The sequence below is a fragment of the Boseongicola aestuarii genome (assembly GCF_900184815.1).
In the GTDB taxonomy this organism is placed as follows: domain Bacteria; phylum Pseudomonadota; class Alphaproteobacteria; order Rhodobacterales; family Rhodobacteraceae; genus Boseongicola; species Boseongicola aestuarii.
Window position 1 is genome coordinate 1 of record NZ_FXXQ01000014.1, and the last position, 56479, is coordinate 56479.

At 55.7% G+C, this 56479-nt stretch carries 54 protein-coding genes, 3 tRNA genes and 2 pseudogenes (1 of these 59 cut by a window edge); 46 read left to right on the forward strand and 13 right to left on the reverse strand.

Annotation, left to right across the window (positions count from 1 at the left end):
• Positions 1-139 precede the first annotated feature (139 nt).
• Both BOA8489_RS16650 and BOA8489_RS20850 read left to right on the forward strand, forming a co-directional pair.
• Positions 140-703 (forward strand): annotated as a pseudogene (locus BOA8489_RS16650) (2-dehydro-3-deoxy-6-phosphogalactonate aldolase); the annotation flags it as partial.
• Positions 704-1083: 380 nt separating this feature from the next.
• Positions 1084-1242, forward strand: a pseudogene (locus BOA8489_RS20850) (IS6 family transposase); the annotation flags it as partial.
• A 65-nt stretch (positions 1243-1307) separates the two neighbouring features.
• On the opposite strand, the gene BOA8489_RS16660 reads toward BOA8489_RS20850, so the two are convergent.
• From BOA8489_RS16660 to BOA8489_RS16675, 4 genes are all read right to left on the reverse strand, one after another.
• Positions 1308-2210 (reverse strand): ABC transporter permease, encoded by a 903-nt coding sequence (locus tag BOA8489_RS16660; protein WP_093975448.1) that lies wholly within the window; start codon positions 2208-2210, stop codon positions 1308-1310.
• A 2-nt stretch (positions 2211-2212) separates the two neighbouring features.
• Positions 2213-3145 (reverse strand): ABC transporter permease, encoded by a 933-nt coding sequence (locus BOA8489_RS16665; protein WP_093975449.1) that lies wholly within the window; start codon positions 3143-3145, stop codon positions 2213-2215.
• The gene (locus tag BOA8489_RS16670) at positions 3142-4998 is read right to left on the reverse strand and encodes a dipeptide ABC transporter ATP-binding protein (RefSeq protein ID WP_093975450.1); all 1857 of its coding nucleotides are present in this window, start codon (positions 4996-4998) and stop codon (positions 3142-3144) included. The genes BOA8489_RS16665 and BOA8489_RS16670 overlap by 4 nt, the downstream gene beginning before the upstream one ends.
• Positions 4999-5112: 114 nt before the next feature.
• Positions 5113-6204 carry a substrate-binding domain-containing protein gene (locus BOA8489_RS16675; RefSeq protein ID WP_093975451.1) on the reverse strand — a complete coding sequence of 364 codons (1092 nt, stop codon included), beginning with the start codon at positions 6202-6204 and terminating at the stop codon, positions 5113-5115.
• 93 nt (positions 6205-6297) lie between these two features.
• Between BOA8489_RS16675 and BOA8489_RS16680 the strand changes: the two genes are divergently transcribed.
• Positions 6298-7266, forward strand: coding sequence for a M14 family metallopeptidase (locus BOA8489_RS16680; RefSeq protein ID WP_176440346.1), 969 nt, complete (start codon positions 6298-6300; stop codon positions 7264-7266).
• Positions 7267-7407: 141 nt separating this feature from the next.
• On the opposite strand, the gene BOA8489_RS16685 is transcribed toward BOA8489_RS16680, so the two are convergent.
• The gene (locus BOA8489_RS16685; protein WP_093975453.1) at positions 7408-8943 is read right to left on the reverse strand and encodes an ABC transporter substrate-binding protein; all 1536 of its coding nucleotides are present in this window, start codon (positions 8941-8943) and stop codon (positions 7408-7410) included.
• A gap of 729 nt (positions 8944-9672) precedes the next feature.
• Between BOA8489_RS16685 and BOA8489_RS16690 the strand changes: the two genes are divergently transcribed.
• From BOA8489_RS16690 to BOA8489_RS16705, 4 genes are all read left to right on the forward strand, one after another.
• Positions 9673-9746: transfer RNA gene (locus tag BOA8489_RS16690), tRNA-Gly, on the forward strand.
• Between the two features lie 229 nt (positions 9747-9975).
• Positions 9976-11769, forward strand: a complete 1794-nt coding sequence (locus tag BOA8489_RS16695; RefSeq protein WP_093975454.1) for an ABC transporter transmembrane domain-containing protein — start codon at positions 9976-9978, stop codon at positions 11767-11769.
• Positions 11770-11877: 108 nt separating this feature from the next.
• Positions 11878-13773, forward strand: coding sequence for an acyl-CoA synthetase (locus BOA8489_RS16700; RefSeq protein WP_093975455.1), 1896 nt, complete (start codon positions 11878-11880; stop codon positions 13771-13773).
• Between the two features lie 120 nt (positions 13774-13893).
• Positions 13894-14151 (forward strand): hypothetical protein, encoded by a 258-nt coding sequence (locus BOA8489_RS16705; protein WP_093975456.1) that lies wholly within the window; start codon positions 13894-13896, stop codon positions 14149-14151.
• On the opposite strand, the gene BOA8489_RS16710 is transcribed toward BOA8489_RS16705, so the two are convergent.
• Positions 14099-14968: a Vgb family protein gene (locus tag BOA8489_RS16710; RefSeq protein WP_093975457.1), complete on the reverse strand. Its 870-nt coding sequence runs from the start codon at positions 14966-14968 to the stop codon at positions 14099-14101. The genes BOA8489_RS16705 and BOA8489_RS16710 overlap by 53 nt on opposite strands.
• A gap of 255 nt (positions 14969-15223) precedes the next feature.
• On the opposite strand from BOA8489_RS16710, the gene BOA8489_RS16715 reads away from it, so the two are divergent.
• Positions 15224-15829 carry an HD domain-containing protein gene (locus BOA8489_RS16715; RefSeq protein ID WP_245813928.1) on the forward strand — a complete coding sequence of 202 codons (606 nt, stop codon included), beginning with the start codon at positions 15224-15226 and terminating at the stop codon, positions 15827-15829.
• Between the two features lie 249 nt (positions 15830-16078).
• Entirely contained in the window at positions 16079-16816 is a 738-nt protein-coding gene (locus BOA8489_RS16720; RefSeq protein WP_093975458.1) for an SDR family NAD(P)-dependent oxidoreductase, read from the forward strand.
• A gap of 295 nt (positions 16817-17111) precedes the next feature.
• On the opposite strand, the gene BOA8489_RS16725 is transcribed toward BOA8489_RS16720, so the two are convergent.
• Positions 17112-17186, reverse strand: a tRNA-Thr gene (locus tag BOA8489_RS16725).
• A 273-nt stretch (positions 17187-17459) separates the two neighbouring features.
• Here BOA8489_RS16725 and murA point away from each other — a divergent pair.
• The 24 genes from murA (at position 17460) to BOA8489_RS16850 (ending at position 39173) form a co-directional block, all read left to right on the forward strand.
• Positions 17460-18725 carry a UDP-N-acetylglucosamine 1-carboxyvinyltransferase gene (gene murA, locus BOA8489_RS16735; RefSeq protein ID WP_093975460.1) on the forward strand — a complete coding sequence of 422 codons (1266 nt, stop codon included), beginning with the start codon at positions 17460-17462 and terminating at the stop codon, positions 18723-18725.
• Positions 18725-19186: a DUF2948 family protein gene (locus tag BOA8489_RS16740; RefSeq protein ID WP_093975461.1), complete on the forward strand. Its 462-nt coding sequence runs from the start codon at positions 18725-18727 to the stop codon at positions 19184-19186. The genes murA and BOA8489_RS16740 overlap by 1 nt, the downstream gene beginning before the upstream one ends.
• Positions 19187-19355: 169 nt before the next feature.
• Positions 19356-20666, forward strand: a complete 1311-nt coding sequence (gene hisD / locus BOA8489_RS16745; RefSeq protein ID WP_093975502.1) for a histidinol dehydrogenase — start codon at positions 19356-19358, stop codon at positions 20664-20666.
• The gene (locus BOA8489_RS16750; RefSeq protein WP_093975462.1) at positions 20666-21145 is read left to right on the forward strand and encodes a UPF0262 family protein; all 480 of its coding nucleotides are present in this window, start codon (positions 20666-20668) and stop codon (positions 21143-21145) included. The genes hisD and BOA8489_RS16750 overlap by 1 nt, the downstream gene beginning before the upstream one ends.
• Before the next feature lie 3 nt (positions 21146-21148).
• Positions 21149-21610: an arsenate-mycothiol transferase ArsC gene (locus BOA8489_RS16755; RefSeq protein WP_093975463.1), complete on the forward strand. Its 462-nt coding sequence runs from the start codon at positions 21149-21151 to the stop codon at positions 21608-21610.
• A gap of 245 nt (positions 21611-21855) precedes the next feature.
• Positions 21856-22074, forward strand: a complete 219-nt coding sequence (gene infA, locus BOA8489_RS16760) for a translation initiation factor IF-1 (RefSeq protein WP_007205486.1) — start codon at positions 21856-21858, stop codon at positions 22072-22074.
• Positions 22071-22694: a Maf family protein gene (locus BOA8489_RS16765; protein WP_245813932.1), complete on the forward strand. Its 624-nt coding sequence runs from the start codon at positions 22071-22073 to the stop codon at positions 22692-22694. The genes infA and BOA8489_RS16765 overlap by 4 nt, the downstream gene beginning before the upstream one ends.
• On the forward strand, positions 22691-23722 hold the full coding sequence (locus BOA8489_RS16770) for a ribonuclease E/G (RefSeq protein ID WP_245813934.1): 1032 nt from the start codon (positions 22691-22693) through the stop codon (positions 23720-23722). The genes BOA8489_RS16765 and BOA8489_RS16770 overlap by 4 nt, the downstream gene beginning before the upstream one ends.
• Complete coding sequence (locus BOA8489_RS16775) at positions 23719-23901, forward strand: DNA gyrase inhibitor YacG (protein ID WP_093975464.1); 183 nt, start codon at positions 23719-23721, stop codon at positions 23899-23901. The genes BOA8489_RS16770 and BOA8489_RS16775 overlap by 4 nt, the downstream gene beginning before the upstream one ends.
• A gap of 88 nt (positions 23902-23989) precedes the next feature.
• A tRNA-Phe gene (locus BOA8489_RS16780) sits at positions 23990-24064 on the forward strand.
• A gap of 715 nt (positions 24065-24779) precedes the next feature.
• Positions 24780-26174: a MocR-like ectoine utilization transcription factor EhuR gene (gene ehuR / locus BOA8489_RS16785; protein WP_093975465.1), complete on the forward strand. Its 1395-nt coding sequence runs from the start codon at positions 24780-24782 to the stop codon at positions 26172-26174.
• A 96-nt stretch (positions 26175-26270) separates the two neighbouring features.
• Positions 26271-27290, forward strand: a complete 1020-nt coding sequence (gene dctP / locus BOA8489_RS16790; protein WP_093975466.1) for a TRAP transporter substrate-binding protein DctP — start codon at positions 26271-26273, stop codon at positions 27288-27290.
• Between the two features lie 144 nt (positions 27291-27434).
• Positions 27435-28007, forward strand: a complete 573-nt coding sequence (locus BOA8489_RS16795; RefSeq protein ID WP_093975467.1) for a TRAP transporter small permease — start codon at positions 27435-27437, stop codon at positions 28005-28007.
• Between the two features lie 2 nt (positions 28008-28009).
• A complete protein-coding gene (locus BOA8489_RS16800) occupies positions 28010-29296 on the forward strand; it encodes a TRAP transporter large permease (protein ID WP_093975468.1) in 1287 nt (428 codons plus the stop codon).
• Between the two features lie 12 nt (positions 29297-29308).
• Positions 29309-29746, forward strand: a complete 438-nt coding sequence (locus BOA8489_RS16805; protein ID WP_093975469.1) for a universal stress protein — start codon at positions 29309-29311, stop codon at positions 29744-29746.
• Positions 29725-30552 (forward strand): ectoine utilization protein EutA, encoded by an 828-nt coding sequence (gene eutA / locus BOA8489_RS16810; protein ID WP_245813937.1) that lies wholly within the window; start codon positions 29725-29727, stop codon positions 30550-30552. The genes BOA8489_RS16805 and eutA overlap by 22 nt, the downstream gene beginning before the upstream one ends.
• Positions 30542-31531, forward strand: a complete 990-nt coding sequence (gene eutB / locus BOA8489_RS16815) for a hydroxyectoine utilization dehydratase EutB (protein ID WP_093975471.1) — start codon at positions 30542-30544, stop codon at positions 31529-31531. Before eutA ends, eutB begins: the two co-directional genes overlap by 11 nt.
• Positions 31532-32539 carry an ectoine utilization protein EutC gene (gene eutC, locus BOA8489_RS16820; protein ID WP_093975472.1) on the forward strand — a complete coding sequence of 336 codons (1008 nt, stop codon included), beginning with the start codon at positions 31532-31534 and terminating at the stop codon, positions 32537-32539. It abuts the gene before it with no gap.
• Entirely contained in the window at positions 32539-33726 is a 1188-nt protein-coding gene (gene doeA, locus BOA8489_RS16825) for an ectoine hydrolase DoeA (RefSeq protein ID WP_093975473.1), read from the forward strand. Before eutC ends, doeA begins: the two co-directional genes overlap by 1 nt.
• A 3-nt stretch (positions 33727-33729) precedes the next feature.
• On the forward strand, positions 33730-34722 hold the full coding sequence (gene doeB / locus BOA8489_RS16830) for a N(2)-acetyl-L-2,4-diaminobutanoate deacetylase DoeB (RefSeq protein WP_093975474.1): 993 nt from the start codon (positions 33730-33732) through the stop codon (positions 34720-34722).
• Between the two features lie 23 nt (positions 34723-34745).
• The gene (locus BOA8489_RS16835; RefSeq protein WP_093975475.1) at positions 34746-35228 is read left to right on the forward strand and encodes an Lrp/AsnC family transcriptional regulator; all 483 of its coding nucleotides are present in this window, start codon (positions 34746-34748) and stop codon (positions 35226-35228) included.
• A 109-nt stretch (positions 35229-35337) separates the two neighbouring features.
• Positions 35338-36813 (forward strand): NAD-dependent succinate-semialdehyde dehydrogenase, encoded by a 1476-nt coding sequence (locus BOA8489_RS16840; protein ID WP_093975476.1) that lies wholly within the window; start codon positions 35338-35340, stop codon positions 36811-36813.
• A 10-nt stretch (positions 36814-36823) separates the two neighbouring features.
• Positions 36824-38194, forward strand: a complete 1371-nt coding sequence (locus tag BOA8489_RS16845) for an aspartate aminotransferase family protein (RefSeq protein WP_093975477.1) — start codon at positions 36824-36826, stop codon at positions 38192-38194.
• A gap of 358 nt (positions 38195-38552) precedes the next feature.
• Positions 38553-39173 carry a class I SAM-dependent methyltransferase gene (locus BOA8489_RS16850; protein WP_093975478.1) on the forward strand — a complete coding sequence of 207 codons (621 nt, stop codon included), beginning with the start codon at positions 38553-38555 and terminating at the stop codon, positions 39171-39173.
• Positions 39174-39268: 95 nt separating this feature from the next.
• On the opposite strand, the gene BOA8489_RS16855 is transcribed toward BOA8489_RS16850, so the two are convergent.
• Positions 39269-40111, reverse strand: coding sequence for a cation efflux transmembrane domain-containing protein (locus BOA8489_RS16855; RefSeq protein ID WP_093975479.1), 843 nt, complete (start codon positions 40109-40111; stop codon positions 39269-39271).
• 292 nt (positions 40112-40403) lie between these two features.
• On the opposite strand from BOA8489_RS16855, the gene BOA8489_RS16860 reads away from it, so the two are divergent.
• The 3 genes from BOA8489_RS16860 to BOA8489_RS16875 all read left to right on the forward strand — a co-directional run bounded on the left by BOA8489_RS16860 (position 40404) and on the right by BOA8489_RS16875 (position 43373).
• Positions 40404-40799, forward strand: a complete 396-nt coding sequence (locus BOA8489_RS16860) for a helix-turn-helix domain-containing protein (protein WP_141138323.1) — start codon at positions 40404-40406, stop codon at positions 40797-40799.
• Positions 40800-41011: 212 nt separating this feature from the next.
• The gene (locus BOA8489_RS16865; RefSeq protein ID WP_141138324.1) at positions 41012-41512 is read left to right on the forward strand and encodes a rolling circle replication-associated protein; all 501 of its coding nucleotides are present in this window, start codon (positions 41012-41014) and stop codon (positions 41510-41512) included.
• A 451-nt stretch (positions 41513-41963) separates the two neighbouring features.
• The gene (locus BOA8489_RS16875; RefSeq protein WP_093975483.1) at positions 41964-43373 is read left to right on the forward strand and encodes an exonuclease domain-containing protein; all 1410 of its coding nucleotides are present in this window, start codon (positions 41964-41966) and stop codon (positions 43371-43373) included.
• A gap of 195 nt (positions 43374-43568) precedes the next feature.
• On the opposite strand, the gene BOA8489_RS16880 is transcribed toward BOA8489_RS16875, so the two are convergent.
• A complete protein-coding gene (locus tag BOA8489_RS16880) occupies positions 43569-44267 on the reverse strand; it encodes a hypothetical protein (RefSeq protein ID WP_093975484.1) in 699 nt (232 codons plus the stop codon).
• Positions 44268-44492: 225 nt separating this feature from the next.
• Between BOA8489_RS16880 and BOA8489_RS16885 the strand changes: the two genes are divergently transcribed.
• From BOA8489_RS16885 to idi, 4 genes are all read left to right on the forward strand, one after another.
• Positions 44493-45440, forward strand: coding sequence for a tyrosine-type recombinase/integrase (locus BOA8489_RS16885; protein ID WP_093975485.1), 948 nt, complete (start codon positions 44493-44495; stop codon positions 45438-45440).
• A 551-nt stretch (positions 45441-45991) separates the two neighbouring features.
• A complete protein-coding gene (locus tag BOA8489_RS16890; protein WP_093975486.1) occupies positions 45992-46483 on the forward strand; it encodes a helix-turn-helix domain-containing protein in 492 nt (163 codons plus the stop codon).
• 109 nt (positions 46484-46592) lie between these two features.
• Positions 46593-47072: a pseudoazurin gene (locus BOA8489_RS16895; protein ID WP_093975487.1), complete on the forward strand. Its 480-nt coding sequence runs from the start codon at positions 46593-46595 to the stop codon at positions 47070-47072.
• Positions 47073-47112: 40 nt separating this feature from the next.
• A complete protein-coding gene (gene idi / locus BOA8489_RS16900; RefSeq protein WP_093975488.1) occupies positions 47113-47649 on the forward strand; it encodes an isopentenyl-diphosphate Delta-isomerase in 537 nt (178 codons plus the stop codon).
• Positions 47650-47880: 231 nt separating this feature from the next.
• Here the strand turns inward: idi and BOA8489_RS16905 are convergent, their stop codons facing one another.
• On the reverse strand, positions 47881-48582 hold the full coding sequence (locus BOA8489_RS16905) for a helix-hairpin-helix domain-containing protein (protein ID WP_093975489.1): 702 nt from the start codon (positions 48580-48582) through the stop codon (positions 47881-47883).
• Positions 48583-48942: 360 nt separating this feature from the next.
• Here BOA8489_RS16905 and BOA8489_RS16910 point away from each other — a divergent pair, with 360 nt between their 5' ends.
• On the forward strand, positions 48943-49698 hold the full coding sequence (locus tag BOA8489_RS16910; RefSeq protein ID WP_217897962.1) for a class I SAM-dependent methyltransferase: 756 nt from the start codon (positions 48943-48945) through the stop codon (positions 49696-49698).
• 307 nt (positions 49699-50005) lie between these two features.
• Entirely contained in the window at positions 50006-50407 is a 402-nt protein-coding gene (locus BOA8489_RS16915) for a hypothetical protein (RefSeq protein WP_141138325.1), read from the forward strand.
• Between the two features lie 28 nt (positions 50408-50435).
• Here the strand turns inward: BOA8489_RS16915 and BOA8489_RS16920 are convergent, their stop codons facing one another.
• Positions 50436-50723, reverse strand: a complete 288-nt coding sequence (locus BOA8489_RS16920) for a transposase (protein ID WP_093975491.1) — start codon at positions 50721-50723, stop codon at positions 50436-50438.
• A 265-nt stretch (positions 50724-50988) separates the two neighbouring features.
• Here BOA8489_RS16920 and BOA8489_RS20535 point away from each other — a divergent pair, with 265 nt between their 5' ends.
• Positions 50989-51150, forward strand: a complete 162-nt coding sequence (locus tag BOA8489_RS20535) for a hypothetical protein (protein ID WP_176440347.1) — start codon at positions 50989-50991, stop codon at positions 51148-51150.
• A 39-nt stretch (positions 51151-51189) separates the two neighbouring features.
• On the opposite strand, the gene BOA8489_RS16925 is transcribed toward BOA8489_RS20535, so the two are convergent.
• The gene (locus tag BOA8489_RS16925; RefSeq protein ID WP_176440348.1) at positions 51190-51621 is read right to left on the reverse strand and encodes a recombinase family protein; all 432 of its coding nucleotides are present in this window, start codon (positions 51619-51621) and stop codon (positions 51190-51192) included.
• 507 nt (positions 51622-52128) lie between these two features.
• Between BOA8489_RS16925 and BOA8489_RS16930 the strand changes: the two genes are divergently transcribed.
• The 3 genes from BOA8489_RS16930 (at position 52129) to BOA8489_RS16940 (ending at position 56292) form a co-directional block, all read left to right on the forward strand.
• On the forward strand, positions 52129-53076 hold the full coding sequence (locus BOA8489_RS16930) for a tyrosine-type recombinase/integrase (RefSeq protein ID WP_093975493.1): 948 nt from the start codon (positions 52129-52131) through the stop codon (positions 53074-53076).
• A 423-nt stretch (positions 53077-53499) separates the two neighbouring features.
• A complete protein-coding gene (locus BOA8489_RS16935) occupies positions 53500-54870 on the forward strand; it encodes an FAD-binding oxidoreductase (protein WP_093975494.1) in 1371 nt (456 codons plus the stop codon).
• A 462-nt stretch (positions 54871-55332) separates the two neighbouring features.
• A complete protein-coding gene (locus BOA8489_RS16940) occupies positions 55333-56292 on the forward strand; it encodes a homocysteine S-methyltransferase family protein (RefSeq protein ID WP_093975495.1) in 960 nt (319 codons plus the stop codon).
• Positions 56293-56338: 46 nt separating this feature from the next.
• On the opposite strand, the gene BOA8489_RS16945 is transcribed toward BOA8489_RS16940, so the two are convergent.
• Positions 56339-56479, reverse strand: the 3' portion of a protein-coding gene (locus BOA8489_RS16945) for a VOC family protein (RefSeq protein ID WP_093975496.1). It continues 255 nt past the right edge of the window; the window shows 141 of its 396 coding nt (coding positions 256-396); its start codon lies beyond the right edge, outside the window; the stop codon is at positions 56339-56341.

The following is a 56479-nucleotide window of genomic DNA, read 5'->3' on the forward strand; positions in this document are numbered from 1 at the left end:
TACAACACGAAACGGCCTCACAGCGCCTTGGGATATCGGTCTCCGGCTCCGGAAACCATCATGCCAATAGACCGACGACCAGTCATGCACTAACAATCAAGTTGGACCAGTCAGATCAGGCTAGGCAGTCCAGCCAGACGAAGTTGAGAGTATTGGAGAAGTTCTAATAGAATGTGGCATCTCAACTATTGAAGTACCACTGAATTCTCCCGACCCTTTTAACAGCATTTCCAAACTGGCCAGACGGTTCGGAACGGTTGCGCAAGTCGGGGCGGGAACGGTTTTGGATGAGGCCGACGTGCGTCGGGTCGCCAATGTTGGTGGCAAAATCATCGTATCGCCCGATACTTCACCGAACGTTATCCAAGCGACGAAGGACGCCAACCTCGCCTCATATCCCGGTGTGTCGACACCAACAGATTGTTTTACTGCACTTCGCAATGGCGCGGATGGCCTGAAGTTCTTTCCATCGTCCATTTTGGGCATCAGCGGCTTCAGGGCAATATCCGTTGTCTTACCTGCTGACGTTAGAACCTATGCTGTCGGAGGCGCAGGGCCAGAAAACTTCAAAGATTGGTTGTTGGCAGGAATAACCGGATTCGGCCTTGGCTCCGCCCTCTACCAGGCGGGGTTCAATCCCGCAGAAGTTGCGAACCGCGCAAAAGATATCGTTGAGGCCTACGATTCCGCCGCTTCTCGATAAGTAGTTATCCTTTTTCAAGATGCTCTCGGGTGGAAATCGCGAAATAATTTTCCGTTAAGTAGACTGCGGCGCAACGCAATCGTAGTGACACCAACAATTGATGGCAGCAGTGTCCGAATAGCAGGCTTTCACGCAAAGCGCAGCGAATGACGGCTCCGAGCCCAAAGCGTCCATTTCCACCTCGCGCTCGACCTACAGGAAATGCCGTTGAATTATTCCTCCGAGATACCGGCCTGTCTTAGCCCATCAAAATACACGGAGGAATCGCCGCCTAGCGAGAACGTTGGGGGCAGCGAGTCCAAGATGTGCTTAAGAGTGATTCCGGGATGAGCTTCCCTGAATGCTTTCGATACCCGCGCCACCGCATCATCACTGACGGGAGAGAGATGTTGCGTTTCAGGCGCATGCGAAGTCTGCAGAAATTCGCTACGGTCCACGGTTCCGTCTACAATCACGTTAATCAGGAACGCAGCCTCTCAAATCGACCCAATTTCAAGTTGAACCGCGCCGCTGCTCTTGCCGAATGGCGCGGTCTCTGAGCGACATAAGGGGCAGCTTGACTGCCCGTTTGGAGACTGGTTCGAATTCGTCTGGCAGCACCCGATCACCGTCTGCTGGTTGTCGGATCAAGCACATCGCGCAACCAATCGCCGACGATGCTCATCGACAGAGTTGTGAGAAAAATCGTCATCCCGGGAATACCGGCGATCCACCAGGCATTCAGCAGGTAGTCGCGGCCATAGCTTAGCAGGTTTCCAAGTGAGGTATTTGGTGGCTGAATGCCGACCCCAAGGAAGCTCATCGAGGTTTCAAGGATCACCGTTTCGGGGAAGTTGATCGAAACTTGGACGATCAATGCCGCCATGATGTTGGGCAGGATATGAAGAAGATAAACACGCATCGTACCGCCGCCCAGCAGACGCACAGAGGCCGCGTAGCCATGGTTTACGGCCGACAGGGTCAGGCCACGGCTGATCCTTGCGTAGCGTTCCCATCCCTGGAAGCCGACGAGCAAGACGAATAGCAAAAGGTTGCCGGTACCAGTGACAGCTATGACTGACAACGCGATGATTACGAAGGGCATCGAGGCCTGGAAATCGACTAGCACCATGATGATGTCATCAACCCAACCCCGGAACCGCGCCGCAACAAACCCGATCGAACTGCCGACGACTGCGCCAAAGAGTGTGCCAAAAACTGCAACTGACATCGTCAGCTGAATTGATGTGAACAGGCGGCTTAAGACATCGCGGCCCAGATGATCAGTGCCAAGCAGGTGGAAGTTTCCATCCAAACCCGTTGCACCCGGCGGCAACAGTCGTGTCAAAAGCGATGTAGCTTGATAGTCGTACGGCATGATCCAGCGCGCGGTGATGGCGATGAAAACGATCAGTAGAAGCCACAACAGTGCCACCTTGACCAACCCTGGCGATGCCGTAATCGCGGCAAGCATGGCTCTCAGTTTCGAATGCGGCTCAAAGTGTTCTGCGATGTCAGCTCGCGGCATGGTTACTCCCCCGACCCGGAGCCAAACCGTTGGCGGGGGTCAATAATCAGATACAGAATATCGACTGTCAGGTTAGCCAGAACCATCGATGCGGCCGTCATCATGACAATGGTCTGCACGACGGCGAGTTCGCGCGATGACACGGCGTCGATTAACAATCGCCCAATGCCGGGCCAGGCAAAAACCGTCTCGGTTACGATCGATCCGCTGATCAAAGCACCCACCATGAAACCGATTACTGTGATCGCCGGAATTGCGGCGTTGGGGAGCGCGACGCTCCAGATAATCTCGCGCTCTGTCATGCCGCGGGCGCGGGCAGCGCGGATATAGGGAGCATTCAGAACTTCGAGCATGGAGGAGCGAACATAGCGTGCAATCACGGCGCCGCCGGCGGTGCCCAGTGTAATGACGGGCATTATCAGGTTGTACCAATGCTCGCTGCCATATGCGGGCAACAGCCTTAGATTCACCGACAATAGCAGAATCAGAAGGATTCCAAGAAAGAAATTGGGCAGACTAAAGCCGGTCACGGACAGTGTCATGATCGCCCGGTCGATACCGGAGCCGCGATTGACCGCAGCGAGTATGCCCAGAGGAAACCCTGTCAGCAGAATGAACGTAAACCCGGTCAGCGCAAGTTTCAGCGTCGCCGGGACGCGTTCCATGACGATCTCTAGTGCCGGGCGGCCATCGCGATAGGCATTGCCGAAATCGCCTTTTGCGATGTTGCGCCAATATTCGACATATTGCACACTCAGAGGACGGTTCAAGCCCCACTGCTCACGCAGTTGTTCCATAATGGCCGGGTCGGTGTCGTCAGGCATCATGGCAGACACCGGATCGCCGGTAATGCGAAGCACGAAAAATACAAAGGTGACTACAAGAAATAGCGTTAGCGCTGCTCGCAGCACTTTGCGGATGACGATACGGGTCATTGGGAGGAAAGCCTGTGTCCTGAGGATTCCGAGACGACATCGGGAATCGAAGCCAGCAGCTCTCGCGTATAGGGATGGCGCGGTGCTGCAAAAAGCAATTCCGTCTCATTCAGTTCGACGAGTTCGCCTGAGCGCATGACAGCGACGCGGTTGCACAGAGACCGCACCAGGCGCAGGTCGTGCGTGATGAAGACCATCGAAAGCTTGAATTGGCGCTGCAAGTTGCGCAAAAGCTCAATTATTCTCGCCTGCACAGATACATCCAGTGACGCGGTGGCTTCATCGCAGATCAACAGCTTTGGTCCCAGACTGATGGCTCTGGCAATCACGGCCCGCTGGCACTGCCCGCCGCTGATTTCGTGGGGATAACGGTCGGCATGAGCGCGTGCCAGGCCAACCGCCTCCAGAAGCTCGTTGCGCTTGGCTTGCCGCTCTCTGGCGGTGCCAATCCTGTGGATGACCAGCGGTTCTTCGATTTGTTTTCCGATTGGTGCGCGGGGATCAAGCGAAAGGTAGGGATTTTGCGGTACTAGTTGCACAGAGCGGGCAAATATTTTGTGGGCTTGCGTGCCCAGCAGCGGAACCTGTTGGCCACCAAAAAACGCTTTGCCTTCGCTGGTTGGTTCAATCCCAAGTATTAACTTTCCGATGGTTGATTTTCCGCTGCCGCTTTCGCCGATCACCGCAAGACTTTCGCCTTCGCGTAGGTCCAGAGACACTTTAGCGACCGCACGGAACACTCCATTGCGGGTTTTGTAGTCGCAGGCCGCTGATTTGAGTGACAACAGTGGTTCTCCCTCGGTGACCGGGAATTCCGCCACTGATGCACCCCCGTTTTCGACGTCGGAAATGCCCTCGGCTTCCGTCAATGAGTGAAAACAGCTGACCGAGTGGCCATGATTGTCAGTCGTCTCACCGGGCCGTTCTTGGCTGCATTGTGTGGATGCCTTGAAGCACCGCGGGGCGAAGGCACAGCCCACTGGCCGTTTGTCTGGAGACGGAACTTGACCTTTGATCCCGTTGGGGATGTGCCCGCCAAGTGTGGGCATGGAGTCGATCAGCCCCTTGGTATAAGGGTGGCACGGCGCACTCATGATCTGGGCAACCGTTCCTGCCTCGACGATGCGCCCCGAATACATTACGGCGACTCGGTCGCACACCTCGCTAACCACGCCCAGGTCATGGGTGACAAACACTACACCCATTCCGGTATCATCCCGCAGCTTGGAGATCAGGTCGAGGATCTGGGATTGAACAGTGACGTCAAGCGCCGTCGTCGGCTCGTCCGCGAGCAATAGTAATGGCTGCCCGGCCAGCGCCAGAGCAATCATCACCCGCTGATTCTGACCGCCTGACAATTGGAAAGGATAGGAATGGAACCGCTCTTCGGGTTCCGGCATCTCAACCCGGTGCAGAAGGTCAAGCGCGATGGTCCTGGCTTTGACCCGCGAAATACCTTGCAGGCGCGCCACAGTGTCCGTCAGTTGCTTGCCAATCTTTTGGATCGGGTTCAGCGAGGCGCTTGCGTCCTGAAAGATCATTGCTGCGTCACGCCCGCGCACTTTGGTCAGTGATCTCGGATCGCTTCTCTGGTCAAGATGGGCCGACCCAATTCGAATATCGCCCCTGAGCGACCAATCCGGCCCCAACAGACCAAGTGCAGCAAGACAAGTTACCGACTTACCGCTGCCACTTTCGCCGACAAGGCCCACGATCTCGCCGACTCCAACGGTAAGCGAAATATCGTCGATGATAGGGACGGCAGCGGCCTCACCCCCCAAAATGACCGAGAGCGCGCTGATTTGAAGCGGCAATCTCTCTGAACGCAATGGACGTGCTATGGGTTCGGTCATTTGCTCTCACATAAAAAGTATCAGCCGCCGCCTCGGCGCCGAATAACTGCAATTGGCTCCGACGCTCGATCCCGCGTCGTCAGGTTGCCCAAATTTTCAGTGCCGGTCTCGATGTCAATTTCCTGAGAAGGGGCATGTGCTATTGCCTTTCACCAAGGACGGATCGTCAAGCACCAGGCCTGCTGGTTCATTCGGGTTTGCAAGTCGCCAATTCACGATGTCAACAATTCCACTGGCTACATGGTCTGCGCGTCGCCCAACAGTAGTCAGGCTTGCCCCTTGTCCGGACAGCGCCTCATGCGCACGCAGATGCACTATGTTGACGTCGCCGGGAACGTCCAAACCAGCTATTGAAAAGCCCTTACGGATATCGTCGGCCTTAAACCGACCAGATACGATGTATGCGCTAGGTTTTGATGTGCGGCCCGCCAGTTCCTTTGTCATGGCGGCGCCAATCTCTTCTCCGCCACCAACTTCAACGGTTTCGCTGTTGACCCGCAAGATCAGCGGTTCCGGCTGATCCAGCGACGACGCAAAGTATTGCGAGTAAAGATTTTCGATTTCGGCATAGCCGGCGGCTGCGTCCAGACTTTCGGTCAGAAGGCCGATGCGCTCATGACCCAATTCGCGCAGATGGCGCAGCGCCAAAGCGATGCTTTTTGCCCGGTTCCGGACAATCACGTCGACATCAAGAAACTCCAGTTGCCGACCCTCGACAATCATGTGGCGCGCCTTGGACTTAAGCAACGCCAGCGCCTCAACCGGCAGGATGGAGCGCCGCGGTTGCAGCACGCAGACATCAAAACCGCCCTTGCCCAGCAGGTCGTGCAAGTCCGAGACATCAGCATAACTCACACAAATCGGCTTATGCCCGCCTTCAAGCAGTGCAGCTTGCAAGAGCAATGTGATTTCTGTACCGCGCGAACTTGGAGTGGAGTGGCTGATAATCAGAACGCGTGCACCCCTGCCGGCAATATCGGTCGAGTGCGACTGGTCTCCCCCGGCGATGAAAGACCCGCGCCCGACAAAGCTTTGGATGAGCCCCTCTTCCTTGAGAGATTCAAACGCGCGCTGCACCGAAAACTGGCTGATCGAATACCGGGCCGCCACATCGCGGATCGTAGGGACTCGCGTGCCAGCGGCGAGCCCCGCGAACTCCGCACGCAGCGTGTCAACAAAGTTCGTTCCGCTCGGTCGATCGGCCATCTTGATCCTCTCAATGGTTGATCTTTACTCAACAATGTGATTGTTTGTCAAACAAATTGTATTGCAAGGATGACTTGTATGGCGCCTTTTGTAATGAATGATCTGTCGCGTCGCTACACAAATGTCGAGTATGCCCCGGTGGACATCTCAGAATATGCCGATGGCAACATTGGTATTCCCTATGTGTGGAGCTACGACTCCAAACAGCCCGGCCCTCATGTGATGATATGCGGCATCATGCATGGCAACGAGATTGCCGGGGCGGAAATTCTGGTCAGGATGCTAAAAAACACGGTGCGCCCAGAAAATGGCAGGATCACCTTCTGCTTTGGTAACCCAGACGCCTACGCCCGCTTTGATTGCGCCGCACCGTACCTCAATCGCTTCATCGACGCGGATATCAACCGCGTTTGGGGGCCGGAGTTAGAAGATCCGTACAATCAGGGCAGCGAGGTTCGACGGGCGCGTGCACTTCGTCCAATCGTCGACACGGTCGACTACCTTCTGGATATTCATACAATGCAGGGGCGTGGCCGCCCCGTTGCCCTTATACAGGGCAAAACAGCCGCGCTAGATTTGATCGCAAACATCACTAGTATTCCTATCGTCCTGACCGGAACGATGCACCAAGCCGAGCGTCTGCGCCTGCGTGACTATGCGCAATTCGGCGATCCTGACGACAAGGCCGTTGCGATCCAGTTGGAAGCAGGCCAGCATTGGGAGGCGTCGGCGATTGCCCAGGGCGAACTTATTGCGATGGATTTTCTTGAGTGCGTCGGCGTCCTGCCGCGACAATCGAAACCAAGGGCGCAGAAACAACTGCACCTAGAGGTCGTTGAAATTGTCCTGCCAAAAGGCGGCATCTTCGAATATGCTAAGGATTTTGAGAATGGCACGTTCTTTCCGCATCGGGGAGCTCTGCTTGGATTTTCCGGCCCGGAGCGCGTAGAGGTGCTTACGCCGATCGATAACTGCTATTTTATCATGCCGGTACATTTCCGGTTGGATGGTGGCAGCTGCGGGCGGTTCGCCAGAAGTATTCCCGGGAAGGTCTCTGCTTAACCCTCAATTATGCAAAGACCAGCCTGCAGCACCGGCGCCATGCACCAGAGCGTCCACTTATTCCTTGAGAAATGCCACTTAGCTGGGCGGAAAGATAAGGGCCGGCAACTCGCCGGCCCCGTCAGAAAATGCATAGTCGGATCAGATGTTGGCTGGGCCAAAGTCAAGATATGGCAGCGTATAGGGTTGCCAATCCAGGTCTTTTTTCTTGCCGTAGAGCCAGACTTCCTGAAACAGAACGATGCCCATGGGGTCGTTAGTTTCCCATTCCTCCATCATGGTTTTGAAGGCCTGCCGCCGCGCAACTGGATCTGGATTCTCTTCTAGAATCTTGCCGCCAGAAATAAATGCCTCGTTCTCCCAGCCCCAGCCGCGTCCCTTAATGACAGACGGCTTGAATAGACGCCAAAGGACGGTGGCCGGGTCCTGCCAAACCATCGTGGCCGACATGTTGCGGATCGAGTGATGCGCTTTGGTGATTTGCTTCCAGTTCTCCCGGATCTGTAATTCGACATTGATTCCAACACCGCGCCACATCTCGGCCAGCACTTCGGCGACGGCAACCTCGGTATCAATCACGTTGGGAAGTAGCGGATAGTCGATGACCTCGCCGTTATACCCTGACAAGGTAAGCTCCTCTTTCGCGCGCGCAAGATCGTAGGCAGGCTTTGGGTAGCTCGCATCGTAGATATCGCCAAAACTCGGCAACTGCAGCCCGTTTGGCACTGAGGCGCGCCCGGCAAACAATGCATCCGCGATCAATTGTCGATCCACCGAAAGGCTTAGGGCGCGGCGGAAATGCACGTTCTTCATCATCGGATGCGCAAACTCTCCCTGATTGAAGATTAGGATACGCATCTTCGCTCCGGGACCACCTACGACCTCTATGTCTCCATAGCTCTCAATTGTGTCGATTTGGTCGGCGGGAACAACGGTGATCATGTCGAAATCACCGGAGGCCAAGCCCGCGATCCGTCCGGCAACTTCTGGAACTTCGACGAATTTCAGCGAGGCGATATTCGGCTGTCCGCGCCAGTGGTCATCAAAAGCTATCAGGTTGAAGGCGTCGGTGTTCAGGCTATCCACTTTGAAGGGCCCTGTGCCAACTGGATTAAGCGCCCAGGCCGCATAACTCTCCGCCGCCAGGTAGGCACGTTTGTTGACGACCTCGCCGCTCCACATCGCAAAGCGTTGTTCGAGGATCGGATCAACACCGTCCATCACAATGCGCACGGTCAGGGGATCGACAACATGAACCTCCGCGATGTTCGAGAAGAACTGTGAAAGTCGCACGGGGCCGTCACTTTCGCGGCGCTCTTTCGAATAAGTAAAAGCCACGTCCTCAGCGGTCATCGTATCGCCGTTGTGGAATTTGACGCCTTCGCGCAGACGGAATGTGATCTCCTTGTGGTCTTTTATCTCCCACGAGGTAGCAAGACCGGGCGCCGGTGCCATCTGATTCTGGAAGTCCAATTCAATCAACTTGTCGAACACATTGTATGAGATCGGCACGGTGAAATCCGAAGTGTCCCGGCCAGGACTGATGTTTTCGGGCAGCCTCTGCACGCCTACAACAACATTGCGGCGCGTTTGTGCTGACGCGATCAGCGGCACCATTGAGGCTCCGGCAGTGACGCCAAGCCCTTGCAGGAATCCCCGTCTGGCAAGTGTGAGCATTTCTTCCTCCCTGATTTCCCGACTCGGTGTGCGCACCGGAAGTCACCCTTGAGACCATTGCATATAATACAATACAAATCAATATGGTTGTTTGTATGTATGCAATGACCGATAGGCCGACTACATAGCGCCGGCCACCGAAGACGCCGCTATCAGATGGCCTCCGCGGTTTCGCCCTCGTTCGTAGCGAGCGACCCAAGTTATTAAGAGTCTCCTCAGGGCTTGCGAACGGCAGTTCGACGGCCCGGACAGAAGAGCTTGGCAATCGCTGCGAGCACTGGTTGGGGCCGGTTTTGGCAAATCGGCAACCACAGCAATTCTCGATGCAGAGACCACAAATCCGCGAGCTTACGCGCAGAGCGGATATTGAGGCGGAGCGCAGCGAATGACTGTTTTGAGCCCGAAAGGGTAATTGGATAGAGCAGCACAGAAAGGGTAATTGGATAGAACAGCACAGAAAGCTTGTTTCTGCGCAGCCGCGATGCTGGAATGCTTGGTGACAGGGACGGGGCTGTATTGCATTGGCTACGAAAGCGGGCTGGGAGTAGTGAGAAGAAAATATTCAGACGAGATAGCTTGGTAGTTTCGCCAGTGGCAAACCAATTTCACGGGGCTAAGACAGCAGAATGTTTGGATCATTTGAGGTAAGAACTAGAAGAGTCATGCCATCAGACGCCATCTAGAAGCTTGACCTCCAATCACCCATGAAATAGGACTTCGTTCGGTCAAGCGGGCGTTGTGTAGTGGTAAGACCTTAGCCTTCCAAGCTAATGACGCGGGTTCGATTCCCGCCGCCCGCTCCAAAAATCCATTTCCGACAAATTACCTATAAAAAAGATAATTCGGTTCAGTTACTGATTTGAAATTATAAGATAAATAGAATTTTGATCGCCTGTCTTCCAAGCTAATGACGCGGGTTCGATTCCCGCCGCCCGCTCCAGACCTTTTTCCTTTAAAATCCAGTTTTTCGTGGCCTCGTCACAATGTCGCCTTGCGGCTTGTTTCGCTCCCGGTTTAAATCTGGCCCGTACAATGACCGATGCTGCTGATGTAAATCCCGAAGACCGCGCAAAATCGCGCAATGTCCGTGCCTTGAGCGCGCTCTGGCCGTTTGTGCATCCCTACAAGTGGCTGCTGGTCGCTGCTGGCGCGGCATTGGTCCTGACGGCGATGATTTCGCTTGTCCTGCCGCTGGCAGTGCGTCGGGTGGTCGACGGGTTCGAAACCAAAGAAACCGAACTGCTGAACAGCTATTTCATTGCAGCAATGGGCATTGCGGCCTTGCTCGCGCTGGGGTCGGGGCTGAGGTATTATCTTGTCACGCGTCTGGGCGAACGGGTTGTCGCGGACATTCGCGTCGCAGTTTTCAACCGCATGGTCGCGATGAGCCCGGCGTTTTACGAGCGCCTGATGACGGGAGAAGTCCTGAGTCGGATCACCACGGACACGACTTTGATCCAAAGCGTCATCGGGTCGTCGATTTCAATCGCTTTGCGTAACCTCCTGACTTTAATGGGAGGTTTGGCGCTTTTGGTATTCACTGCTCCAAAGCTCGCGGGGATTGTGATGCTGTCGGTGCCGGCGATCATTGTGCCGATCGTCGTGCTTGGACGGCGGCTGCGGTCGCTCAGTCGTGAAAATCAGGATTGGATTGCGAATTCGTCCGGGGCGGCATCCGAGACGCTGTTGTCGGTGCAAACGGTGCAGGCTTTTACCCATGAAGACCCGAGCCGGGTTGCGTTTTCCGAGCTTACCGAGAAGTCGTTTGACGCAGCGCGCCGCCGGATCCTGACGCGGGCAATCATGACGGTGATCGTCATCACAATGGCGTTCTTCGGCGTGGTTGGCGTGCTGTGGAGCGGTGTTTACGATGTGCGGCAGGGCACTCTGACAATCGGTGAGTTGGTGCAGTTCGTGATCTATGCGGTGATGGTTGCCGGATCGGTTGGGGCCCTGTCGGAGATCTGGGGAGAGTTGCAGCGGGCGGCGGGTGCGACCGAGCGTCTTGTGGAGCTACTGGAAGCGGAAGATACGGTGCGCGACCCTGTTTCGCCCGTGGCTGTGCCGGATCGCATGTTGGGGGCTGTAACGTTCGACAACGTGACGTTCCGCTATCCGGCGCGACCCGAGGTGGCCGCGCTGGATGATGTGAGTTTCACGATCAAACCGGGTGAAACGGTGGCATTGGTCGGACCGTCAGGTGCGGGGAAATCGACGGTAATTCAATTGCTTCTGCGGTTTTACGACCCGAATTCGGGGCGGATCATGGTGGATGGACATGCGCTTGAGCAGATGACGCGGTCTGACTTTCGCCGCTCGATGGCTTTGGTGCCGCAGGACCCTGTGATCTTTGCGGACACCGCACGCGCCAACATTCGGTTTGGTCGCCCTGACGCAACGGACACCGAGGTCGAAGAGGCGGCGAAGGCGGCTGCGGCGCATGAGTTCCTGACCGCTTTGCCGGATGGCTATGACAGCTATGTAGGAGAGCGCGGGGTCATGTTGTCGGGAGGGCAGAAGCAACGGATTGCCCTGGCGCGGGCCATCTTGCGGGATGCGCCGATCCTGCTGCTGGACGAGGCGACCAGCGCGTTGGATGCGGAAAGCGAGCGCGCGGTGCAGGACGCTGTTGACCGATTGGCAGAGGGGCGCACGACGCTGGTCGTGGCGCATCGACTGGCAACGGTGAAAAAGGCCGACCGGATTTTGGTGTTCGACGCCGGACGTATCGTCGCGACGGGGTCGCACACCGCGCTGGTGGCGGAGGGCGGTCTTTATGCGCGTCTGGCGCGATTGCAGTTTACCGACGGAGTTGCCGCCGAATAAGCAGTGTGACGCAGCGTGCCAAACGCGCGTCCCTTGCGATTTACCCGAATTTTGTCAACAAACCCTTAAACGCACGGACAAAGTCCGGCATTCAAGGGAGGAACGGCCATGAGCGACTTCACGTCGATGGCGGATCGCAACGCGATCGAAGAGGCAATGACATGGGCAGAGCGCGGCTTGCCGACTAGCGTTTACGGATTGTTGTCACGCACGACCGAGAAATTCGGTGCGCGCAATGCGGTGTCCTTTCAGATCTTGTCGGGACCGACGGACAAAGCCGAGACGCTGACCTGGTCGGACTTGCACGGCAAGGTGACACAGGCGGCGAATATGTTCCGCGCGCTCGGTATTGGTGACACCGATGTGGTGGCCTATCTTTTGCCGAACGCGAACGAAACGGTCATCACGCTTTTGGGTGGCACGGTGGCGGGCATTTCCAACCCGATCAACCCGCTTCTGGACGCCGAGCAGATCGGTGCGATCTTGCGAGAAACCGGCGCGAAAGTGCTGGTCACGCTGAAGCCTTTCCCCAAGTCGGATGTGGCCCAAAAGGCGGCCGAGGCCGTGCGGCTGGCGCCCAATGTCCAGACCGTACTTGAGGTTGATCTGAACCGCTATCTGACGCCTCCGAAATCGTGGATCGTGCCGTTTATCCGCCCCAAGAACCCGGTGCAGCATTCGGCCAAGGTGCTGGATTTCAACGTGGAACTTGCCAAGCACAACACAACGCTCGATTTTGACGATGCGACCGTGGACCGGGCTTGCGCCTATTTCCATACGGGCGGGACCACGGGTATGCCGAAGGTCGCGCAGCATCGGTTTTCGGGCATGAATTACAACGGCTGGCTTGGGCAGGATTTGCTGTTTGACGAGGAGAGCGTTGTCATTTGCCCGCTGCCTTTGTTCCATGTCTTTGCCTGCAATGTGATCTTGATGTCGATGGTAGCGTCGGGAGGACATGTGGTATTTCCGACGCCTCAGGGGTATCGCGGGGACGGGGTTTTCGACAACTTCTGGAAGTTGATCGAGCGTTGGAATGTGACTTTCATCATCACCGTACCGACCGCGATTTCCGCGATGATGCAACGCCCCGTAAACGCAGATATTTCGTCGGTCAGGACAGCGTTTTCGGGCTCGGCTCCTTTGCCGGTCGAGCTTTACAAGCGGTTTGAAAAGGCCTCGGGCGTTGAGATCATCGAAGGCTATGGGCTGACTGAAGCGACCTGTCTGGTGTCATGCAATCCAATTGGCGGCGTGAAGAAGGTTGGGTCGGTCGGAATACCCTTCCCGTACACGGATGTGCGGATATTCGAGGCGACGTCAGATGGAGTCAGCGAAAGCGGCGTCGATGATATCGGCGAAATCTGTGTGGCGAATCCCGGGGTTGTGATGGGCGGGACATATACGGAGGCCGCGAAGAATCAGGGGCTTTATCATGAGTTCGGCGGCAAGTCTTATCTGCGCACAGGCGATCTCGGTCGGCTAGATGCGGAAGGCTATTTGTGGATCACAGGGCGCGCGAAAGACCTGATTATTCGGGGTGGGCACAACATTGATCCGGCCGAGATCGAAGAGGCTTTGGCGGGCCATGATGCGGTTGCGATGGCGGGGGCGATCGGGCAGCCGGACGCGCACGCGGGCGAAGTCCCGGCCGTTTATGTGGAGTTGGTGCAGGGCGCGAAGGTCAGCGAAAAAGAGCTTTATGACTATGCGATCGAGCGTATTGCCGAGCGCGCAGCCTATCCAAAGCACATTGAAATCCTTGATGAATTACCGAAAACAGCCGTAGGCAAGGTGTTCAAGCCCGATTTGCGCCGGCTTGCGATAGCAAGGGTGTTCGACGCGTCGCTGGCGGAGGCCGGTCAGGGAGCGAAAGTGGACAAGGTCGTCGAGGACAAGCGGCGTGGGCTGGTGGCGCGGATTGCCAGGACGGGCGAAGCGGACGACGCGAAAGTCGCTGAAGTGCTAGGCGCATTTGCAGTTGCCTGGGAGTGGGAAGCTTAACAGTTTCGCAAAAGTCTTAACGAATTGCCCCGAATTTGCCGTATTTGAAGCGGGTTTCGCCACATTTCAGTCAGGAAAATCGGTGATCTTGGTTTTTGAAACAAGATCGGGATTTTCGAAATGGCATTTGTTGGAATGGGGTTCGGACTGGGCGTGGTTGCTGCGTTTGTGGCGTTTCTCAGCGGGGCAAGTGCAGCGGTCGTCGTGCTGGCTTATATCGGAACGGGCATGGCGGTTCTGCTGGCAGCCCTTGTCAGCGCGATGATGTTTGAAGACGTTTCCGGCAAGGTCGAAGAAGACCCGTTGCTGGTACCGCACCGAAAGGTCAATTCAGGAAGACCGAGTATCGCACAATCCGGTTGTTGTCTGAATCACTGATGTAATAACGGTTACCGCTGACGGCGACCCCCTCGGGGTCGTCGAATTTGTTTGGGCCGATGCCGGGTGTACCGTCTCCGAGGACTCCGAGAAAGGTGCCTCCGTCGGGGCCTTCGGGGTCGATCAGAAGGATGCGGTGCATGTCCTGATCGGCGACGACCAGAAAGCCGGTTTCGGTGAAATCCATATAGCGCGGGCCGACGAGGCCGAATTTGTCGGCGTCGATTACCTGAAGCCTTTCAAGGTCTTGGCTGTAGCGCACGAGGCGGCGCATACGATTGTCGCCGATCCAGATGGTGCCGTCCGGCGCTTCGGCGACGTCGTGTGCTCCGAGATGGCCTTCGATGCCGTTCAGGGGCTGGAGGTCTTCAAAGGCCACCAGCGCGCCCAGTCCGCTGGCCATGGCATAGATGCGGCCCGACGAGTGATACAGCGCGCCTTCAGTGCCGGGCGCGCGCACTCCGATGTCCGGGGGCGCACGCAAGGCGTCGAGGCTTTCGTAGAGGGCGACGGCACTGGCCCCCGTGACCGCGACGGCGACTTCACCATTTGGGCCGAACGAGATATCACGCACGGCCGGCAGGAAGCCAGCACCAAGTTCTTCAATGAATTCAAGAGTTTCCGGGTCGAACACCGCAATGCGCGCTTTGAGTTTGTCGGCCACGTAAAGGCGACCGTCGGGACCAATGGCAAGGTCGTGAGGATCGCCGAGAATGGCCTCGGACGCGAGATCGAAGCTGGCGAAAGGCCCGACGTCAAAAGACTGTGCCAGAGCAGGCGGTGCGAGAAGTGTGAGGAGGGCGAGAAATCGAAGCATGCGCGAAGGCTAGCATGCTTTGCCGCGATACGGGGCCAGGTTTTTTGATCATTTCGATTGGCGCATTAGGCCGGGCGGTTCCAATTCGTCGCGAGGGACATTCGCTTCGCGTTTGGAACGCCCGTAACCGACAGCGCGCTTTCGCGGCGGGGACGTCTGTGAGAGGTTTGATCCTGTATCGGCCCGTTATCCTAATATTTCGTTGCCAAGCCGTGCGAATTCGCGTGTCGTCATTAAAAATGACAGGAGGGACGCATGAGCAAATCGGTTTCGTTTACGGAAATGAAGCGCGGCACGCGCGAAGACTATGAATTGCTTGAGAAGTTTGAGGCGAAATATCAGGCGGGGACTGCGGATCGGATACTGGCTGAATTGCGCCGTCAAGGGGCGGCGTCAATTGAAGGATACAAGATCACGCGTCTGGACCACGGCCTGCAGTCGGCGACGCGCGCCGAGGCAGATGGCGCGGATATCGATTGGATAGTCGGGGCGTTGCTGCATGATATCGGAGACGGGTTGGCACCCCAGAATCACGACAGATTTTCGGCCGAGGTGATCCGGCCCTTCGTGCGCTGGGAGGTGTCCTGGGTGGTCGAACACCACGGTATATTTCAGATGATTTACTATGCGCACCACTATGGCTGGGACGCGAATGCGCGGGATCGGTTCAAGGACCATCCCTGCTTTGACGCCTGTGCGGCGTTCTGCGAGCAATGGGATCAAGCGTCGTTTGATCCGGACTATGTGACCAAGCCACTGGAGCATTTCAAGCCAATGGTGCGGGAGGTTTTTGCACGCAAAGCCTATGCGTCGGAGGTGGTGCGGGAGGGCGTTGTAACGGGTGTGCCGGGTGCCAGTTGATACATATCGTCGCTTTGCTGTGGAAAGGTTAATTATAGAGTGTAATATGCTGAAAACACGAGGAAATGGCATGTCTGTGCAGCGTCGGTATAACGTCGGTATTGCGTCGGTGCGAGCGTTCTGGGGCAAAAATACGCGGTTAATGGGCCGCGCGCAGCGTTAATCGTTGAACTTTGACGCGCAATGCATTGTTTTATTGTAATATAATCTGATAGTTTGTGTTGACTGGAATGGAAATGGAGGAAGCTCATGTCGGATTTTGCGAATTACCCAAGTCTGAAGGGCAAGCGGGTTCTGGTGACCGGCGGGGCCTCGGGGATCGGGGCTCTGACGGTGGGCGCATTTGCCGAGCAAGGATCGGATATTGCGTTTCTGGATCGGGATTTGGAGGCGTCAAAGCGGGTCGCCGGCGAGACGGGCGCGCGTTATGCGCTGTGCGATTTGCGCGATATCGCGGCGTTGCGCGAGGCGATTGCTTCGCTGGGGGAATTCGACGTGTTGGTGAACAACGCGGCGCGCGATGATCGGCATGACTGGCGGGAAGTGACGCCGGAGTACTGGGACGAGCGGATGGCGACGAACATCAGGCATATGTTTTTCGCAATACAGGCCGTGGCGCCGGGGATGATTGCCGCCGGGGGCGGGTCGATTGTGAACCTTGGGTCGAACTCGTGGTGGGAGGCCGGGGGGGGATTTCCGGCCTACGCGACGGCCAAGTCGGCGGTGCATGGGTTGACGCGGACGATGGCGCGGGATCTGGGGGATCACCGGATAAGAGTGAATACGGTGGTGCCGGGGTGGATCATGACCGAGCGCCAGAAGGAGCTTTGGGCGTCGCCTGAAGCGTTGGAGGCGCATCGGGCACGCCAGTGTCTGCCGGATCTGATCGAGCCGGTTTACGTGGCCCGGATGGTGCTGTTTCTGGCGTCAAGCGATGCGGCGATGTGTTCGGCGTCGAACTATATGGTAGAAGCCGGGTCGATCTGAGGCGGGTTTTTGCTTTGTTGATGAGGATTTGGGGGATATGGTCGCCTTATTGTATTTAAGAATTGAGGCGGCGACGGAGGGATCTATGGCCGGTTTTAAGTGGTACATCGTTTTGGCGGTGCTGGGGATTATCCTGGCAATGAACATGCAGGAGCTTTGGGGGATTTTCTAAGGGGCGCGAGAAATTCGCTTAGACCCTTTAGGGCAGGTTCACGTTTATTGATTTCTACGCTTGCCCTCTCATCGCTTCTTCGAAACGACTGCCGGGCCGTTATATTGCTTTGCAATAGGACTTTGGTGCTGCCGGAGAGAATTGAACTCTCGACCTCTCCCTTACCAAGGGAGTGCTCTACCTCTGAGCTACGGCAGCCAGTGAACGGGCGCCGGGATAGCCGCAAAGTCGAAATCGCGCAAGCGTAATCTGGACGCTATATGGCGGCTGGGGTAGAGAGGCTCTATGGGCAGAAAAACCTCCTCTGATGGACCGAAAAGTGCCAAGGAGGCGCGGGAGGCGCGGCTGAAGGCTGCGTTGAAGGCGAACTTGTCGCGCAGGAAAGCGCAGGTGCGGGCGCGGACAGGTTCAGGGGCGGAACGAACAGTCACCGAAACAGGTGGCGCGGGCAAAGATAGGGCAGATTGAGGCATGGATTCGATTGTGGTGAAGGGCGGGGCTGAGCTTCGCGGAGAGATACCGATTGCGGGGGCGAAAAACGCGTGCCTCACGCTTATGCCAGCCACGTTGCTGACGGAAGAGCCTTTGACCTTGATGAACGCGCCGCGTCTCAGTGACATCAAGACGATGACCACGCTTTTGCGGTCGCTGGGAGCGGAAGTGTCAGATTTGCAGGGCGGACGCGTGATTGCGATGTCCTCGGCGGGGCCGGTGAACACGCATGCGGATTACGACATTGTGCGCAAGATGCGGGCGTCGAACCTTGTTCTGGGGCCTCTTCTGGCGCGGGAAGGACATGCGGTTGTGTCTCTGCCGGGGGGCTGTGCGATCGGCGCGCGGCCGATGGATATTCACATTTCCGCTCTGGAGTTGATGGGGGCCGAGATCGAGCTGAAGGATGGCTATCTTCATGCACGCACGAATGGCGGGCTGAAGGGAGCGAAGGTACCTTTGCGGTTTGCCAGCGTGGGCGCGACCGAGAATGTGATGATGGCGGCGACTTTGGCGAAGGGGACCACGGTGATCGAGAATGCGGCGCGCGAGCCGGAGATTGTCGATCTGGCCGCGTGTTTGTCCAAGATGGGGGCACAGATTTCCGGGGCGGGGACGTCGAAGATTGAAATTCAGGGTGTGGACCGGCTGGGGGGTGCGACGCATCCTGTGGTGACGGATCGGATCGAGTTGGGGACGTATATGCTGGCGCCTGCGATCTGCGGCGGCGAAGTGGAGTGTCTGGGCGGCAAGATCAGTTTGGTCGAGGCGTTTTGCGAGCGGTTGGATGCGGCAGGGATTTCCGTTGAGGAGACGCCACGCGGGCTGAAGGTTGCGCGCAAGAACGGTCGGGTCACGGCGGTGGATGTGGCGACCGCGCCGTTCCCCGGTTTTCCGACAGATTTGCAGGCGCAGATGATGGCCTTGTTGTGCACGGCCGACGGGGTGTCGCATCTGGAAGAGACGATTTTCGAGAACCGTTTTATGCATGCGCCCGAGTTGATGCGCATGGGGGCCGAGATTGACGTGCATGGGGGCATGGCGACGGTCAGGGGCGTGGATCAGATGCGCGGGGCGCGGGTGATGGCGACGGATTTGCGCGCCTCGGTGTCGTTGATCCTGGCTGGATTGGCGGCCGAGGGTGAGACGGTTGTGAGCCGGGTCTATCATCTGGATCGCGGTTACGAGCATGTCGAGGAAAAGCTGGGTGCCGTGGGTGCCCAGATTGAGCGGGTGGCAGAGTGATGGTCGAAGACGCGCGGTTCGAGGACGGGGGCGAAAAGGCGTTGCGGCTGAAGGCTTTGGAGCCGGACGAGTTGCCGGTGATTGCGTCCTTGGTGCAGGATGCGGTGTTTCCGGGCAATGAGATGAAATGGGACCGGCGGGGGCGAAGGTTTGCGCTTTTGCTCAATCGGTTTCGGTGGGAAGACGGGCGCTCGCCCGAGCGGGTGCAGTCGGTCTTGACGATTGAGGATGCGGTGCGGGTGGCCTCGCAAGGGGTTGAGCGAGGGGACGCGGATATGGTGTTGTCTTTGCTGACGCTGGAATGGGAGCCGGGCGAGGACGGGACGGGCGCTTGTGTTTTGACGCTGGCCGGAGATGGCGCGATCCGGGTCGAAGTCGAGGCTTTGGAAGTGACCTTGACGGATGTGACGCGGCCCTATGTGGCGCCGTCGGGCAAGCGGCCGGAGCATCCGGGCGACTGACCGGTCGGTTTTGGGTGCGGGGCTTTCGGGGCTCTGCCCCCGGCCTTGCGGCCTCCCCCGGGATATTTTTGAACATGAGAAGTTTGGGCGGCGGCGTGGGGCTGGGCGGCTTGTGATTGCAGGGGCTGGCGCTTGGCGTTATGTCCACGGCAACAGGAAGGTGCTGGATATGGCTCAGTTTTTCTCGACTTCGGATGCGGATTTTGACGATCGCTTTGTGGCTCTTTTGGGGGCCAAACGCGAGGATGCGCCCGATGTGGATGAAGCTGTGGCGGGGATCATCGCGGATGTGCGCAGCCGCGGCGATGCGGCCCTTGTGGAGCTGACGGCGAAGTTTGACGGGTTTGATTTGTCGGCGGGGGCGATGGCGTTTTCCGAGGCGGAGATCGACGCGGCGATTGCCGCGGTGCCGGAGGCGGAGCGAGCCGCGCTGGAGTTGGCGGCGGAGCGTATCCGGGCTTATCACGCGCGCCAGATGCCCGAGGATCAGTTCTGGACGGATGAGACGGGCGCAATGCTGGGGTGGCGCTGGGGGCCGGTTTCGGCGGCCGGTTTGTATGTGCCGGGCGGTTTGGCGAGTTATCCGTCGTCGGTGTTGATGAATGCGATACCGGCGCAGGTGGCGGGTGTGGAGCGGTTGGTGATGGTGACGCCGACGCCGGGGGGCCAGATCAATCCGTTGGTGTTGCTGGCGGCGCGGTTGTCGGGCGTTGAGACGATTTACCGGATCGGCGGCGCGCAGGCGGTGGCGGCATTGGCCTATGGGACGGAAACGGTGCGGCCTGTCGACATGATCACCGGGCCGGGCAATGCTTATGTGGCGGCGGCGAAGCGGCGCGTGTTCGGCAAGGTCGGGATTGACATGATCGCGGGGCCTTCGGAGATTCTGGTGATTTCGGATACGGATAACGATCCGGACTGGATCGCGACGGATCTGATGTCTCAGGCCGAGCATGACGAGAGCGCGCAGTCGATATTGATCACCACGGATGCGGTATTTGGCGAAGCGGTGATGGCGAGCGTTGAGAGCCTGCTGAAGACGCTGGAGCGGCGCGAGATTGCGAGCAAGAGCTGGCGGGATTTCGGGGCGGTAATCGCGGTGCGGGATTTGGGCGAGGCGGCAGCCTTGTGTGATGAGATTGCGCCGGAGCATCTGGAGTTGTGCGTGGCGAACCCGGAAGCTCTGGCGGCGAATATTGCCCATGCGGGCGCGATTTTTCTGGGCAAATGGACTCCGGAAGCGATTGGCGATTATGTAGGTGGGCCGAACCATGTGCTGCCGACGGCGCGGTCGGCGCGGTTTTCGTCCGGCTTGTCGGTGATGGACTTCTTAAAGCGTACGACGCTGGCGAAGATGACGCCGGGGGCTTTGGCGGCGATTGGCGGGGCGGCGGAAACATTGGCGAAAAGCGAGAGCCTTGAGGCGCATGGGTTGAGCGTGCGGGCGCGGTTGGATCAGTTGAACGAGGGGGCTGAGTGATGAGTAGAATTGTCGAGATCGACATTGACGACAGCGCGCTGGCACCTCCGACGCCGGAGATTGAGCAGGAGCGGCGGGTGGCCGTGTTTGATCTGTTGGAGGACAATTCCTTCGTGGTGCCTGCGCGCGACGGGCGGGCCGTACCAGAGGGGCCGTATCGGTTGCATCTGGCGATACGTGAGCGGCGGTTGGTGTTTGATGTGCAAACCGAAGGCGGGGAGCCGGCGGCGGAGTTTCATTTGGCCTTGGGTCCGTTTCGGCAGGTTGTGAAGGACTATTTTCAGATTTGTGAGAGTTACTTCGATGCGGTGAAGAAGCTGCCGCCCAGCCAGATTGAGGCGATTGATATGGCGCGGCGCGGGATTCACAACGAGGGCGCGCGGGTTTTGCAGGAACGGCTTGAGGGCAAGGCCGAGGTGGACACGGATACGGCGCGGCGTTTGTTCACGCTGATCTGCGTGTTGCATTTCGGAGGCTGAGGGTTGGCCGATCTGCCCCATTCGGTGCTTTTTTGCTGCGATCACAATGCGGTACGATCCCCCATGGCAGAGGGGATGATGAAGAAGTTCTACGGACAAGCAGCCTATGTGCAGTCGGCTGGCGTTTACAATGACATGGAAGTCGACGGGTTTTCCGTGGCGGTTTGTGCCGAGTTGGGCATTGAGTTGGAGCGGCATCGCTCGCGCAGTTTCGACGAGATGGAAGAATGGGGCGACGATCTTTCGGGGTTCGATCTGGTGGTCGCTTTGTCGCCTGCCTCGCAGCGTCGGGCGTTGGAGTTGACGCGGTTTTTCCATCTGGATGTGGAGTATTGGCCGATCTTGGACCCGACGGGGCTGGGCGAGGGACGCGAGGCGAAACTGGCGAGTTACCGCGAGGCGCGCGACCAGATCAAGGCGCGGATGCTGGCGCGGTTCGGGCCGCCGACGGAAGACGGCGCGTGATTTCGCGCGACTTTTGACGTCTTGGCAAGGTTTCTTCGATAGGTCATTCGGCGTACCCCGGCGAGCGGTGTGGTTTGGCGCATTGGTTTTGGAGGTCGTGTTTGGACGGATTGGCGGTGTTTGGCGGCGATGTAGGGCCACAGCGCCGTGATCTTCTTGGGAAATCGCGAGAATTGGCTTGATAATTGCCGGATTCGCGCCCATTTAAGCCTCGCCCGACTAACGGGTGATACTTAGGAGACAACATGGCCAAGGAAGAACTGCTCGAATTCCCTGGTGTCGTGAAGGAACTCCTGCCGAACGCGACATTTCGGGTCGAGCTTGAAAACGGCCATGAAATAATCGCGCATACGGCAGGCAAGATGCGCAAGAACCGCATCCGTGTTCTGGCCGGGGACAAGGTCCAGGTCGAGATGACACCGTACGACCTGACAAAAGGTCGGATCAACTATCGCTTCAAGTGACCTTTGACGGTGACGATGATGATGGGCGCGCGGTGTTGCGCCCGCGGTTGATCCTGGGCTCGGCAAGCCCGCGCAGGCGCGAATTGCTGGCACAAATCGGTGTGGTGCCGGACGGCGTCTTTCCAGCGGATATAGACGAAACCCCTTTCAAAGCCGAACTGGCGCGCCCCTATTGCGCGCGCGTGACCTTGGCCAAGGCCGCCGCCGTTCAGCGGGCGGCGGGCGAGGTGGCTTTGGTGGCCGATACGACCGTTGCGATGGGGCGGCGGATTTTGGGAAAACCGGAAGATGAGAAAGAGGCGGCGGCCTTCTTGCTGGCGCTGTCTGGGCGGCGGCACCGGGTGGTGACCTGTGTGGCGGTGGTTTCGGACAAGGGCGTGCGGCACCGCGTTGTCGAAAGCCAGGTGCGGATGAAGCGGTTGAGCGACGCCGAAGTGAACGGGTATCTTGCCAGTGGTGACTGGCGAGGCAAAGCGGGTGGCTATGCCATTCAGGGGCCGGCGGGCACGTTCATTCCGTGGATTTCGGGCTCATATTCTTCGATTATGGGACTGCCTTTGGCGGAGACGGCCGTGTTGCTGCGCGATGCGGGCTATCCGGTGGAAGGGGGTTGGTCGTGAAAGGCACTTTGGCGGTTCTGGGTGAGGTGAATGGGGTAGCTGCTGCGGCTCTGATGCGGGATGGTGTGCTGGACGATCTGCTGGTCGACGCGCCGGATGACCGCATCCGGCCAGGCGCGATTTTTCGCGCGCGCGCGACGCGGCCCATGAAGGGGCAGGGTGGGTTGATCCTGTCGAGCCCGCAGGGGCCGTTGTTTTTCAGGCAAGCCAAGGGAATTGCCAGCGGGCAGCGTTTGATTGTGCAAGCGACGACCTATGCCGAGGGCGGTAAGGCGACGCCGGTCACGGATCGTATTGTTTTCAAAAGCAGATATTGTCTGGTAACGCCCGGGGCGCCGGGGCTGAACATTTCGCGGGACATAAAGGATGAGGAGCGCCGGGTCGAGCTGCGCGCTTTGTGCGACGGGGAAGTGGGCGAGGACGGGCTGGGGCTGGTGCTGCGCTCGGTATGCGCCGGGGCGGACGACGACGCGGTTCTGGATGATGTTTTGGAGATGCTCTCCCTTGCCAGACAGGTGTTGTCCGAGTCGGTGGAGGGCGATGAGGAGTTGCTGCTGGACGGACCGGATGCGCAGTCTTTGGCGTGGCGCGACTGGCCCGAGGCCGATCAGGTTGACGCCGAGCCGGGCGCGTTTGAGCGGCACGGGATTGAGGATGAAATTGACGCGCTGGGCCGCGCAAACGTGTCTTTGGGCGGCGGTGCGCATATGTATGTCGAGCCGACGCGGGCGTTTGTGGCTGTCGACGTGAATACGGGCGGGGATACCTCACCCGCGGCTGGTTTGAAGGCCAACATTGCGGCCATCCGGGCGTTGCCCCGGGCCTTGAGGGTGCGGGGTTTGGGTGGGCAGATTGTGGTGGATGCGGCGCCGATGCCAAAGAAGGACCGCCGCCAGGTCGAACAGGCCGCGCGGATGGCGTTCAAGTCGGATTCGATCGAGACGTCTCTTGTGGGATGGACGCCGCTTGGGCATCTTGAAATGCAGCGAAAGCGCGAGCGATTGCCGTTGAAGGAGAGTTTGACATGAGTTGCCCGATTTGCAGTGAGCCGACGGAAAAGAAGTACCGCCCGTTCTGTTCAAGCCGCTGCGCGGATGTGGACTTGGGGCGTTGGATGCTGGGCAAATATGCTATTCCAGCGGAGGCTGTTGAAGAGGATGATCGTACGCCGGTGCGTGATGAGGGTGACGACGAGCGAGTGCATTGATTTTTTAGTGCAAATGCTCTGGACAGCCCCGTGGCCTGTCATTAGAACGCAGCGACCCCAGACGATGACGCAAGTCCTTCGTTCCCGTGCCCGGGTAGCTCAGGGGTAGAGCAGTGGATTGAAAATCCTCGTGTCGGTGGTTCGATTCCGCCCCCGGGCACCACTAAAAATCAATAAAATCAGAGCCTTATCTGTAAGATCTCAGCTAACGCTCTGCCCAATTTTTCGTTTGGGTGATAATTTGGGTGACAGCTGACGGATTCCGACAACGTAACCCAGTAAGTTTCTGAACTCACATCGCTTCAATCGTTCTAGGTCGCTCAAGCAATGTCATGGCGAACGACATGCAATTATTGCAGTTCTACCGGAAGCGGACATTCATGCAAAGTGCAGCGAATGACGGCTTCGAGCCCATTGCGTTGAAGAACTCCGAAATTTGAAAATTGCAGTTTTCCGGCAGGGCCCAGTGAAATGGGAATGTGAGAATGGATTGTTCGTAAGACAATGTGAGCTAACCCACAAGGACCGGAAGGCGAATTTGGCCGAACCCCGTCGCCAGAAATTGCAGACCTGCTTGTATGGCGAGAAATTTCATCGGTCAGGGCCAAAATCGGAGTTTTTCAACACAATCAGCCCACAGTGGCCGATTCTGCGTGGTGCACCAGTGTCTGCAAAGTGCATAGCGCGTGCTTTGAATGAACAGAAAACTCGAAGGGTAGGAAGGTTTCATGGTCAACTGACCCCGGTAAACATCCTGTTCGTTTTATCGGTGTTCAGGTTTCAAGCGAGACTCTGCCCTAGGCTATGTGTCCATCTGCCATGACGTCCATTGAACATCATCTGCTTGTTCGCAAATCAAATTTCGTTACCATTGCCGCATGACAAATTGGGTGCCGTCTCGAGATTCTTTGAGTTCACCAATCCATTTGAGCCTGGCTTCGATTATTGCCAGCGCTATCGAGGCTGGCAGCTTGTCGCCAGGGCAGAAATTACCCCCTCATCGGAAGCTGGCGGATGACCTGGGATTAAGCGTTAATACAGTCAGCAAGGCCTATGACATTCTACGTCGTCAAACCCTGATTGACGGTCAGATCGGACGCGGCAGCTATGTTATCGACACCGCGAAATCCGGTGAGCAGCCCTTTAAGCTGGAGTCTGAACCGCGAAACCTGTTGGACATGTCGATCTCTCGCCCGTTGTTCAATCGCCTGCATATCGATGCGATGCATTCGACGTTGAAGGCCATGCAGCACGAGCTCGATCCTGTGCTTTACCTGTCCACCCGCCCGAATGCGGGCCACAAAACACACCGGAAGACAGGAGTAAAATGGCTGTCGCATTGTGGCCTGCAGACACGCGCGGAGTCGGTGCTCATGACAAATGGCGTATCCCACGGTCTGTCGACAGCAATGTCCGCCATCTTGCGTCCGGGCGATATTGTCTTGTCCGACATGATCACACACCATCTACTGATTTCGACCGTCGCCTATTTCGGGTACAGGCATATTGGTGTCGAAGCAGATGAGTACGGAATCCTACCTGACGTGCTTGAGCGCATATGCTCGGAATGCTCCCCTAAGGCGCTGTATTTGCTCCCTTCTCTGGCAAACCCCAATGTGCATATGATGCCAGAGGGCCGGCGTCGGCAAATAGCGGGGATTGCCCGCAGGCACGGTCTGCACATTATTGAAAACGACCCCTTCGGCCCCGTTGCAGTAAGCCGACCCCCGCCTATTTCTTCCTTCGCGCCAGAGTTGTCAGTCTACCTGACAACCTTCACCAAGTGCACTGTCAGCGGATTGCGCGCGGGATATGCGGTGGCTCCGGACCACCTTTTGCCTGCGATGACGGCAAGGCTTATCGTCTTCGGCTGGATGGCCACGCCGCTGATCTGCGAGCTTGCCTCGCGTTGGGTGGAGGACGGCACCGCGATGGCTTTGGCAGAGTGGCAGCGTGGTGAAATTGGCAATCGATATCAAATCGCAAAGCAAGAGCTTGCCGGTTTTCAATGGAGGGGTCACCCATCCGGTTTGCACATATGGTTGCAGCTTCCGCCGGGGTGGGATTCTAACAGTTTTGTGGCCCATGCCCGCGAGCTGAATGTTGCGGTGTCGCCCGAAAGCCCCTTCCTTTCCCCAAAGGCAGCACCAACAAACGCGGTGCGCATTTCGCTTGGTAGCATTCGTGAAACGGACCGTTTTCGCCAAGCTTTGCGGCTGCTAACCGGACTGATTTTGCGCCCCCGCGAACCGCTCCCGCAGTTCGCAATCTAGAAATGTAGCGCGACAATATAATAATTGACTCGCAGTACAGTGTTTGGATGGTGGTAAGATATCACAATGAAAACTAGCAATAGATCGGAGAAAATAATGACCGTGAAGACACGCTTGCGTCTGCGCACCTGCGCCACAGTAGCATTTGCACTACTGACCACGACTGCGGTTCACGCCGACAATTGGCGCTATGCCATGGAAGAAGGGTTGACCGATCCGCAGGGCCTATATGCAACAAAGTTCAAAGAGGAAATAGAAGCCAACTCGGATCACACAGTCCAGATTTACCCTGTGGGTACTCTTGGCGAATCGGCCGATGCAATGGAACAGGCGCAAGCTGGGCTGCTGCAGTTCATTGACCAATCGCCAGGCTTCACGGGCGCGTTGATCCCGGAAGCTGAAGCCTTTTTGGTGCCCTACATTCAGCCGACTGATCCTGTGGTGGTGCGCAAATTCTTTAAGGAAAGTGTGGCCATAAACGAAATGTTCCACGATATTTACCGCGAACAGGGTCTGGAATTGCTGTCAATGTTTCCAGAAGGTGAAATGGTTGTCACCACGATGGAAGAATTCCGGACGCCGGAAGATCTGGCCGGGATGAAAATCCGCACCATGACATCGCCGTTGCTGCTGGAAACCTACACTGCCTTTGGCGCGTCTCCGATCGCCATGCCTTGGGGTGAGTTGATCGGCGGCTTGAAAACCGGAATGGTGGATGGGCAGGAAAACCCCGCTATCTGGATTGAAGCCTATGATCTGGACAACCTTACCAACGTCATGACCTATACCGGCCATGGCCAGTATACCACCGCGGTGATGGCGAATGCTGAATTTTACGATGGGTTAAGCGACGCTGACAAAGAGCTGGTCCAAAATGCGTCGCAGGCAGCACTTGACTACATTCTTGATGTGGCGGTCGAACTAGACGCGACAGGATTGGCAAAAATCAAGGAAACCAATCCAGACTACATTATCAACCGGCTTACCGAAGCAGAGCGTATGCCATTCAAGGAGCGCGCAAAAGCGGTTGAAGCTGCGTTTGTTGAACGTGCGGGCGAACGGGGTGCTGCTATACTTGAGCAGATGAAGAAAGATCTGGTTGCTGCGCAGCAGTAAAAACTCTCTGCCGCAGGCATTCATCAAATCTTTGGTATGAATATCTGAAGAACAGTTGCAGGCCCTGACCACGCGTCCGGGCCTGCAAGTCTAACCGAGAAAACGCCACTCAGCCAAAAATTGCGATTGCCCGAGGAGGGATTTATGAGCGAAGAGAAGCCGAAAAAGTCGGGGCTTTCTGGAATTGTTGACGGCATCGACAGGGGGACTGCGGCTCTTGAGCGCGTGATTATGGCAACTGGCGTGATATTGATGGCGATCAACACCATCGCGAATGTCATCAGTCGATTTGTGTTCAACCACTCCTTAATCTTCGCCGAGGAGTTGAACAGCATTTTCATTTTGCTAGTGACCTTCGCTGGTCTGGGCTACGCCGCGCGCCATGGTAGGCATATCCGCATGTCGGCGATCTCAGATGCGTTGCCCCAGCGAGCTCGAAAGATCTTGATGATTGTGGTTACTGGCGTCACTGCAGTGCTGTTGCTGATATTGGCGTGGTACTCTGTGCAGTACATTCTCAATATGTATGCAAAAGGGCGTGTATACCCTGCCCTCGGTTTCCCGGTCTATATCAGCTACCTTTGGGTACCGATTGGTCTGTTTGTCGCCGGTGTCCAATACACGCTGACCTTCATCAAAAACCTTCAGGAAACCGAGATCTACCTATCTACCGATTTAAGGGAAGCGGACGCACGAGAACAGGAATTGGAGCTTTAGTCATGGCAACCCTAATGTTTTCCGTAATGGTGATCCTGCTGCTGATGGGGTTCCCGATGATGGTTCCGCTGATCGCTGGCGCATTTATCGGTGTCATAGAACTGTTTGGTACAATCGACAAAACCGAGTTTATGATTCAGCAAATGCTGGGGGGTATCCGGCCTTCGTCCCTAATCGCCGTCCCTATGTTTATTTTGGCCGCTGACATTATGACACGTGGCCAGTCCGCGGGGCGGTTGATCGATATGGTCATGGCCTTCGTTCGCCATATTCGCGGCGGATTGGCCGTCAGTACGGCCTCGGCCTGTGCGCTTTTTGGGGCCGTGTCCGGATCAACTCAGGCCACAGTTGTGGCTGTGGGAACGCCACTCAGGCCGCGCATGCTAAAAGGTGGCTATAAAGATTCGTTCATCATGGCGCTGATCGTTAACTCAAGCGACATCGCATTCCTGATCCCACCAAGTATCGGCATGATCATCTACGGCGTGGTTGCCAAGGCATCCATCCCTGAGCTTTTCATTGCAGGCATCGGGCCGGGGTTGCTCATTCTTCTCATGTTCTCCGTCTACAGCATGATCTACGCTAAGATAAATGACGTTCCCACCGAGCCGGCGGCCACATGGAACGAGCGGGCGAGAGCGGTCAAGCATGCCTTGTGGCCGCTTGGCTTTCCGGTTCTGATTATTGGTGGCATCTTCTTTGGCATCTTCAGTCCAACTGAGGCGGCAGCGATCAGCGTGGCTTACGCATTGGTGTTGGAAACCTTCATTTTCCGGACAATGAAAATCAATGACTTGTATCAGATCGCCCTATCAACAGGCATGGTAACTGCTGTGGTCTTCATTCTGGTAGGGGCGGGAGCTGCCTTTGCTTGGGTCTTGTCGTTTGCGCAGATTCCGCAGCAAATACTAGGGGCGGTCGGCATCGACCAGATGGGTCAGGTCGGCGTGCTATTCACCATCGCAATCGCCTTTTTCATCGGCTGCATGTTCGTGGACCCGATCGTTGTCATCTTGATCCTAGTTCCGATCTTTGCGCCTGTGGTTGAAGCGACAGGCCTTGACCCGATCCTGGTCGGTACGCTGATCGTATTGCAAGCCGCGATCGGCTCCGCCACGCCACCATTCGGATGTGATATCTTTACTGCCGTTGCGGTGTTCAAGCGACCCTATCTGGATGTGATCCGTGGCACGCCGCCCTTCGTTGCAATGCTTCTGAGTGTTTCGGTTCTGTTGATCTTCTTCCCACAAATAGCGCTTTTCCTGCGTGACATCGCCTTCAACAAGTAGAGGGAGCGACAAATGTTCAAATCAATACTCGCTGCTTTTGATGGGTCCGACGGATCGGAAGCGGCCCTTCGAAAATCCGCAGAACTGGCAAACCTGTGCGGCGCAGAACTGACGGTGCTAACGCTCTACCGACATCATTCCGTGCTGGAGGGATCGATGTACGTAACCAATGCCAATCAACCCGACGATATTGACTCAATAATGCAAAACCACGCCAAGGAAACCGCTGAACGCGGCGCGTCAATTGCCCGACAGGCCGGGTGTGAGAAAATCCGTGCCTTTGTCAAAGGCGGGCCAATTGCGCGGACAATCGTTGGCTTTTCACAAGAGCACGAGAATGACCTGATTGTCATGGGCAGTCGGGGGTTGGGGTCGCTAGAAGGATATTTGCTGGGCAGTGTCTCGCACAAGGTGACGAGCCTTGCCCAATGTCCGGTTCTTGTGGTGTGACGATGACAGCGGCACAGGAAGTTCATTGCAATATTTCACCGGTTGCCGCCCAACTGGATGCGCGGCCGGTAGAAAAGCGTATCGGATTGGTGGCGCTGGCAACGGACCACACCACCGAGACGGATTTTGCCCGAATGATGCATGGGCATGATATCGGCTTTTACGTAAACCGGATCGAATTTGAGAACCCTACCACCCACGAAAGCCTTTTGCGGACAGGTCCACGGCTTACTGATGCCGCGAAAGAAATTCTGCCGGATGAGCCACTGGACGTGTTGGTCTATGGTTGCACGGCAGCCTCCGTCGTGTTGGGCAACGATAAAGTCGCGGAGCACATGAGCAACGCAAAGCCTGGCACGGCTTGCGTCACACCCAGTTCCGCCGCTTTTGACGCGTTCGACGCATTGGGCGTGAACAAGATAAGCGTCCTGACGCCCTACACTCAGGATATTACGGATTCATTGGTCCGCTATTTTTTGCAGCACGGACGCCAGGTGGTAAATGCAGCCTGCTTCGGGCTGGCCGATGATCGCGATATGGCGCGGGTGTCCAAACAAAGCATCATAGAAGGTGGAGTTGCAGCGTGCGACCCGGACGCTGATGCGCTTTTCATTTCCTGCACCGCAGTTCGGGCCGCCTCTTGTGTCGCGCAGTTGGAGGACCGGTTGGGCAAGCCAGTCGTCACCTCTAATCAGGCGATGGTTTGGCGGTGCCTGCGGCATCTAGGGATCACCTCGGATTACCCCGCTGGGGGTATGTTGTTCAAAAAAAATGTGGCAATGACAGGACACCACGATGCGCTTTGAACTTACGCTTCAGGATAGCTTTTCCGCGCGCGCGCGGATCAAGGGTGCGATACGGACGACGCCTGTGGTCGGGTCGCCCTCTTTAGGCCAGATCAGTGGAGGTGATATTCACCTGAAACTGGACCACGGCCAAATCACGGGCAGTTTCAAGCTCCGCGGGGCGACGAATGCCGTGCTGTCGCTCAGTGATGCGCAGCGCGCCAAGGGTGTGGTCGGTGTGTCAACCGGCAATCATGGTCGAGGTCTTGCCTATGCTGCGGCTCATGCCGGTGTGCGTTGCATCATCTGCATGTCCGAGCTGGTGCCGCAAAACAAGGTGGACGGGATCAAGGCGCATGGTGCCGAGGTGCGCATCTTTGGACGCAGTCAGGATGATGCGCAGGTCGAGGTCGACAAGCTGGTGGCCGGAGGCATGGTCATGCTGCCGCCATTTGACCACCGCGACATCATCGCGGGCCAAAGCACTGTCGCGCTGGAGATGCTGGAACAGGTGCCTGATCTTCAGACCGTGCTGGTGCCCTTGTCGGGCGGCGGGCTGATCTCGGGTGTGGGCATGGTCATGAAAGCCGTTAATCCGTTAATCCGTGTGATAGGCATCTCGATGGAGCGAGGGGCTGCGATGTACGAAAGCCAGAAAGCTGGAAAGCCGGTTCTGGTGGATGAATTGCCGACGCTGGCGGATTCTCTTGGAGGGGGTGTCGGATTGGAAAACCGGCACACTTTTGCGATGACCCGTGATCTCGTTGATGACCTCGTTCTGGTGACCGAGGCCGAGATCGCGACCGCCATCCGCCACGCCTACTGGCAGGAGCGCCAGATTATCGAAGGCTCTGGCAGTGTGGGTATTGCGGCGCTTCTGGCTGGAAAAATCAAGGAGCCCGGGCGTTGCGTGGCGCTGGTTTCGGGGCAGAATATCGACATGGCTCTGCATCACCGGATCATTTCGGGCGAAGATGTGGATGTAGCGGCAGAAGCCTAGATGCCAGATATCAAGATATTGACCGAAGCCGAACTGCGCAGCCTTGTGCCGTTGGATATCGACGCGGTGGAGTGTGTCGAACAGGGCTTCAACTCGCTGGCCAAGGGCAACGTGGTGATGCCGCCGATCATGACGCTTATGGTGCCGGACCATAACGGAGAGGTTTGCGTGAAAACCGCCTATGTGCCAGGGATCGACAGCTTCGCGATAAAGATGAGCCCCGGATTTTTCGACAACCCCAGACTGGGCCTGCCCAGCACGTCGGGCCTGATGGTGCTGTTCTCCAGCCAGACAGGAATGCTTGAGGCGCTGCTTCTTGACAACGGCTATCTGACGGATGTGCGCACCGCCGCGGCTGGCGCGGTTGCGGCACGCCATCTGGCCCGCGAGGTTGCCGCACGTGCCTGTATCATCGGCGCAGGGGTGCAGGCAGGATTACAACTCAAGGCGCTGACGCTTGTGCGGCCTATCACCAGCGCGGTGATATGGGCACGCGATACGGCCAAGGCCAAAGCGACAGCCACCAATCTGCGCGCCGAGCTTGGGATTGACGTGACGGCCAGCGCGAGCGCGGCCAAAGCGGTGGCTTCGGCTCACATTGTGATCACTACAACTCCCTCGAACACTCCGCTGGTCATGGCGGACTGGCTGCAACCCGGGCAGTTGGTGATCGCCATGGGGTCTGATCAGGAACACAAGGTTGAACTGCAACCTGAATGCCTGACCAAGGCCACGCTATATGTGCCTGACAGCCAATCGCAATGCGCGCTCAAGGGTGAGCTTCGGAGCGCCGTTAAGGCGGGGATCGTGCCGACAGACCGAAACTTTGCCGAGCTGGGCGATGTGACTGCCGGCAGGGCCGCCGGTCGCAGCTCCGACAGCGACATCATAATTGCCGACCTGACCGGTACCGGAGTTCAGGACACTGCCATCGCCAATCTTGCCCGCCAGCGCGCCGAAGCTGCAGGCAAGGGCTCCACATTCAACAGTCAAACGCGAGCCAACTGATGCCCACGCCAACACTCCACTTCACGCGCGATGAGTTCGATCAACGCATCGCCAACACCCGCGCCGCTATGCAAAAGCGCGGCGTCGACCTGTTGATCATCACGGATCCGAGCAATATGAACTGGCTGACCGGCTATGATGGTTGGTCATTCTATGTGCATCAATGTGTGGTGCTTGGCCTCAGCGGCGAGCCGATTTGGTACGGTCGTGGACAGGACGCCAATGGCGCGGTGCGCACCTGCTTCATGGACCCAAGCAACATCATCGGCTACCCCGACCACTTCGTGCAATCAACCGAGCGCCACCCGATGGAGTACCTGTCGGCCCAGCTTTCGGATCGCAAACTGGACCGTGGCACGATTGGTGTGGAGATGGACAACTACTGGTTCACGGCGGCGGCGTTTGCGGCGCTGCAGCATCACCTGCCTAACGTCAAATTTGCCGACGCCACCGCACTGGTCAACTGGCAGCGCGCGGTGAAGTCTGAAGCCGAACTGACATATATGCGTCAGGCTGGGAAGATTGTGGAGCGTATGCACGGACGTATCGTTGAAAAAGTCCAACCCGGCATTCGCAAATGCGATTTGGTGGCCGACATCTATGACGCGTCACTGCGCTATGACACAGAAATCGGCGCTGGCGGTGACTATCCCGCACTGGTGCCGCTTTTGCCCTCGGGCGCCGATGCTTCGGCCCCGCATCTGACATGGGACGATCAGCCGATGAAGTCCGGAATGGGCACGTTCTTCGAGGTCGCGGGCGTGGTGAAACGCTATCACTGCCCGCTGTCTCGGACAGTATTTCTGGGTAAACCGACACAAACTTTCGTTGATGCTGAGAAGGCTGTTCTTGAAGGGATGGAAGCCGGTTTGGAGGTGGCAAAAGAGGGCAACCTTTGTGAGGACATCGCAAACGCGTTCTTCGGTGTGCTCAATAAGTACGGCATCGTCAAAGACAACCGCACGGGCTATCCAATCGGCGTCAGCTATCCGCCCGATTGGGGGGAGCGCACATTCTCGCTTCGTCCTGGCGACAAGACAGTCCTTCAAGAAAACATGACCATGCATTTCATGACCGGCCTCTGGATGGAGGATTGGGGACTTGAGATTACCGAAAGTATTCGCATCGGCCAAACCGGCCCCGAATGCCTCGCAGATGTGCCACGCAGAATGGTTGTGAAAGATTAAGCGATGAAACCCAATCCGATTTCACCAACGATCCCTTTGGATCAGGACGGCATCCACCACGGTTTCCTTCGGCTGCCGTACAGCCGGGATGACAGCGCGTGGGGATCGATAATGATCCCTTTGACCGTTATCAGGAACGGCGATGGCCCCACTGCGCTTCTGACCGGGGGCAATCACGGTGACGAATATGAAGGCCCTGTCGCCCTACAAGAGCTGGCTATCACCTTGAAGCCCGAAGACATCACGGGTCGCGCGATCATCGTGCCTGCGTTCAACTATCCCGCTTATCGGGCGGGATCGCGCACCTCTCCGATCGACAAAGGCAACATGAACCGCGCCTTTCCGGGCCGCCCCGATGGCGGCCCGACCGAAAAGATTGCTGATTATTTCCAACGCGTGCTGTTGCCGATGGCCGATATCGCGGTGGATTTCCACTCGGGCGGCAAGACGCTGGATTTCGTCCCGTTCGCGGCGACCCACATCCTTGACGACAAGGCCGTCGAGGCCGCTTGTTTCGCGGCGATGGTCGCATTTAACGCCCCCTATTCGGTACAATTGCTGGAAATCGACAATGTCGGCATGTACGACACAGCCGTGGAGGAAATGGGCAAGGTCCTGGTATCCACCGAACTGGGCGGTGGCGGTTCCGCTACAGCGAAGTCTATTGCCATAGCCAAAAAGGGCCTGCGCAATGTCTTGATCCATGCAGGTATCTTGCAAGGTGAGATGCAAGTTGATCCCACGACCCGCCTACGCATGCCTGATGGCGACTGTTTTGTTTTCTCGGAAAATGATGGCCTGTTCGAACCTATGTTCGATCTTGGTGAACCGGTAAACAAGGGCGACGTTGTGGCCCGCATCTGGCCTTTGGACCGGACCGGCGTTGATCCCGTCGACCTCGAAGCCAAGCTTTCGGGCATTCTGATCAGCCGTCATTTTCCAGGGCTTATCAAATCCGGTGACTGCGCCGCGGTCATCGGACTGCAGGTCATCTAGCGCCGGTCACAGGAGATGACATTATGCGGCTTGATGCCCGCGACCTAGATATTTTGCGCGTTTTGTCAACAGATGGGCGCATCACCAAGACTGCCTTGGCAACACGCGTCGGTCTGTCCCCAACGCCCTGCTGGGAGCGGTTGAAAAAGCTAGAAAAGGCAGGGCTGATCGAGCGCTACCGTGCCGAGATCAATTTACGCAGACTTGGACCGAATGTAACGGTCTTCGTCGCGGTGGAATTGTCCGATCATACCGCCGCGAGCTTTCATGCATTTGAATCCGCAATGCAGAGCTATGATGAAGTTCTGGCATGTTGGGCGCTTGGTGGCGGGTTTGATTACATCCTAAAAATCGTGACGCGCGATATTGACGCCTATCAACGACTGATCGACGAAATGCTTAACGCCCGGATCGGATTGGCCAAGTATTTTACCTATGTCGTGACGAAGCCAGTGAAGGATCATGGTGTCCCGCCGATTTCACTGCTCGCCGGCGGTCAAGATTAAATCTCCAACCATAAGGGGTCTGCCCGACGAATCCTCTGCCTAGCCGCTGATATTTGGTCTCACCCTTCGTCCGAAGTCTCCGATATTCGCGGGTACGAAGGAGAGACCCATGACCAACACTGCCCATTCCGCGCGTGACGATATTGCTGACAAGTCGCTGGTGCGCAGTTTCGCCTATGTGAATGGCAAATGGTGCGGCGCAAAAACGGGCGACACCATGGGAATCACCGATATGGCTAGCGGCGAGTCTATCGGTGAGGTTGCCAGCCTTTCGGCAGAAGAATCCTCTACCGCCGTAGATGCCGCACAGGCCGCCTTTTCCAACTGGTCCGGCCTCTTGCCTCAGGACAGATCCGCAATTCTGCGCCGCTGGTATGACCTGATGCTTCAGCACAAGGAAGATCTGGCGCGGATCATGGTGCTGGAACAGGGTAAACCCCTGTCAGAGGCCCGCGGCGAAATCGAATATGCCGCGTCCTTCGTGGAGTTCTATGCCGAAGAGGCCAAGCGCCTGAATATTGAGGGAGTCACCAGCCATCTGAAGGACGCTGAGGTCGAGATTTGGCTGGAGCCCGTCGGAGTCGTGGCGACGATCACCCCATGGAACTTCCCAGCGGCCATGCTGACACGCAAAGCCGCCGCCGCCATGGCTGTGGGCTGTACGCTCGTAGCTCACCTGTCGGGTGAAACCTCGTTTTCGGCGCTGGCACTGGCAGAATTGGCGGAAAGGGCAGGTGTGCCAGCGGGTGTGCTCAACGTGGTCACGGGGCGCGCAGCAACCGTGGTCGACCCATGGACCAAGGACGCCCGTGTCCGCGCGCTTTCGTTCACAGGCTCGACCGAGATTGGACGGCTTTTGTACCGTCAGTCCGCCGATACAGTGAAAAAGCTGGTGATGGAGTTGGGCGGACACGCGCCGGTGATCGTGTTCAAAGGGGCCGATCTTGACGTTGCGGTCTCAGAGGCGATCAAGGCCAAATTCGCCACATCCGGGCAGGACTGCTTGGGTGCCAACCGGATATTTGTCGAGCGCGCGATTTATGATGACTTCTGCACGCGTTTCACTGCTGCAACGCAAGAGCTGTCTCTGGGTATCGGTCTGAATGACACCGACATTGGCCCGCTGATGAATGAAAAGGCGGTTCTGAGACAAGAAGAGCACACCGCGGATGCACTGGCCAAAGGGGCCGTGCTGGCCTGCGGCGGTGCGCGTGATCCGCTGGGGCCGCTGTTCTACCAACCCACGGTACTGATCGGAGTGCCCACCGATGCCAAGATCATGTCCGAAGAGACGTTCGGTCCCGTGGCAGCTATTGCCCCGTTTGATTCCGAAGAAGAGGTGATCGCCCGCGCCAATAATACCGAATGCGGCTTGGTCGTATATCTGCACAGCAATGATCCGCGCCGCATTTACCGCGTTTCCCGAGCGCTGCAATTCGGCATGGTCGCGGTAAACCGCACCAAGGTCACTGGCGCACCGATCCCGTTTGGCGGCACCAAACAATCCGACCTAGGCCGCGAAGGGGCACGACTGGGTATGGAAGAATTTACCGAAATCAAGTACGTCTGCCGCGACTGGGCATGAGGAGAAAAAAATGCTGAAAAACGATCTACTAGAACAATGGGATCGCGAGAATTTCTTTCACCCCTCCACGCATTTGGCTGAATTTGCCCGGGGTAATCTGGCTCAGCGGGTCATCACCGGTGGCAAGGGCTGTCATATCGAGGATCGCGATGGCAACCGCAGCCTTGACGCCTTTGCGGGCCTCTATTGTGTGAATGTTGGCTATGGCCGTCAGGACATCGCAGATGCGATTGCGGCGCAAGCCAAGGAATTGGCGTATTACCATTCCTATGTCGGTCACGGGACCGAAGCTAGCATCACGCTGGCCAAAATGATCATCGAACGCGCGCCTGATCACATGAGCAAAGTCTATTTTGGGCTTTCGGGCAGTGACGCAAATGAAACCAACATCAAACTGATCTGGTACTATAACAACATCCTTAGCCGCCCCAAGAAGAAGAAAATCATCAGCCGTTGGCGCGGCTATCACGGGTCGGGTCTGATGACCGGCTCGCTGACAGGTCTCGAACTTTTTCACAACAAATTCGACCTGCCACTGGCTCAGGTGGTTCATACCGAAGCCCCGTATTACTTCCGCCGGGATAATCTGGACCAGACAGAAGAGCAGTTCGTCGCCCATTGTGTGGCGGAGCTGGAAGCCCTGATCGAGCGCGAAGGCCCCGATACCATAGCGGCCTTCATTGGTGAGCCAGTGCTCGGCACTGGTGGGATTGTCCCGCCGCCTGAAGGGTACTGGTCTGCCGTTCAGGCGGTGTTGGACAAGCACGACATCCTGCTGGTGGCGGATGAAGTGGTCACGGGCTTTGGCAGGCTCGGCACGATGTTCGGGTCTGAGCATTATGGGATGAAGCCTGACCTGATCACCATTGCCAAGGGTCTAACCAGCGCCTATGCGCCGCTGTCTGGCAGCATTGTCAGTGACAAGATGTGGAAAGTGCTGGAGCAAGGGACAGATGAGAACGGCCCGATCGGCCATGGTTGGACCTATTCGGCACACCCCATTGGGGCCGTGGCTGGCGTGGCCAACCTCAAGCTTCTTGACGAACTGAACCTGATCGACAACGCGGGCGCCGTCGGCACCTATCTGAACGCTCAGATGACTGATGCGTTGCTGGATCATGTCCATGTCGGGGAAGTGCGCGGCGAAGGTATGCTCTGTGCGGTAGAATTCGTTAAGGACCGAGGCAGCCGGACCTACTTTGATGCTGCGGACAAAATCGGACCACAGATCGCCACTTCGCTGGCCGCTCAAGGTGTGATTGCGCGAGCGATGCCGCAGGGAGACATTCTGGGCTTTGCGCCACCGTTCTGCCTGACCCGCGAAGAGGCCGACACAGTTACCGCAGCGACTCTGCGCGCGGTGAAATCGGTTTTGGGATAGGGCAGCCGACCACCTGTCCAGTGGTCAATCCGACCACTGGACATAACAGCATGAGCATTGCACCAGAAGGCGGGTATTTTGCCAAGCCGACATGGTCTAGCTCAGACTAGGCAGGTAAGGCTTTTACAAAAGGGGGCAGTCTTGGTCCGACAATTTGCAGCTGATGTGCAAAACCAAGCAAGTCGCACGAATGTCGTGCTGCGCAGATTCCAGACCTTGCCAGCTTTAGGCTGAACGTCTTGAAAGTCCGCAAAGCGGAGCTTGATGCGCTTCACAGTGAATGACAGCATTGCGGAACATTGCAGTCATTCGCCCATCTGCACATGATCATAGCTTGGGCGGACGAAGTGGAGACACTATGGCAGAAGAACGAGTGAGCCACTGGGATGAGGTCTACGGCGAGAAAGACGATACCCAACTGAGCTGGCATCAGGATGATCCATCAACCTCAATAGAGCTTTGCGACGTGGCTGGAGTAGACAGTGACTCCTCCGTGATCGACATAGGTGGGGGAACATCACGCTTCGCCGAGCGCCTGATTAAACGTGGGCTCGCCGACATATCCGTGCTTGATGTGTCCGAGGCTGCCCTTGATCGATCTCGTCGGCAACTTGGACCCGTAAGTGAACAGATTCAATGGATTGCGGCCGATGTCACTAAATGGCGCCCGGAACGATGCTATGACATCTGGCACGATCGCGCAGTGTTTCATTTTCTCGTCGATGCCCACGAACGCATGGCCTACCGGGATCGACTTTATCGCTGCCTTCAACCGGGCAGCCACGCGATTATCGCCACATTTGCGCTCGACGGTCCCAAGAAATGCAGTGGATTGCCAGTCGTCCGCTATGATCCAGAAAGGTTAAACGAGGTGTTGGGTGATCGTTTCACTCTGGTTGCGGACCGCAGGGAGAAGCACAGTACACCTTGGGGAAGCACCCAATCTTTCCAATTCAGCTTGCTGCGCATGGGCCAGTAGTCACCAGAAAGCGATTGGCGGCGCGAAGGAGACATCCTTGGGCTTCGGTGAGGCTTGCGAGGCAACCTAGTGTCTCCCATGCCCGCCTTTTTGGACTATTTGGCAGCTCTCAAATCAGCCTGCGCATCGCGGATGATCGACCAGGACGAATGCAAAAACAATCCGGCGACCCCAAAGGCAACGATCAGATCAGGCCACCCGTTGTCGAGCCACGCGACAAGACCAGCCGCCATGACGACGGCTGTGTTGCCGATAGCGTCGTTGCGTGAGAATAGCCAAACTGCTCGCATGTTCGCATCACCTTTGCGGAACCGCAGGAGTGGCAGCACGGCGAGAATGTTCACGACCAGAGCAACGATCCCGAACAAGCCCATCAGAGTCGCATCCGGCATGGTCTGGGTGAATACCCTCCACAGCGTTATCGCGAACACACCAAGACCAAGAATGCCGAGGAATATGCCTTGGATAAGAGCAGATCGCGCCCGCCACGCAAGGCTCCAACCGATGGCCAGAAGGCCAAGAAATGTAATGAGGCCGTCACCAATAAAGTCGAGCGCGTCCGCCTTGACGGCCTGTGATCCAGCCAGAAAACCCCCAACCATCTCTACCATGCCATAACCGACATTCAGAAGGACGACGATCCAAAGAGCGCGGCGGTAGGCCGGGTCATGGTGCACCTTGCCGACTTGAGCATCCTCGTCGCCCTCGATGCGGGCAAATCCGTAGCCTGTCGTAGCGACTGCTTCTTCGATCTTCGGCAGAAGCCCCTCGGATACATAAAGGGTCATGATGTGAGTGGCGGCAGATACCATTACCGCTTCTGGCGCAATTCCGACGGTCTGTGCGGCGCGTTCTATCCGCGCCGCATCCCTGGCGCAGTCCATGCCTGAGACAAGGTATCGAATAGGTTGAGCGTCGGAAAGTTGCGTGTCGGTCATTTTGACAAAGTAGACCCGGTGCAATCAAGAGCCAAACGGTTAGATGACTGGACCAGTCAGATCAGTCTAACCCGCCCGCCAAAGCCCTCTATAAGGATGAGAAAAATTCCGGCGCCGCGAGATTCAGAGCGACTTCAAAGGGCCTATTGGGTCTCTAGGACTTCCTGCAACCGACCTATCTCCCAAATAGCGAACACGCAGTGATATCTCTCTCGGAGTTTCACGTCCGCGCGCGGACTTCGATGCGCCTTCTACTATTAAGTATCAGCAACTTAACAAAGTGAAGGCTCCAATGATCTCATCTGCTACGGCCCGAATGCTCGACGAGGCAATTCAGAACTCTCCGCTCACCCAAGCAGAGATCGCAAAGGCGGCAGGGTTTCCGAAACCCAACATCCTCTCGATGATGAAAAATGGACTTACGAAAGTACCGCTGGCCCGTGTGCCGGCCCTTGCACAAGTCCTTGGTATTGATCAATCACAGTTTCTCGACAGTGCCTTGGCGGAGTATCACCCCGAGGTTCATGAAGTCTTCACAGAAGTTCTTGGGCTGCCGCTTGAGCCCGATGAAGAAGAATTGCTCTGCTTGTATCGCATTGCGAACATAAACGGGAATATCCGACTGGAGGGTCCGCTGAAGGACGCGATCATGAATCTCCTCGAGCTGGCGAATTTGGCTTACGATTGAGGGGCTCTCAGATTCGCGCATAGGGCGACGTGAGGGCGCGGGGTTAGGAGAGCTCACATTGGTGCCCCAACGCGCCCTACGGCGCCTATGTGCGCTCTCAGCGCCATTTGCGCTATTGCCGCGAATGCGTCCGGGTGAGTCCACTTAGATGGATAAAATATTTTCTAAAACGGATCTTATAATTATGCGGAACATGCTTAGTCATTATTAGCATGTCGAATTTCCCATCCCCCGATGACCGAGTATTTGCAAAACGTGGGCGCGACGAGATGCGCCGATGGCTGAGTGAGAAACATTTTACTCATTTTGTAACCCTTGCCTTTAACGAGCCTGAAGTGGGCAAAATGCGCATGCGGCAGAGTCTTAAACACTGGGATGCATGCGCCAATCGGGCGCTATTGGGAAAGCGGTGGCGTAAAAAGGTCGATGAGCGCTTGAATTGGATAGCGATTCCAGAAAAGCAACAGGCCAACCCACACTGGCACGTTCTCATGCAGATTTTACCTGATCAGTTCGAGGAATTCGAAGAGCGCGAACCTTACTTGGGCTTCGAAGATGTCTTAAGCACTCTGTGGAGAAAGATCGTTCCGAGCGGCACTGTTGATGTTCAGCTTGTTGAATCCAAGGGCGCGCACACTTATGTCACCAAGCAGTTGAATATTCCCGAGAACTTCGAGGATTTCGTCGTCTTTTGGGAATTTTTTGAGCTCTAAACAGTGCACAACTGGCCCTGGTGCAACGCTTCGGGGACGCCTCTAGAGTTCCGCTCAATGCAAGCCGTTTCAGAACGGTAATTGCGAAGCTTTGCCAAATGACCATGTGCGTAAGCGACGGCAACCAGATGAGGACGGCGAAGAGTGCTGCCCCGCAAGGGAGCAGTAGCTTTGGTGTCCTCATCTGGTTGCCGAAACGATGCGAGGCGAAGCCGAGCGAGTTGAGGCAAAAAAGAGAGAGAAAAACCTTTCCTTCAATCGATTTCAACAGCCTCCGCACTGCTTGAGCCGACGATAAGGAAGTAGAAAGATCGTTCACGCTCTTATCTGCATCCTATCCCTAAGGATTGTCGTGTGTATGTTGTGACACTCAATAAACATTACCCCGTTGAAAGTTCACTCTTATAGTTAATTAGTTGATCACGGCTGATAGGCAGGCAGATAACACCGGATGCCATTCGCTTTCTACGATCTCGAGACGACCGGGCGCTCTGCTGCATTCGATCATCCGCTGCAGTTTGCGGCCATCTATACGGATGATGACTTCAATGTTCTTGAGACGGTCAATCTGCGCTGTCGATTATCACCGCATGTTCTTCCTTCACCGGGGGCTCTTGCGGTCACCGGTGTCTCACTGGATCAGATAACGGACCCGACTCTCCCCAGCTGGTTTGAGATGATGGGAGAGATACGAGAGATCATTGAACGCTGGTCTCCGTCGACTTGGACGGGCTTCAACTCTCTTCGCTTCGATGATCCGATGATGCGACAGTCGTTTTTCCAGACCTTGCAACCGCAGGTCTATGCCATGCAGTTGTATGGGAACTCGCGGCTCGATGTTATGGCGATGATGTATGCCGTCTATGTCTTTCAAACGGATTGCTTTGAGTGGCCACTGAACGGTCTTGGCAAGTTAAGTTTCAAGCTTGAAGACCTTGCCGCTGCGAATGGGTTCAATGACCACGTTGCACATGATGCGCTGGGAGATGTTCGGGCGACCATTCACTTGCTGGATCAAGTTCGCTCTCAAGCTCCTGACGTCTATCGGCAGTTTCTGCGCAACCGGGACAAACAGCATGTCATCGAATTGCTTCGTTCGGGACAGTCGTTGCAGATCGTTGAGCGCTTCGGTGGGCCTCCGCGATCGGTGATCGGGGTAGGGTGCGGGTTCGATGCGAGTTACCCCGGACGGGGGATTTTCTTGGACGTTACACGCGTCGACCCGCGAGAACTTGAAACGGCATCCGTAGCGGACCTCGTGGGTTTGATTGGACAGTCACCGAAAGTCGTGAAGCCGGTGAAGACGAATGCGACGCCCGCTCTCTTTGCATTGTCAGATGCAGACCCGATGATTGCTGATCGTGCGGCTTATGTCGGTCCCAATTCTGATCTGCAGGAACGGATGGGGCGGGCCATGGCGCAGCACTATTCAGAAACCTACCCACCGCCAGGGGATGACGAAGAAATACGGGTCGAGGATCGTATCTATCACGGGTTCTACAGTCTGGCGGATAAAGAACGCCTAACCCTGTTTCAGTCCTGCGAGACTTGGGAAGAACGCGTCGCCTTGATGGGTGGCTTTGAGGATGATCGCTTGCAGCAACTGGCCATGCGTCTGGTCTTTCTGGAGCGACCCGATCTCTTGAGTGAGTGTGTTGGTGCAGCAGCAAGTGCCAACCTTCTCGCGAGATGGACTGCTGACGAGGTGCCGGAGAATGGGTGGTCAACATTTTCGAGTGTCGAAACCGAACTTCAGAAGATAGAAGCCTCGGGCGAGATTGATGCGCAGCAAGCGGCTGACTTAAGAGAGTTCTATGCCGAGCGTCGGCGCACCGTTGAGGCAATCGCGGGTGCTCACTGAGCGGTTTCCGATGCTGCTCTTTCTATCAATGAAGGGGCTTCTAATTCGCGCGTAGGCCGCGGCTGGTTGCTTCCTTGAGGGTAGGGGGCAAATTGCCGCTAATGCGCCCCTATGCGCGGTTCTCGAGCCCTCTGAGCGTGTCGGACAGTAGGCTTAGATGAAGTGACCGGAGACCTGTCGATGACAAGCGTGTCGTCATGTGTCGTTGGCAAGTTCCTCTGCACGATCGAGCATGCGCTTGACCGAAGCGGCCGACCAAGCGCCACCCCACGCAGTTCGAAGCTCGAGCTTGTTTGCCTCTTCTGCGATGGTCTTCAAAGTTGCTTTCTCACCTTTCTCTTGGAGACTTTTGCGGATCTTAGACAACATTCCTGCAAGCTGATCAGCTTTTGCTGCCCGACTTTTGGCGGATTGAAGGCGGGCTCTTCGTGTCTGTCTTCTGCGGCGCTTTGCGGACCTGTCATCATCCGGCTTCGGCGACTTCTCGATCGGGATCGGTCGATCTACAGACATCAGTTCTTCGAGGTCTGCTCGTTGCAATGATGCCAGCGGTCTCGCCTCATATCGCGCTTCCCAGAATACGGGGCCGAAAGGCGCGAGTTCTTCTAGCAATTGCCGGCGTTTTCGAAAGGGTGTCTTGTAGAATATTCTACGGAAGTCATCGATGATGACTTTCGACTTGTTTTGAACTGCCCAGATGAGATGTTGCCTGAGCGTGGGTAGTGACTTCAGACTTTCCACACGCACGCACTTTTCTACGTAGATTTCCGGGCTGTCTTCTCCGCAAGCCGAAAACACAAAGCTAAGCTTTTCGATCTGATGCTGTCGTGCCGGATACTTCTCGGGAGACGAAGTCGCCTTGGCGCCAGTTGAGAGGAAGACGTAGCCATGCATGAGCGTATTTTACGTTTGTGTGCTTAAAACACAAGTGAGAAAGTGGTCATTCAGTTGGAAAGTCCGGTGTTCTTGTAGGGACTGCGTTGGGTTTCGGTAGGGTCTCTATCGCAGCGTGCTCTCGAAAAAAGTAATAAAAATCATAGGCTTTCATGGAATAACGCCCGACAGAGCGATTTCTCTCCTGTATAATGCTCGCACAGCAAGAATAATGGAGAGCACCTCATGTCCGCCCATAAGAAAACTGTCGCTGATGCTTGCGAAAGCTGGCTGAAATCCTGTCGTCGAAACGAGCTTGAGCGCTCGACGCTTAAGGCTTACCGTAGTCATGTCAGAGTTCATATTGAACCGAGGATAGCAGATCTTCTGCTCACTGATCTTACGCGTGGTGTCGTGCGTGAATTCCTTGATGATCTTCAGGACGACGGGGTGTCTCATGCGCTCGCCCGGAAAGTCATGGTTAGTCTCAGATCCATCTTGTCTGAAGCTGTGGAACGCGAGTGGATCGCCACGAACGTTGCGGTGGAGGTCAAGGTAAAGCGAAAGGCTCGAGCGCGTGCTGATGAGCGAATTGTTCCCACGAAGGATGAAATCCGGCTGATCATCGAAAACGCTCCCGAGAGCCATCGCGCGATGTTCATTACAGCGATCTTTACCGGTATGAGGATCTCAGAGCTCAGGGGGCTGACTTGGGATGCCGTCGACTTTGATCGGAACATCGTTCGTGTTCTTCAGAGAGCTGATGAGTTCAACGAGATCGGTTATCCGAAGAGCAGGGCGGGCATACGGGACATCCCCATGGCCCCGATCGTCAGCGCCACTCTCAAGGCGTGGATACGAAAGGTGCCTCAGAGCGAGTTGAACCTCGTGTTCCCGAACTCTGTCGGCAAGGTTCAGAACTACTCCAATATCTACAATCGCATCTTCAAACCGATGTTGGTCAAGAACGGAATTGTGGATGGGAATGCAAAGGCGAGGTTTGGGATTCACGCACTACGGCATGCGGCGGCCTCGCTGTTCATTGAGCAGGGATGGAATCCGAAGAAGGTCCAGACGCTGCTTGGGCACGCAACCATCATGATGACAATGGATGTCTACGGCCATCTCTTCGAAAACCCTGAAGAGGACGTCTCCATGTTCGAGAAGTTGGAGCGAGACTTGCTTGCAGCTTGATCGTCCGTCAGGCCAGTGGAGTAGATAAGCGAAACCCCCAAGTGACGGCGCTGCGCTCATCATGTCCATCGGTGAACTCCACTATATCAATCGAAGAGAGCGGTAAGCAGACGTTCGCTACACAACATGCGAATGACCGCTATGCGGACAAACCGGACCTCCCTGCAAATGTGCCGAAAGATGGACTTCCAATGTTTGCTCTGCGGGCTTGGCCGACGTTGCATTATGTTTCTACAAGTTAGAGTGCATTCTTAGTCGACTTACACAGGTTGACCCGCCGGGCGGGTGCATCAATGGGCGAATTAGCGGTGACGTAAAATGTAGAGTTCGAATGCCTTCTGCTTTGTCCGTTCTCGTCATCTCAGCAACTGAATTGTTCCGGCTTCTTTGTGAGTTCAACCTTTTCGGCTGGGTCAACGTTCAATTGGGAGCTTGGAGACAGGCTCTATGCGCTCTGGACATCTTATCGTTTAGAACGAATTGGATTATGGCATTGCGTCGCTATAGTCAGCGGATAAGGTTGAGGTGCCGGGGTAGGTGTGGAGGTGCCCATGTTGGGAAAAGAAGGATGCGGAACGGCTGCCATTGAATGCAGTGTCAACACAACGATAGTCCACAATTATTTCGAGACGAACATTGTAGTTTCTGACAGAGGTAATGTACTTTCTTCCCAGACGATTTTGAAAAAGGTTATAGTTGACGACAGCCAAGAACAAGACGTGCCCGATATTGAAAAAGGAACGAGTTTGAGCGGGCCGCGTACGCTCAGCGGCCCCGCGTTTTCAATAGTGCTTGAGGAGAAAATTTCGAAAGAAAAATCATCGGAGGCAGGCCTCCAGAACTCTTTTGACATATCGAAAATTATTGCACAGATTGGCAGGAAGTCGTTGAGAGAGCTCTCTGATGAGGTACGAAACGAAGTTGAGAAAGTCTGCATCAAGTCTGCGATCCAAACATGTCGAGGCAATAAAGTGCTAGCAGCAAATCTGCTAGGGGTCAGCAGGCAGACGCTGTACCAGAAACTACGCAAGTTTATGAAATGAACTCACATCGAGGAATTAGAAAATTCATTCGGCTGTCAAACCCGTTCAATATTTTCGCTGAGATATTTGACGCTTTTCTTCGGATTTTGGGTAAAGGAGTAGTTAACATATGAAATTCCTAACAAAGCGGCACATGTTGTTTCTTGGGATGGCCAGCCTGGCCGCCTCAACGCTTGGATTGCCGTCTTGGGCTCAGTCAAGAAAGCATGTTGTAGAGATGCTCAACAAAGCTCCCGATTCAAATGAACGGCAAGTTTTTAACCCCCCGGTCTTACAAATCGAGGTCGGCGATAGTGTTCTATTTGAAGCAACAGACCGTGGCCACAACGCGGAATCAAATTCAGATATGATTCCAGAGGGTTCGGCTCCGTGGAAGAGCAAAATTGGCGAAGATTTTGAAGTCAAATTTGATGTTCCCGGCGTTTATGGATATCACTGCACTCCGCACCGCTCGGCCGGTATGGTTGGCCTCGTTATGGTTGGGCAAGTTTCCGAAGATGAGCTTGAGATCGCAAGTTCAGTTCGTCATCGAAGCAAAGCAAAGAGCCGTTATGCCGACTACTTTGAAATAGCAAAGTCACTGATTTGACCTTAGTTAGCTTCGGTGTACCATCATTGAATTGCCTAGAATGTCTATCGAAACTGACTATTCCAAGATAGGTGCGTGGGTCGACGGTGAGTTATCGCCTGTGGACAAGCTATACGCGCACCGGATGGGTCTGAGGCACAGAGCTGTGAGCGTATTTGTAACCCGTGGACATGAGACTTTGTTGCAGAGACGAGCGCTAGACAAGTATCACACACCGGGACTCTGGACAAATACCTGTTGCACTCACCCGCTATGGAATGAAGAAGCGGAGACTTGCGCCGTGAGGCGCCTCAACGAAGAAATGGGCATAACCGGTTTGGTTCCCGAATTTCGCCAGACCTTGGAATACAGGGCCGACGTGGGCAAGGGAATGGTTGAGCACGAGGTGGTCGATATTTTTGCTGCTAAATGGCGCGAGAGTGTTCATCTTTCACCGAATCCGGAGGAAGTGGCCGACACTTCATGGATTTCGTTTGACGAACTTGGTCATGCAATCAAATCTCATCCAGAGCGTTTCACTCCGTGGCTGCGAATATATATGGACGATGAGCATCGGGTTGGTGTCTTGGGCTGCTAGCCCAAGACACAATTGTGATCTCCACTCGGCGTTGCCCCAATCTTGTCCCCGCAGGGACAGGGTCGCATTGTAGAAAAAGCTCGATCAAAAGCCGAGAATGAAAATGGAAATGCTAGAGAGCGGAAGCTTCCTGCCCTCGTGCCAGATATTCAAAAGATGTAGCGCCTTCGGCCAGACAATGCAGGCAGGCACCAATCGCATCCTCCCGCGAAAAACATCTTCTCGATCTAGCTACTCTGAGCGAAATGTCTTGGCTTGTTCTACCCAGTTGTCTCTGCTCGCGCGCCCCTTGAAGCTTCTCAGGTTTTGGTCAATCCACGCGACTTCGGCCTCGCTCCACTCAGCTATTTGATCCAAGTGAAAATAACCCATTTCGTTGAGTAACTGCTCCAGCTTTGGACCGACGCCGTTGATCTTCTTCAGGTCGTCCGCCTGATTTCCCTTTGGCGCGTCTATGCCAGCAGGCTTTGATCCGGTACCCTCCACATTAGAAGTTCTCTCTTGCACAATTTCCGGGACGGCAACGCTCGAGGGCGCAGAACTGGACTTGGGTGCAACCTCCACTTCTTCTTCTGGAGCATCTGACCGAAGGACTAAGCCTGAAAGCCAAGATTTTGCGTTGGAAGCTGTATTTCTAACAGTTTCGATAACACCCCATTCACTGTTCGAAGCCGTCTCGTCGAGTTTTGCGCGGGCCACTCTTGCCACGCCGGTCGCTCGGGCCACCGCCGTCTCTGCAAATACCTTGCCGTGGGATGTCATCAAAAACAGGAAAATCATCGCCGCAATAATCATGGCCACAATCAAAGAGAAAAGAGCTGCGGAAACGAAACCGTTTCCGCCGATCAGTCTAAAATAGACCAAGAAGGTCATAAAGAGCCCGGCGACGCAGACGCAAAGAATTCCGAACTGATTGTTGGTTGGCCGCTGCATTCCGCTTCCTTTCTCTGATTCGTATTAACGCAAGCTTAGCAAAAAATTTCAGGCGTTATCGGACGAGCTTATAGTGACGGAGATCTGTTAGTTGTGCTCTGTGCAGCATTGCACATTCGGGGCTCAAAGCCATCGTTCGCTGCGATGCAAAAAGAGACCGCTTTGGGCTCGAAGCCGTCATTCGCTGCGCCCTGCCTGAACGACTGCTCTGCGGAAAGATGCAGACAAGCTTAGGTGCTCTTGGGCGAGTGTGTTAAGCTTTGCCTGGCTGACCGTCTGTGTTGGCGGATAGGTGAGCGACTCATCGTAAGTAAATCAACAGATTTCGCAGCTGCGAGTGGTGCAGGCTACGAGCTGCAAATGGGCCGCTTCAGCAGGCTTCTTGCTCCAAAATTTCTGGCGTTCTCAAAGATTGATGACGATGGTCCGATACTCGATGCGGGCTGCGGAACGGGTTCTTTGACATGCGAGTTGCTGAGTAGAACATCGCAGGCGATGATCGTTGCTGTCGACATTTCAAGTGCCTATATTGAGTATTGTCGGCAGAACGTATCTGACCACCGTGCGGATTTCGATGTAGCGGATCTCACGAAGCTTCCGTTCGCAGACTGCCATTTTGAGCAAGCGTATTCTCAGCTTGTTCTGGATTTTGTTCCTGACACAGTTCGAGCTTTTGAAGAGCTATTCAGAGTGCTTAAGCCCGGCGGCCGCTTTGCAGCAGCCGTTTGGGATGCAAGGGGGGGCTTGGTATTCAATCGCATGTTCCTCGATACCGCTGCAGTTCTGGACGAGGAGGCGGGAGTTCTGCGAAAGAAGAATTTTACAAGACCGCTTCGGCAACCAGGACAATTGACGCAGGTCGCCCTGTCGGCGGGCTTTTCAGGTATTCGAGCAGATGAGCTATTAATCCGAACTGAATTCAAATCTTTTGCCGACTATTGGGCACCCTTCGATGGCAAAGACGGTCCCATACCAGCCTATTATTCGAAAAGACCGACTGACCTGAGGGCAAAAATTAAGGATGCCGTAAGACGCGCATACCTTGATGGCGACCAAGATGGGCCGAGGTCGTATGTGGCGGTTGCCTTGGCAATCTCTGCTGTCAAAATCATGTAAATTCTGAATGTCTGCTCCGGGCTGATTGTGTTGAAAAACTCGAAAATCCCGGAAGCTCGGATTTCCTACGATTGGGCGATTGTTCGATAGGGTGCACTCCTGGCATTGATGACAGTCCTTGGCACGCCCTCTGGCGGCTAGCGTCAGATTTTGGCCGACCCCTCAGCTGAAAATCCTACTGGCGCTGTGGGAGTAATTTTTGGACCGAATTTGTATAGTTCCGGAGTTTTTCAACACAATCAGCCCAATGCAGACACCTCCACATCCCCGCAATAAGATCGACCGAAACCAGCGAGTGGATCACCCCGTGCAAAAAATACCTGAGATTGCCAAAAGCCGGGTCGTCATGCCGGCACAGCTATCGGACCCTGAACGCAACGCGTTGGCGCGCCAGCTTCATCATGTGCATCAGAAGATTTTCGCGGGGGTTTCCGCCGAGGAGTTTTATCGTCACGTGATAGAGCCGCCTGCGGAAGCAACATCAATCCAGCTTTACTTTGCGGAAGACCAAAGTTTAATCGGCTATTGCGCGGTTCACCGCTATCGGCGCCAAGTCCATGGGCGAAACGCCATTGTATTGCGGGCCGAGGCCGGCCTGGTGCCTGAGTATCGCGGGCGCGGCGCAACTTACGGCTTCGGGATCGTCCGCGCCAGACCGACCACTCGGCATGTTCGACGTTCCGACGTCGCGAGCTTCTGGCGGGTGTGAATGACGGCCTGACGGAGCTCCTGTGTGGTCAGGCCCTGGGCTTTAGGTGGTTCAGGCTTTCCTTGAGAATGAGCTTGTCCAGTTCGAGCTCCGCGACGATCTTCTTCAGCTGAACGTTCTCTTTCTCCAAGCTCTTAAGCTCCGACAACTGCGCACGTCCCATGCCGCCAAACCGCCTGCGCCAATTATAATACGTGGCATCGCTGATCCCGACACTGCGACAGGCAAATGCAACATCGCTACCACCAGACAGCTTCAGCTCGATCTCTCGCAGCAGCTTCAACACATCTTCGTCTGAATGTCGCTTCCGTGCCATTCCAAATCCCCCTCCCAAGACAAATGTAGTGGCACAGTTTTAGGGGGCTAGGACAATAGCACTCTTATATTTGAGGTAAGCCCTCTATCTATCTCCGCTGATGTCTTGCGTATTCTTCTGGTCGTTCTGCAGCTGAACAAAGCGTAGTCTGGCTTTGCTTAAGATGACGCCTTCTATTTTCTTTTCTGTCTGGAATGCATGCTGGTTCATCTCTAGTTCACGAATGTTGTGGTGCTTTTAACTATTCTAAGATGAGCCTATCCATATGGGCGATGAAGACGGTCTTGGTGTAGCTATTGCCAATCGTACGCCGACGCTTCGGGGCAATGCATCACTGTTGCCTTTTGCTACTGCAGTGAGCGACGACTTTTTAAATGCTCTGTGGCTTATCTATGCGGTTGTTTGGGACTTGAGGGATTTTGTTTAGCCGAGCAGCTAGGAGTGGGACCTTCTGCAGGGCCTGGCTTTAAGTTTTGTTCTCAAGCTTCTTGGCGCGATCCAGCATGCGTTTGACCGTTGGAGGGGACCATGTGCCTCCCCGTGAAGTTTTCAAGCCACGTTCATTAGCCTCGTCGGCGACTGAGCGCAGAGTCGAAGATTTCCGGTCTTGATGCAGTTCGGATTGGATCCTCGCAATCTTTCTCGCCAAGATGTCTGCTGCCATTGATCGCTTTTCTGCCGAGGATATTCTTGCTAATTGCGTCTGTCGTCGTCGCATCTTGATGGGAGCTTTGCCAAGCTCGGCCAGTTCACGGGTGTCAGGATCGATCTCAGTCTTGATACGTCCGTCGATCGTTATGAATTCCCTTAGGTCGTCGCGGAGGGCCGCGGCAAACGAACGTCCTTCATATCTTGCCTCCCAAAATACGGGCGCGAACGCGGCTAGTTCTTTGATCATATCCTTTCGTTGCATGAAGGGTACCTTCCGAAATATTCTTCTGAAGTCATCAATGACGATTTTATCACTGTTTATCACGGCCCAATGGAGAAGGGACTTCAGCTTCGGAAGTGCGTCCAAGCTCTCAACGCGAGATGCTTTCTCGATATTGATCGGAGCGTCTTCTTCAGAACATACGGAAAAGAGGTACCTTAAGTTAAGTATCTGCTGCAATCGAGCCGGATACTTTTTTGGATGCTTAGTCGAAATGGCACCCGAAGATATGAACACATAACCTCGCATTATGGTGGTTTACATTTGTGTTGAAAAAACACAAGTGAGAAAGTGGTCGCGAGATTAAAAAGAGGGGACATCTTGTAGGTTCTGCTTAGGGTTTTCGTAGGGGTGTTGAAATCTACAGATTTAGGGAAAATGATTATAAATCATAGGCTTTCGTGGGAAAGTGCCCGACAGAGCTCTTTCTCTCATGTATAATGCTCTCGTAACGAAATAATCGGAGAGAACCCCATGTCTGTGCAAGAAAAATCGATCGCCGACGCTTGCGACAGCTGGCTCAAGTCCTGTCGTCGAAACGAGCTCGAGCGCTCGACGCTGAAAGCCTATCGAAGCCATACACGGGTACATATCGAACCGAGAATAGGCTCTCTTCTGCTGACCGAGCTGACACGCGGAGTAGTGCGTGAATTTCTGGATGATCTACAAGACAACGGGGTCTCACACGCTCAAGTCCGCAAGATTATGGTCAGTCTCAGATCGATTTTGTCTGAAGCTGTGGAACGCGAGTGGATCGCCACGAATGTTGCGGTGGAGGTCAAGGTAAAGCGAAAGGCTCGAGCGCGTGCTGATGAGCGAATTGTTCCCACGAAGGATGAAATCCGGCTGATCATCGAAAACGCTCCCGAGAGCCATCGCGCGATGTTCATTACAGCGATCTTTACCGGTATGAGGATCTCAGAGCTCAGGGGGCTGACTTGGGATGCCGTCGACTTTGATCGGAACATCGTTCGTGTTCTTCAGAGAGCTGATGAGTTCAACGAGATCGGTTATCCGAAGAGCAGGGCGGGCATACGGGACATCCCCATGGCCCCGATCGTCAGCGCCACTCTCAAGGCGTGGATACGAAAGGTGCCTCAGAGCGAGTTGAACCTCGTGTTCCCGAACTCTGTCGGCAAGGTTCAGAACTATTCCAACATCTACAATCGCATCTTCAAACCGATGTTGGTCAAGAACGGAATTGTGGATGGGAATGCAAAGGCGAGGTTTGGGATTCACGCACTGCGGCATGCGGCGGCCTCGCTGTTCATTGAGCAGGGATGGAATCCGAAGAAGGTCCAGACGCTGCTTGGGCACGCATCCATCATGATGACAATGGATGTCTACGGCCATCTCTTCGAGAACCCGGAAGAAGATGTTTCGATGTTTGAGAAGTTGGAGCGAGACTTGCTTGCAGCTTGATCGTCCGTCAGGCCAGTCGAGTAGATAAGCGAAACCCCCAAATGACGGCTCTGAGCACATCATGCCCATCGGTAAACTCCGCTATATTGATCGAAGAGACGGAGGCCGGATGACCTCGCTGTCGAATGTCGATGCGCCTGAACCCAGGTGACCTCGCAGCGGACCTTTTTGAGGCACCAGTCCCCGACGCCATTATGAGGCGGCACTGCCGACCTCGGAGAGAACCATGAACCCGATGAGACCAAATTACGCTCTTGAATTACCGGCCGCAGATAGAGAACTTTTGCTCTAGTCGCGGATTCTTTGCAGTTAAAATCATCTCCCGGGCGGTCATCGAATAACCTATCTCAAAGGAATTCTCCTGCCTTGGCCGTTCTGTGATATACTTTGTAATTCTTTGTAATTCATAGAGGGGGAACAGACATGACTGCCAAGACACCAAGTGAACTTCGCGACCAAGTTCGTGGAGCCGTCATCACACCGGAAGACGACGACTATGAGGAGGCACGCCGCGTTCATAATGGCATGATCGACAAGCTGCCTTCAGTCATAGTGCGGGTGGCGAATACTGGCGACGTGATGGCGACCGTTCGCTATGCCGCCGACAATAACCTTAAGCTCGCGATCAGGGGCGGTGGCCATAGCGGGCCAGGCTTCGGCACTGTCGATGACGGAGTTGTCATTGATTTTTCAGGAATGCGCGGAGTAAGGGTAGATCCGAACGCCAAGTCTGCACGCGCCGAGGCAGGTGTCACCTGGGGGGATATCAACGCAGCGACGCATGCCTTCGGGCTGGCCACCCCTGGTGGAATCATCTCGACAACCGGCATAGCGGGGCTGACCCTCGGAGGCGGTGTTGGTTATTTGTCTCGCGGTTTCGGGCTTTCGTCAGATAATCTGATTTCCGCTGACATTGTGACAGCCGACGGCAAGATGTTGGTTGTCAGCGAAGAAGAAAACGCCGATCTATTCTGGGCGATCCGCGGCGGCGGCGGCAACTTCGGCGTCTGCACCTCATTTAAATACCGGTTGCACCCGGTCGATACCGTTTACTGGGGGCCGATGTTCTACGAGGTTTCCGAGACCGAAAATATCCTGAAATTCTTCCGTGAGTACATCAAGGAAGCACCGGAACAGATGGGTGTGTTTCCCGCGTTCCAAGTGGCACCACCTTTACCATTCATTCCCGAGGATCGACATGGTGACATGTTTGTGGCCCTCGTGGCCTGTTGGGCGGGCGACCCTGCAGAAGGTGAAAAGATGTTCAAACCCTTTCACGATGTCGCCGAGGTTAAAGCCGAACATGTTGGTCCGGTGCCATTCCCGGCAATCAACGCTGCATTCGACGATCTCTTCCCGAAGGGGATACGGCAATATTGGAAAGGCAACTATGTCAAAGAACTGTCTGATGCGGCAATTGCCGAACACGTCAGACACGGCCCCAATGCACCCGGCGTGAGTGCGTCGATGCACCTTTATCCGATCAACGGTGCTTGCAAGAGGATCGCCCCCGACGCAACAGCCTTCGGACATCGCGACGCAAATTTCTCGATGGTGATGCTGGCTGCCTCAAATGATCCAGCCGATGACGCGAAAAACATCAAATGGGTGCGCGACTATTCTGATGCTATGGCGCCGCATTCCGAGCAGGGTGGATACATCAACTTCATGGACGACGATGATGGAGAGCGGGTAAGGGCGAACTATGGTGCCAATTACGACCGGCTTCTGTCTATCAAGCGCCAGTACGATCCGGCAAACCTGTTTAGCATAAACCAGAATATCGTTCCCTAGTTCGCAGTTGATCTTGGCCGGGCCGATGAAATCGCCCCGGCCCGACGCAATTCAAGTGAGACAGGTTGCTCTGGATCCCAAATGGCGCTCTGTCCTCCTGCGTAAAAATGAGTATCACATATCAATCGTCCACTTCGTCCGGATTGTGTTGAAAGACTCCGAAATTCAGATATCGGGATTTTTGGGCAAAAGCCTATCATACTAGGAAGTCAGGCGAGATCGTTCGTGAGGCGAAGAGAGCTGGCGCGTGAGCGACGAAAGGCCAATTTGGCCGAACCTCTCGCCACCAAAATCTCGTCGAGCTGTGCGGCGAAAAATTTCGTTGTACAGCGCCAAAGAAGGGGGTTTTCAACACAATCAGCCCAAAGCAGGTATTCGGATCATCCCCGCTTCGCGCGAATTTAGAATGAAATACTGTGCCTTTCTTGTTAGGCTGCGATCCAACGGATAGGGAGGACTTTTATGGCTGCCGAAGAGAAACTACCGCAGCTGCAAGGTCGAAACATGACTTGCGGCGGAGGCTTTGAGACCTGGCTTCAGTATGTCGATGGTTTCACGCTTCGACATTTTTGCGCATTCGAACTTCTCAATGATAAGCGCGGCGTGGCGTGCTTGAGTGACTACCACCGAAAATTGGTGGAAGCGGCTGTGGAGAACGGCTTTGGCGTAATCAACGAGGGGCTGCACTATCGCGCCAGCCGGGATTGGGGGGAGTTGATTGGGTTTTCCAAAGAGGCCCTCGAAGAGATCAACATCCGCGGAATAGAGTTCTACAAGGACTTCGCCAAGGAGTACGACAGCCCCGAAACGCCTATGATCGTTGGAGGTGTCATTGGTCCGCGCGGGGATGCCTATAACGTCGGTCGGACGCCAGATGCGGCGGAGGCAGAAGACTATCACTCAGAGCAAATTCAAACTTTCAAGAAAGCCGGAGCAGATGTCGTTACCGCGGCTACATTCTCAAGCATCGAAGAAGCGACTGGTATTGCGAAAGCCGCAAAACCGGCTGACATTCCCGTTGTGATTTCGTTCTTCGTTGCCCGGGGAGGAAAACTTAAAGGCGGAGAGACGCTTGAAGAGGCAATTCGCGCCGTCGATGCTGCCACCGAAAGTTCTCCTGCCTACTACATGATCAACTGCACCCATCCGACCGAGTTCACACCAGGATTGACCGATGGAGATTGGACCCGCCGTCTAGGTGGCTTCATGCCCAACGCAGTTGCGATGGAGACGCTTGATCTTTGCAAACTCGGTCATCTCGAAGACGGCGATCCGGAAGAACTCGGGGGTCAAATGGCTGATCTTGCACGACGCTTCCCCCACATCAACGTATGGGGCGGTTGTTGCGGCACGGATGGACGCCATATTAGACAGATCACGCGTCAGGTCGGCGAGGCGCGGAGGGGGATGGTGGCGGAATAAAGCGACTTTCTGGAGGGACTGCTTCTTCCGGAGGGTGTGTGGAAGTCTATAGGTAGCGACCTTCGCGCTGGAGGATCTCGATTTTGTAGCCGTCGGGGTCTTCCAAAAAGAAGAAGGTTGCGAGCTTCTTACCCTCGTGGGTCAAAGATTTGACGTCACCCGGTGCGAACCCTAGCGATGAAAGCCT

Coding starts and splice junctions, on each gene's coding strand:
- BOA8489_RS16665 (WP_093975449.1), bottom strand. CDS start 3,145: ATGACCCGTATCGTCATCCGCAAAGTGCTGCGAGCAGCGCTAACGCTA.
- eutA (WP_245813937.1), top strand. CDS start 29,725: ATGTCCGGTTCTTGTGGTGTGACGATGACAGCGGCACAGGAAGTTCAT.
- BOA8489_RS16940 (WP_093975495.1), top strand. CDS start 55,333: ATGGCTGCCGAAGAGAAACTACCGCAGCTGCAAGGTCGAAACATGACT.
- BOA8489_RS16680 (WP_176440346.1), top strand. CDS start 6,298: ATGAATGATCTGTCGCGTCGCTACACAAATGTCGAGTATGCCCCGGTG.
- BOA8489_RS16935 (WP_093975494.1), top strand. CDS start 53,500: ATGACTGCCAAGACACCAAGTGAACTTCGCGACCAAGTTCGTGGAGCC.
- eutB (WP_093975471.1), top strand. CDS start 30,542: ATGCGCTTTGAACTTACGCTTCAGGATAGCTTTTCCGCGCGCGCGCGG.
- BOA8489_RS16840 (WP_093975476.1), top strand. CDS start 35,338: ATGACCAACACTGCCCATTCCGCGCGTGACGATATTGCTGACAAGTCG.
- BOA8489_RS16880 (WP_093975484.1), bottom strand. CDS start 44,267: ATGCATGGCTACGTCTTCCTCTCAACTGGCGCCAAGGCGACTTCGTCT.
- doeB (WP_093975474.1), top strand. CDS start 33,730: ATGAAACCCAATCCGATTTCACCAACGATCCCTTTGGATCAGGACGGC.
- BOA8489_RS16800 (WP_093975468.1), top strand. CDS start 28,010: ATGGCAACCCTAATGTTTTCCGTAATGGTGATCCTGCTGCTGATGGGG.
- BOA8489_RS16875 (WP_093975483.1), top strand. CDS start 41,964: ATGCCATTCGCTTTCTACGATCTCGAGACGACCGGGCGCTCTGCTGCA.
- BOA8489_RS16700 (WP_093975455.1), top strand. CDS start 11,878: ATGAGCGACTTCACGTCGATGGCGGATCGCAACGCGATCGAAGAGGCA.
- BOA8489_RS16890 (WP_093975486.1), top strand. CDS start 45,992: ATGTTGGGAAAAGAAGGATGCGGAACGGCTGCCATTGAATGCAGTGTC.
- ehuR (WP_093975465.1), top strand. CDS start 24,780: ATGACAAATTGGGTGCCGTCTCGAGATTCTTTGAGTTCACCAATCCAT.
- BOA8489_RS16715 (WP_245813928.1), top strand. CDS start 15,224: ATGAGCAAATCGGTTTCGTTTACGGAAATGAAGCGCGGCACGCGCGAA.
- BOA8489_RS16740 (WP_093975461.1), top strand. CDS start 18,725: ATGGTCGAAGACGCGCGGTTCGAGGACGGGGGCGAAAAGGCGTTGCGG.
- BOA8489_RS16895 (WP_093975487.1), top strand. CDS start 46,593: ATGAAATTCCTAACAAAGCGGCACATGTTGTTTCTTGGGATGGCCAGC.
- BOA8489_RS16860 (WP_141138323.1), top strand. CDS start 40,404: ATGATCTCATCTGCTACGGCCCGAATGCTCGACGAGGCAATTCAGAAC.
- BOA8489_RS16695 (WP_093975454.1), top strand. CDS start 9,976: ATGACCGATGCTGCTGATGTAAATCCCGAAGACCGCGCAAAATCGCGC.
- BOA8489_RS16910 (WP_217897962.1), top strand. CDS start 48,943: ATGGGCCGCTTCAGCAGGCTTCTTGCTCCAAAATTTCTGGCGTTCTCA.
- BOA8489_RS16850 (WP_093975478.1), top strand. CDS start 38,553: ATGGCAGAAGAACGAGTGAGCCACTGGGATGAGGTCTACGGCGAGAAA.
- BOA8489_RS16775 (WP_093975464.1), top strand. CDS start 23,719: ATGAGTTGCCCGATTTGCAGTGAGCCGACGGAAAAGAAGTACCGCCCG.
- doeA (WP_093975473.1), top strand. CDS start 32,539: ATGCCCACGCCAACACTCCACTTCACGCGCGATGAGTTCGATCAACGC.
- BOA8489_RS16675 (WP_093975451.1), bottom strand. CDS start 6,204: ATGGCCGATCGACCGAGCGGAACGAACTTTGTTGACACGCTGCGTGCG.
- infA (WP_007205486.1), top strand. CDS start 21,856: ATGGCCAAGGAAGAACTGCTCGAATTCCCTGGTGTCGTGAAGGAACTC.
- BOA8489_RS16670 (WP_093975450.1), bottom strand. CDS start 4,998: ATGACCGAACCCATAGCACGTCCATTGCGTTCAGAGAGATTGCCGCTT.
- BOA8489_RS16865 (WP_141138324.1), top strand. CDS start 41,012: ATGTCGAATTTCCCATCCCCCGATGACCGAGTATTTGCAAAACGTGGG.
- hisD (WP_093975502.1), top strand. CDS start 19,356: ATGGCTCAGTTTTTCTCGACTTCGGATGCGGATTTTGACGATCGCTTT.
- BOA8489_RS16905 (WP_093975489.1), bottom strand. CDS start 48,582: ATGCAGCGGCCAACCAACAATCAGTTCGGAATTCTTTGCGTCTGCGTC.
- BOA8489_RS16930 (WP_093975493.1), top strand. CDS start 52,129: ATGTCTGTGCAAGAAAAATCGATCGCCGACGCTTGCGACAGCTGGCTC.
- BOA8489_RS16750 (WP_093975462.1), top strand. CDS start 20,666: ATGAGTAGAATTGTCGAGATCGACATTGACGACAGCGCGCTGGCACCT.
- BOA8489_RS16805 (WP_093975469.1), top strand. CDS start 29,309: ATGTTCAAATCAATACTCGCTGCTTTTGATGGGTCCGACGGATCGGAA.
- dctP (WP_093975466.1), top strand. CDS start 26,271: ATGACCGTGAAGACACGCTTGCGTCTGCGCACCTGCGCCACAGTAGCA.
- BOA8489_RS16920 (WP_093975491.1), bottom strand. CDS start 50,723: ATGGCACGGAAGCGACATTCAGACGAAGATGTGTTGAAGCTGCTGCGA.
- BOA8489_RS16795 (WP_093975467.1), top strand. CDS start 27,435: ATGAGCGAAGAGAAGCCGAAAAAGTCGGGGCTTTCTGGAATTGTTGAC.
- BOA8489_RS20535 (WP_176440347.1), top strand. CDS start 50,989: ATGGGCGATGAAGACGGTCTTGGTGTAGCTATTGCCAATCGTACGCCG.
- idi (WP_093975488.1), top strand. CDS start 47,113: ATGTCTATCGAAACTGACTATTCCAAGATAGGTGCGTGGGTCGACGGT.
- BOA8489_RS16720 (WP_093975458.1), top strand. CDS start 16,079: ATGTCGGATTTTGCGAATTACCCAAGTCTGAAGGGCAAGCGGGTTCTG.
- BOA8489_RS16845 (WP_093975477.1), top strand. CDS start 36,824: ATGCTGAAAAACGATCTACTAGAACAATGGGATCGCGAGAATTTCTTT.
- BOA8489_RS16885 (WP_093975485.1), top strand. CDS start 44,493: ATGTCCGCCCATAAGAAAACTGTCGCTGATGCTTGCGAAAGCTGGCTG.
- BOA8489_RS16660 (WP_093975448.1), bottom strand. CDS start 2,210: ATGCCGCGAGCTGACATCGCAGAACACTTTGAGCCGCATTCGAAACTG.
- eutC (WP_093975472.1), top strand. CDS start 31,532: ATGCCAGATATCAAGATATTGACCGAAGCCGAACTGCGCAGCCTTGTG.
- BOA8489_RS16835 (WP_093975475.1), top strand. CDS start 34,746: ATGCGGCTTGATGCCCGCGACCTAGATATTTTGCGCGTTTTGTCAACA.
- BOA8489_RS16705 (WP_093975456.1), top strand. CDS start 13,894: ATGGCATTTGTTGGAATGGGGTTCGGACTGGGCGTGGTTGCTGCGTTT.
- BOA8489_RS16925 (WP_176440348.1), bottom strand. CDS start 51,621: ATGATCAAAGAACTAGCCGCGTTCGCGCCCGTATTTTGGGAGGCAAGA.
- BOA8489_RS16855 (WP_093975479.1), bottom strand. CDS start 40,111: ATGACCGACACGCAACTTTCCGACGCTCAACCTATTCGATACCTTGTC.
- BOA8489_RS16685 (WP_093975453.1), bottom strand. CDS start 8,943: ATGCTCACACTTGCCAGACGGGGATTCCTGCAAGGGCTTGGCGTCACT.
- BOA8489_RS16710 (WP_093975457.1), bottom strand. CDS start 14,968: ATGCTTCGATTTCTCGCCCTCCTCACACTTCTCGCACCGCCTGCTCTG.
- murA (WP_093975460.1), top strand. CDS start 17,460: ATGGATTCGATTGTGGTGAAGGGCGGGGCTGAGCTTCGCGGAGAGATA.